The organism is Pseudomonas fluorescens (assembly GCF_000968015.1).
Taxonomy (GTDB): Bacteria; Pseudomonadota; Gammaproteobacteria; order Pseudomonadales; family Pseudomonadaceae; genus Aquipseudomonas; species Aquipseudomonas fluorescens_W.
In genome coordinates this window covers 239-57909 of record NZ_LACH01000033.1, presented here as the reverse complement: position 1 = coordinate 57909, position 57671 = coordinate 239, and the positions used below count along the sequence as shown (strand labels likewise).

General features: G+C 58.7%; 49 protein-coding genes. 19 read left to right on the top strand and 30 right to left on the bottom strand.

Annotation, left to right across the window (positions count from 1 at the left end; genetic code table 11):
• Positions 1–217 precede the first annotated feature (217 nt).
• The 18 genes from tilS to rpsB all read right to left on the bottom strand — a co-directional run bounded on the left by tilS (position 218) and on the right by rpsB (position 21014).
• Positions 218–1546, bottom strand: a complete 1329-nt coding sequence (tilS, locus tag VD17_RS15600; RefSeq protein WP_046054577.1) for a tRNA lysidine(34) synthetase TilS — start codon at positions 1544–1546, stop codon at positions 218–220.
• Positions 1547–1677: 131 nt separating this feature from the next.
• Complete coding sequence (locus VD17_RS15595) at positions 1678–2625, bottom strand: acetyl-CoA carboxylase carboxyltransferase subunit alpha (RefSeq protein ID WP_046054576.1); 948 nt, start codon at positions 2623–2625, stop codon at positions 1678–1680.
• 150 nt (positions 2626–2775) lie between these two features.
• Positions 2776–6297 carry a DNA polymerase III subunit alpha gene (gene dnaE / locus VD17_RS15590; protein ID WP_046054575.1) on the bottom strand — a complete coding sequence of 1174 codons (3522 nt, stop codon included), beginning with the start codon at positions 6295–6297 and terminating at the stop codon, positions 2776–2778.
• A gap of 83 nt (positions 6298–6380) precedes the next feature.
• Positions 6381–7007, bottom strand: coding sequence for a ribonuclease HII (gene rnhB / locus VD17_RS15585; protein ID WP_161990825.1), 627 nt, complete (start codon positions 7005–7007; stop codon positions 6381–6383).
• Positions 7008–7018: 11 nt separating this feature from the next.
• Complete coding sequence (lpxB, locus tag VD17_RS15580; protein ID WP_046054573.1) at positions 7019–8149, bottom strand: lipid-A-disaccharide synthase; 1131 nt, start codon at positions 8147–8149, stop codon at positions 7019–7021.
• 2 nt (positions 8150–8151) lie between these two features.
• Positions 8152–8928 (bottom strand): acyl-ACP--UDP-N-acetylglucosamine O-acyltransferase, encoded by a 777-nt coding sequence (gene lpxA / locus VD17_RS15575; RefSeq protein WP_033056289.1) that lies wholly within the window; start codon positions 8926–8928, stop codon positions 8152–8154.
• Positions 8925–9365 carry a 3-hydroxyacyl-ACP dehydratase FabZ gene (fabZ, locus tag VD17_RS15570; RefSeq protein ID WP_046054572.1) on the bottom strand — a complete coding sequence of 147 codons (441 nt, stop codon included), beginning with the start codon at positions 9363–9365 and terminating at the stop codon, positions 8925–8927. Before fabZ ends, lpxA begins: the two co-directional genes overlap by 4 nt.
• A 107-nt stretch (positions 9366–9472) precedes the next feature.
• Entirely contained in the window at positions 9473–10528 is a 1056-nt protein-coding gene (gene lpxD, locus VD17_RS15565; protein ID WP_046054571.1) for a UDP-3-O-(3-hydroxymyristoyl)glucosamine N-acyltransferase, read from the bottom strand.
• Positions 10529–10530: 2 nt separating this feature from the next.
• On the bottom strand, positions 10531–11034 hold the full coding sequence (locus VD17_RS15560) for an OmpH family outer membrane protein (RefSeq protein WP_010462812.1): 504 nt from the start codon (positions 11032–11034) through the stop codon (positions 10531–10533).
• 45 nt (positions 11035–11079) lie between these two features.
• A complete protein-coding gene (bamA, locus tag VD17_RS15555) occupies positions 11080–13470 on the bottom strand; it encodes an outer membrane protein assembly factor BamA (protein WP_046054570.1) in 2391 nt (796 codons plus the stop codon).
• 74 nt (positions 13471–13544) lie between these two features.
• Entirely contained in the window at positions 13545–14897 is a 1353-nt protein-coding gene (rseP, locus tag VD17_RS15550) for a sigma E protease regulator RseP (RefSeq protein WP_046054569.1), read from the bottom strand.
• 53 nt (positions 14898–14950) lie between these two features.
• Positions 14951–16141: a 1-deoxy-D-xylulose-5-phosphate reductoisomerase gene (gene ispC, locus VD17_RS15545; protein ID WP_046054621.1), complete on the bottom strand. Its 1191-nt coding sequence runs from the start codon at positions 16139–16141 to the stop codon at positions 14951–14953.
• Positions 16138–16944: a phosphatidate cytidylyltransferase gene (locus VD17_RS15540; protein WP_046054568.1), complete on the bottom strand. Its 807-nt coding sequence runs from the start codon at positions 16942–16944 to the stop codon at positions 16138–16140. Before VD17_RS15540 ends, ispC begins: the two co-directional genes overlap by 4 nt.
• Positions 16944–17699, bottom strand: coding sequence for a polyprenyl diphosphate synthase (gene uppS, locus VD17_RS15535; protein ID WP_033056297.1), 756 nt, complete (start codon positions 17697–17699; stop codon positions 16944–16946). Before uppS ends, VD17_RS15540 begins: the two co-directional genes overlap by 1 nt.
• Before the next feature lie 13 nt (positions 17700–17712).
• A complete protein-coding gene (frr, locus tag VD17_RS15530; RefSeq protein ID WP_033056300.1) occupies positions 17713–18270 on the bottom strand; it encodes a ribosome recycling factor in 558 nt (185 codons plus the stop codon).
• Positions 18267–19010: a UMP kinase gene (gene pyrH / locus VD17_RS15525; protein ID WP_003172271.1), complete on the bottom strand. Its 744-nt coding sequence runs from the start codon at positions 19008–19010 to the stop codon at positions 18267–18269. Before pyrH ends, frr begins: the two co-directional genes overlap by 4 nt.
• A 210-nt stretch (positions 19011–19220) precedes the next feature.
• On the bottom strand, positions 19221–20084 hold the full coding sequence (gene tsf / locus VD17_RS15520) for a translation elongation factor Ts (RefSeq protein WP_033056302.1): 864 nt from the start codon (positions 20082–20084) through the stop codon (positions 19221–19223).
• A 192-nt stretch (positions 20085–20276) separates the two neighbouring features.
• Positions 20277–21014, bottom strand: a complete 738-nt coding sequence (rpsB, locus tag VD17_RS15515) for a 30S ribosomal protein S2 (RefSeq protein WP_003219330.1) — start codon at positions 21012–21014, stop codon at positions 20277–20279.
• 373 nt (positions 21015–21387) lie between these two features.
• On the opposite strand from rpsB, the gene map reads away from it, so the two are divergent.
• From map to VD17_RS15470, 9 genes are all read left to right on the top strand, one after another.
• Entirely contained in the window at positions 21388–22170 is a 783-nt protein-coding gene (map, locus tag VD17_RS15510) for a type I methionyl aminopeptidase (protein ID WP_046054567.1), read from the top strand.
• A gap of 45 nt (positions 22171–22215) precedes the next feature.
• The gene (locus VD17_RS15505; protein WP_046054566.1) at positions 22216–24918 is read left to right on the top strand and encodes a [protein-PII] uridylyltransferase; all 2703 of its coding nucleotides are present in this window, start codon (positions 22216–22218) and stop codon (positions 24916–24918) included.
• A gap of 144 nt (positions 24919–25062) precedes the next feature.
• The gene (gene dapC / locus VD17_RS15500; RefSeq protein ID WP_046054565.1) at positions 25063–26262 is read left to right on the top strand and encodes a succinyldiaminopimelate transaminase; all 1200 of its coding nucleotides are present in this window, start codon (positions 25063–25065) and stop codon (positions 26260–26262) included.
• Positions 26263–26429: 167 nt separating this feature from the next.
• Positions 26430–27161, top strand: coding sequence for a M12 family metallopeptidase (locus VD17_RS15495; protein ID WP_046054564.1), 732 nt, complete (start codon positions 26430–26432; stop codon positions 27159–27161).
• A 106-nt stretch (positions 27162–27267) separates the two neighbouring features.
• On the top strand, positions 27268–28014 hold the full coding sequence (locus VD17_RS15490) for a M12 family metallopeptidase (protein WP_046054620.1): 747 nt from the start codon (positions 27268–27270) through the stop codon (positions 28012–28014).
• A gap of 452 nt (positions 28015–28466) precedes the next feature.
• Entirely contained in the window at positions 28467–28829 is a 363-nt protein-coding gene (locus tag VD17_RS15485; protein WP_033056306.1) for an ArsC family reductase, read from the top strand.
• 33 nt (positions 28830–28862) lie between these two features.
• Positions 28863–29897: a 2,3,4,5-tetrahydropyridine-2,6-dicarboxylate N-succinyltransferase gene (gene dapD, locus VD17_RS15480; protein ID WP_046054563.1), complete on the top strand. Its 1035-nt coding sequence runs from the start codon at positions 28863–28865 to the stop codon at positions 29895–29897.
• A gap of 127 nt (positions 29898–30024) precedes the next feature.
• The gene (locus tag VD17_RS15475; RefSeq protein ID WP_046054562.1) at positions 30025–31230 is read left to right on the top strand and encodes an aminotransferase class V-fold PLP-dependent enzyme; all 1206 of its coding nucleotides are present in this window, start codon (positions 30025–30027) and stop codon (positions 31228–31230) included.
• Positions 31227–31631, top strand: a complete 405-nt coding sequence (locus VD17_RS15470) for a SufE family protein (RefSeq protein ID WP_046054561.1) — start codon at positions 31227–31229, stop codon at positions 31629–31631. The genes VD17_RS15475 and VD17_RS15470 overlap by 4 nt, the downstream gene beginning before the upstream one ends.
• A gap of 118 nt (positions 31632–31749) precedes the next feature.
• Here VD17_RS15470 and tcdA read toward each other — a convergent pair whose 3' ends face one another.
• Positions 31750–32568: a tRNA cyclic N6-threonylcarbamoyladenosine(37) synthase TcdA gene (tcdA, locus tag VD17_RS15465; protein WP_046054560.1), complete on the bottom strand. Its 819-nt coding sequence runs from the start codon at positions 32566–32568 to the stop codon at positions 31750–31752.
• 271 nt (positions 32569–32839) lie between these two features.
• Here tcdA and VD17_RS15460 point away from each other — a divergent pair, with 271 nt between their 5' ends.
• The 4 genes from VD17_RS15460 (at position 32840) to VD17_RS15445 (ending at position 38100) form a co-directional block, all read left to right on the top strand.
• A complete protein-coding gene (locus VD17_RS15460) occupies positions 32840–35431 on the top strand; it encodes a glycosyltransferase (RefSeq protein WP_033056313.1) in 2592 nt (863 codons plus the stop codon).
• Positions 35432–35678: 247 nt separating this feature from the next.
• Positions 35679–36830 carry a succinyl-diaminopimelate desuccinylase gene (gene dapE, locus VD17_RS15455; RefSeq protein ID WP_008146697.1) on the top strand — a complete coding sequence of 384 codons (1152 nt, stop codon included), beginning with the start codon at positions 35679–35681 and terminating at the stop codon, positions 36828–36830.
• A complete protein-coding gene (locus VD17_RS15450; RefSeq protein WP_046054559.1) occupies positions 36830–37639 on the top strand; it encodes a putative RNA methyltransferase in 810 nt (269 codons plus the stop codon). The genes dapE and VD17_RS15450 overlap by 1 nt, the downstream gene beginning before the upstream one ends.
• 83 nt (positions 37640–37722) lie before the next feature.
• Positions 37723–38100: a hypothetical protein gene (locus tag VD17_RS15445; RefSeq protein ID WP_046054558.1), complete on the top strand. Its 378-nt coding sequence runs from the start codon at positions 37723–37725 to the stop codon at positions 38098–38100.
• 136 nt (positions 38101–38236) lie between these two features.
• Here the strand turns inward: VD17_RS15445 and VD17_RS15440 are convergent, their stop codons facing one another.
• The gene (locus VD17_RS15440) at positions 38237–38446 is read right to left on the bottom strand and encodes a cold-shock protein (RefSeq protein WP_008146705.1); all 210 of its coding nucleotides are present in this window, start codon (positions 38444–38446) and stop codon (positions 38237–38239) included.
• Positions 38447–38610: 164 nt separating this feature from the next.
• On the opposite strand from VD17_RS15440, the gene plsB reads away from it, so the two are divergent.
• From plsB to VD17_RS15420, 4 genes are all read left to right on the top strand, one after another.
• Positions 38611–41094, top strand: coding sequence for a glycerol-3-phosphate 1-O-acyltransferase PlsB (gene plsB / locus VD17_RS15435; RefSeq protein ID WP_046054557.1), 2484 nt, complete (start codon positions 38611–38613; stop codon positions 41092–41094).
• A 111-nt stretch (positions 41095–41205) separates the two neighbouring features.
• Positions 41206–41808 (top strand): hypothetical protein, encoded by a 603-nt coding sequence (locus tag VD17_RS32205; RefSeq protein WP_185753158.1) that lies wholly within the window; start codon positions 41206–41208, stop codon positions 41806–41808.
• 105 nt (positions 41809–41913) lie between these two features.
• Complete coding sequence (locus VD17_RS15425) at positions 41914–42312, top strand: YbaY family lipoprotein (protein ID WP_046054555.1); 399 nt, start codon at positions 41914–41916, stop codon at positions 42310–42312.
• Between the two features lie 29 nt (positions 42313–42341).
• A complete protein-coding gene (locus VD17_RS15420) occupies positions 42342–43031 on the top strand; it encodes a DUF4197 domain-containing protein (protein ID WP_046046320.1) in 690 nt (229 codons plus the stop codon).
• Between the two features lie 71 nt (positions 43032–43102).
• Here the strand turns inward: VD17_RS15420 and VD17_RS15415 are convergent, their stop codons facing one another.
• The 3 genes from VD17_RS15415 to VD17_RS15405 all read right to left on the bottom strand — a co-directional run bounded on the left by VD17_RS15415 (position 43103) and on the right by VD17_RS15405 (position 48510).
• The gene (locus VD17_RS15415; RefSeq protein ID WP_046054554.1) at positions 43103–44236 is read right to left on the bottom strand and encodes a Fic family protein; all 1134 of its coding nucleotides are present in this window, start codon (positions 44234–44236) and stop codon (positions 43103–43105) included.
• Positions 44237–44332: 96 nt separating this feature from the next.
• Entirely contained in the window at positions 44333–47404 is a 3072-nt protein-coding gene (locus VD17_RS15410) for an efflux RND transporter permease subunit (RefSeq protein ID WP_046054553.1), read from the bottom strand.
• Between the two features lie 5 nt (positions 47405–47409).
• On the bottom strand, positions 47410–48510 hold the full coding sequence (locus tag VD17_RS15405) for an efflux RND transporter periplasmic adaptor subunit (RefSeq protein WP_046054552.1): 1101 nt from the start codon (positions 48508–48510) through the stop codon (positions 47410–47412).
• Positions 48511–48603: 93 nt separating this feature from the next.
• Here VD17_RS15405 and VD17_RS15400 point away from each other — a divergent pair, with 93 nt between their 5' ends.
• Positions 48604–49248: a TetR/AcrR family transcriptional regulator gene (locus VD17_RS15400; RefSeq protein ID WP_046054551.1), complete on the top strand. Its 645-nt coding sequence runs from the start codon at positions 48604–48606 to the stop codon at positions 49246–49248.
• Positions 49249–49383: 135 nt separating this feature from the next.
• Here VD17_RS15400 and VD17_RS15395 read toward each other — a convergent pair whose 3' ends face one another.
• Positions 49384–50166, bottom strand: a complete 783-nt coding sequence (locus VD17_RS15395; protein ID WP_046054550.1) for a class I SAM-dependent methyltransferase — start codon at positions 50164–50166, stop codon at positions 49384–49386.
• Between the two features lie 93 nt (positions 50167–50259).
• Between VD17_RS15395 and VD17_RS15390 the strand changes: the two genes are divergently transcribed.
• Positions 50260–50880, top strand: a complete 621-nt coding sequence (locus VD17_RS15390) for a hypothetical protein (protein WP_046054549.1) — start codon at positions 50260–50262, stop codon at positions 50878–50880.
• A 13-nt stretch (positions 50881–50893) separates the two neighbouring features.
• On the opposite strand, the gene VD17_RS15385 is transcribed toward VD17_RS15390, so the two are convergent.
• From VD17_RS15385 to ppc, 6 genes are all read right to left on the bottom strand, one after another.
• Positions 50894–51715 carry an isocitrate lyase/PEP mutase family protein gene (locus tag VD17_RS15385; RefSeq protein ID WP_046054548.1) on the bottom strand — a complete coding sequence of 274 codons (822 nt, stop codon included), beginning with the start codon at positions 51713–51715 and terminating at the stop codon, positions 50894–50896.
• 33 nt (positions 51716–51748) lie between these two features.
• Positions 51749–52609, bottom strand: coding sequence for a DUF72 domain-containing protein (locus VD17_RS15380; protein WP_046054547.1), 861 nt, complete (start codon positions 52607–52609; stop codon positions 51749–51751).
• The gene (locus VD17_RS15375; protein ID WP_046054546.1) at positions 52609–52914 is read right to left on the bottom strand and encodes a hypothetical protein; all 306 of its coding nucleotides are present in this window, start codon (positions 52912–52914) and stop codon (positions 52609–52611) included. Before VD17_RS15375 ends, VD17_RS15380 begins: the two co-directional genes overlap by 1 nt.
• A gap of 232 nt (positions 52915–53146) precedes the next feature.
• Positions 53147–53821: a tRNA (adenosine(37)-N6)-threonylcarbamoyltransferase complex dimerization subunit type 1 TsaB gene (gene tsaB, locus VD17_RS15370; RefSeq protein ID WP_046054545.1), complete on the bottom strand. Its 675-nt coding sequence runs from the start codon at positions 53819–53821 to the stop codon at positions 53147–53149.
• A 93-nt stretch (positions 53822–53914) separates the two neighbouring features.
• Complete coding sequence (gene adk / locus VD17_RS15365; RefSeq protein ID WP_046054544.1) at positions 53915–54562, bottom strand: adenylate kinase; 648 nt, start codon at positions 54560–54562, stop codon at positions 53915–53917.
• Between the two features lie 288 nt (positions 54563–54850).
• Positions 54851–57481: a phosphoenolpyruvate carboxylase gene (gene ppc, locus VD17_RS15360; RefSeq protein ID WP_046054543.1), complete on the bottom strand. Its 2631-nt coding sequence runs from the start codon at positions 57479–57481 to the stop codon at positions 54851–54853.
• Positions 57482–57671 lie beyond the last annotated feature (190 nt).

Below are 57671 nucleotides of genomic sequence, written 5' to 3'. Positions count from 1 at the left end.
GGCCGAAGCCCCCGATCACCTGCATTAATCACAGTGCACCTTTCAAAAAAACCGCCGCGTTGGGACAGACCGGAAGATGAAACACCGGTACGTTGCTCGCTACACATTTTTTGGAATCGCCCAGCAAAGACTGCTTGGTAATCGGCAACTCCTGCAATTCATGTGAATCCACAGAAGTTGTATCAAGAAGGGAGCGTAGTCTACCGGAAAGCCCCTTTCAGCTCAAACCTTGATCTTCGGTCGGTGGCTGCCAATGCAAATTCCAACGGTCTTTTGCACTGCCGTCCAAGCCCCGCAGGTTGGCCACCGCCAGCAATTGCTCGTCTCGGTAGAGCAGCGGCAATCTGCCACGGGCGAACGCCGGCACACCACGTTCATTGAGCAAACGCTTCAGATCGCGATGGCCGCGACCGGGCAGATTCATCACCTCACCTCCCTCGCGATAGCGGATATGCAGCGGGCCATCGGGGGTTTGGCCGGTGAGTGTGAGCACGCCGTTGTCCGGCAATACCAACGATAGCGAGGGGTCGGGCCAGTTTCCGACGGCGGGCGAGGTGCGCAACCAACTGCCGGACAACCACCAGATACGCCCCCCCGCCCGATGCAGCTCGCCATCCGCCAGCCGCCAGATCGGGCAGGCATCGCCGGTGGCATAACGTAAATTATCCCAACCCGACCAATGGTCACTGTCCGGCAGTCGAGTCAGCGGTTCGAGCCAATGACTTAACGCATTCCGCTGACGAGCAGCGGACAGCGTTTCCAATGCCGCCAGTTCCAGGGACGGCAATCCCAGCCAATCAAAATCATTGGCAGTGCTGGCGCCAGCCAGGTCGATTTGCGCAAGCTCATCGAGCAATCCCTGTGCTTCACTCAGGTGCGCAGCGCTGCGGGCCATGGTCGTTACCGCTTGTGGCCAGCGCTCGGTCAATACCGGGAACACCTGATGGCGCAGGTAGTTTCGCGAGAACTGCCGATCCTGGTTCGATGGGTCTTCGATCCAGCTCAGTCGATGCTCCGCTGCATAGGCTTCAAGTTCAGCCCGCGTGACATCGAGCAATGGCCGAAGCAGCTGCCCTTTACCGAGTGCGCGCTGGCGTGGCATCCCCGACAATCCCCTCACGCCTGCCCCGCGTAACATCCGAAACAACAACGTTTCCGCCTGATCGTCACGGTGCTGGGCGGTCATCAACACTTCATTGGCCTGAGTCGCGTCGATGAACGCGGCATATCGCGCATCCCGGGCTGCACGCTCAAGGCTGGCGCCGGATTGAACCTGCACACGAACGACCTGCAGCGGCACACTCAGCGCATCACAGACCGACTGACAATGATCCGGCCACGCATCAGCCACAGCCTGAAGGCCGTGATGAACATGGATGGCGCTTAGCGCCGGCAGGGATTCGGTTTTTGCGAGGTGTGCGAGAAGGTGCAGCAGGACGGTTGAATCGAGGCCGCCGGAGAAGGCGATGCGCCAGGTTTTGGCGTTGCGCCAGGGCTTCAGACTCAGCAAAAGCCGGGAAGGCAAATCAATCATGGACTGACCCATATCGTTCTCTTTGCCCAAATCAAATGTAGGAGTGAGCCTGCTCGCGATAGCGGTGTAACAGCCAACACATCTGTTGAATGTTACGCCCTCATCGCGAGCAGGCTCACTCCTACATGGGTACTGCAGTTGGCTCAGAGACCGTAGCTCATCAGACGCTCGTAACGGCGAGCCAACAGTGCTTCGTTATCGAACTTCTTCAACATCGCCAACTGCGAGCTCAGCTCGGCACGGATCGATGCAGCCGCAGCAGCTGGATTACGGTGCGCGCCGCCCAACGGCTCGCTGATCACTTTATCCACAATACCCAGGCCTTTCAGGCGCTCGGCAGTGATGCCCATGGCTTCGGCAGCGTCCGGCGCTTTCTCGGCGGTTTTCCACAGAATCGAGGCGCAACCTTCCGGCGAAATCACCGCGTAGGTCGAGTACTGCAGCATGTTCAGTTGATCGCATACACCGATCGCCAGAGCACCACCGGAACCACCTTCACCGATCACGGTGGCGATGATTGGGGTTTTCAGGCGTGCCATGACGCGCAGGTTCCAGGCAATCGCTTCGCTCTGGTTGCGCTCTTCAGCGTCGATACCAGGGTAAGCACCCGGGGTGTCGATGAAGGTCAGGATCGGCATTTTGAAACGTTCGGCCATTTCCATCAGGCGGCAAGCCTTGCGGTAGCCTTCCGGACGCGGCATGCCAAAGTTGCGACGAACTTTCTCGCGCACTTCACGGCCTTTCTGGTGACCGATGATCATCACCGGCTGATCGTCCAGACGGGCAATGCCGCCGACTATCGCAGCGTCGTCGGAGAAGTGACGGTCGCCGTACAGTTCGTCGAACTCGGTGAAGATGTGTTCGATGTAGTCCAGGGTATATGGACGTTTCGGGTGACGCGCCAGACGCGCGATCTGCCAGCTGGTCAGCTTGCCGAAGATGTCTTCGGTCAGCGTGCTGCTTTTGTCCTGCAGGCGGGAGATCTCATCGCCGATATTCAGCGAATTGTCATTACCGACCAAGCGCAACTCTTCGATCTTGGCTTGCAGGTCGGCGATCGGCTGTTCGAAATCTAGAAAATTCGGGTTCATAGGCGTCCGTCTTGGGTCGACATCCAAGAGAGCTTGGGCCGGCCGGTTGTCTATTCGCGCCCTACCTTAAGGGAGAGGCGCGTTCAGGTCGAGATTAAAAATTGGGTCGAGATCAGAGCTGCTCCCTTTTAGAAGAGCGGCACCTGACCGTCAACGGTATTGGAGGAAGACGTTGTCTCGCCCGAACTGGTCACGCAGGGCTTGAATCAAGGCATCCGCCGGGTCGATCCGCCAGGTCTCGCCGAACTGCAGCAAGGCCTTCGCATCGGGACTGGTGTATTCCATGGTGATCGGGCACGCACCGCGGTGACGCTTGAACAACTCACCGAGCCAGCGTAGCTGATCGCCTTTCAAATCCTGGGTTTGCAGCTTCAAGCGCAGGCTTTCGGCCAGGTTGGTGCGCGCATCTTCCATGCTCATCACCCGCTTGACCCGCAGACGCAGCCCGCCGGAGAAATCGTCGTTACTGACTTCGCCTTCGACCACCACCATCGCGTCGGTCTGCAACAGCGACTGCGCCGAATGGAATGCTTCGGCGAACAGCGACGCTTCGATCCGACCCGAGCGGTCGTCGAGGGTAATGAAACCCATCTTGTCGCCCTTTTTGTTCTTCATGACTCGCAGGGCGATGATCATGCCCGCGACGGTCTGGGTATCACGGGCCGGTTTCAGGTCGATGATGCGTTGACGGGCGAAACGGCGGATCTCACCTTCGTATTCGTCGATCGGGTGGCCGGTCAGGTACAGGCCCAGGGTGTCCTTCTCCCCTTTCAGGCGTTCCTTGAGGGTCAGCTCCTTGGCCTTGCGGTGATTGGCGTAGACGTCGGCATCTTCTTCGACGAACAGACCGCCAAACAGGTCGACATGACCGCTATCGTGGGTACGCGCGGTTTGTTCGGCCGCCTTGATCGCCCCTTCCATGGCGTTCAGCAAGACCGCTCGGTTGCGGTCGATATTGGCCTGATAGGCTTTCTGCTCGTCATGGAAGTAAGGCCCCAGACGATCCAGCGCACCGCTGCGGATCAAACCGTCCAGGGTGCGCTTGTTGATACGCTTGAGATCGACCCGGGCGCAGAAATCGAACAGATCCTTGAACGGACCTTTCTGACGCGCCTCGGTGATGGCTTCCACCGGACCTTCGCCCACCCCTTTGATCGCGCCGAGGCCGTAAATAATCCGGCCTTCGTCATTCACCGTGAACTTGAACTCCGAAGTATTCACATCCGGCGCGTCGAGACGCAGCTTCATGGTGCGAATTTCTTCGATCAAGGTCACTACCTTGTCGGTGTTGTGCATATCCGCCGACAGTACCGCGGCCATGAATGGCGCCGGGTAGTGCGTTTTCAGCCACGCGGTCTGGTATGACACCAGGCCGTAAGCGGCGGAGTGGGATTTGTTGAAGCCGTAACCGGCGAATTTCTCTACCAGGTCGAAAATGTTACCGGCCAGGTCAGCGTCGATATTGTTGGTCTTGCAACCTTCAATGAAACCGCCGCGCTGCTTGGCCATTTCTTCGGGTTTTTTCTTACCCATGGCTCGACGAAGCATGTCTGCGCCGCCGAGGGTATAACCGGCCATGACCTGAGCAATCTGCATCACCTGTTCCTGATACAGGATGATGCCGTAAGTCGGAGCCAGAACCGGTTTGAGGCCTTCGTACTGGTAGTCCGAGTGCGGGTACGCGAGTTCGGCGCGACCGTGCTTACGGTTGATAAAGTCGTCCACCATGCCCGATTGCAACGGGCCCGGACGGAACAGGGCCACCAATGCGATCAAGTCTTCCAGGCAGTCGGGCTTGAGCTTTTTGATCAGCTCTTTCATGCCGCGCGACTCAAGCTGGAACACTGCGGTCGTTTCAGCTTTTTGCAGCAACTGGTAAGTCGGCTTGTCATCCAGCGGGATGAACGCGATATCCAGCGGCGGCTCATCAACCTTGGCGCGATCGCGGTTGATGGTTTTCAGCGCCCAGTCGATGACCGTCAGGGTCCGCAGACCGAGGAAGTCGAACTTCACCAGGCCAGCAGCTTCAACGTCGTCCTTGTCGAACTGGGTGACCAGGCCGTCACCGGCCTCATCGCAATAAATCGGCGAGAAGTCAGTCAGTTTGGTCGGGGCAATAACAACACCACCGGCGTGCTTACCGACGTTACGCACAACGCCTTCCAGCTTGCGGGCCATTTCCCAGATTTCCGCGGCCTCTTCATCGACCTTGATGAAGTCACGGAGGATTTCTTCCTGCTCGTAGGCCTTTTCCAGGGTCATGCCGACTTCGAACGGAATCATCTTCGACAGACGATCCGCCAAACCGTAGGACTTGCCCTGCACACGCGCCACGTCACGGACCACAGCCTTGGCTGCCATGGAACCGAAGGTGATGATCTGGCTTACCGCGTTGCGGCCGTATTTCTCGGCCACGTAGTCGATTACGCGGTCACGACCGTCCATGCAGAAGTCGACGTCGAAGTCGGGCATGGATACCCGTTCCGGGTTAAGGAATCGTTCGAACAGCAGGTCATATTCCAGCGGGTCAAGGTCGGTGATCTTCTGCACGTAGGCCACCAGCGACCCGGCACCCGATCCACGGCCTGGACCTACCGGTACGCCGTTGCTCTTGGCCCACTGGATAAAGTCCATAACGATCAGGAAGTAACCGGGGAACCCCATCTGGATGATGATATCCAGCTCGAAATTCAGCCGATCGACGTAGACCTGACGCTTGGTTTCGTAGTCTTCAGTGGTGTCCTTGGGCAGCAGAACGCTGAGGCGATCTTCCAGGCCATCGAAGGAAACCTTGCGGAAATATTCGTCGATGGTCATGCCATCGGGAATCGGGAAGTTGGGCAGGAAGTGAGTGCCCAGCTTCACTTCAATGTTGCAGCGCTTGGCAATCTCGACGGTGTTTTCCAGCGCTTCGGGAATGTCGCTGAACAACTCGGCCATTTCCTCGGCGCTTTTGAGGTATTGCTGATCGCTGTAATTCTTCGAACGCCGCGGATCGTCGAGGGCACGGCCCTCACCGATGCAAACGCGGGTTTCGTGGGCGGCGAAGTCTTCCTGTTTGATGAAGCGCACGTCGTTGGTCGCGACCAGCGGCGCACCGATTTTTTCAGCGAGGGCCACGGCACCGTGCAACTGTTCTTCGTCGTTGGGGCGGTTGGTGCGCTGGATTTCCAGGTAGAAGCGATCCGGGAACACGGCCATCCATTCGCGTGCCAGGTTTTCCGCTTCGGCCGGGTTGCCACTGAGCATCGCCAGACCGATCTCGCCTTCTTTCGCCGCCGACAGCATGATCAAGCCTTCGCTGGCTTCGGCCACCCACTCGCGCTCGATGATGACGGAGCCATTGCGCTGGCCGTCGATGAAGCCGCGGGAGATCAGTTCGGTGAGGTTGCGATAACCCACGGCGTTCATCGCCAACAGGCTGATCCGGCTCAGCGCGTTATCCGGATCCTTGTTCGACAGCCACAGGTCGGCGCCACAGATCGGCTTGATCCCGGCCCCCATGGCGGCTTTATAGAATTTGACCAGGGAACACATGTTGTTCTGGTCGGTGACCGCTACGGCAGGCATGTTCATGCCGACCAGGGTCTTGACCAGCGGTTTGATCCGCACCAGACCGTCGACCAGGGAATACTCAGTGTGCAGGCGTAGATGAACGAATGAAGCCGGCATAGTGATCCTGTCTAGAAACTAGAAACGTGAAGACAACAAGGCCCGGATTGTACCGGGCCTTGGCAAAAACATCAGCCTTGCGACTAACTCTCGATCAGGTTTTCCCGCGCCTCGTAAGCCAGGCGTACCGGGGCGAACGAGCGGCGGTGAATCGGTGTTGGCCCCAAGCGGGCCAGCGCCTCCAGATGAACGGGGGTCGGGTAGCCTTTGTGACCACCGATGCCGTAACCCGGGTAAATCAATTCGAACGCTGCCATCTCGCGGTCGCGGCTGACCTTGGCCAGAATAGACGCTGCTGCGATGGCCGGTACCTTGCCGTCGCCCTGCACCACCGCTTCGGCACGCATCGACAGCTTCGGGCAACGATTGCCATCGATCATCGCCAGTTTCGGCGTGATGTGCAGACCTTCGACCGCGCGCTGCATGGCCAACATGGTGGCGTGGAGAATGTTCAGCTCGTCGATTTCTTCGACTTCGGCGCGAGCAATGCACCAGCTCAGGGCTTTTTCGCAGATCTCGTCGTAGAGTTTTTCGCGGCGTGCTTCGGTGAGCTTCTTCGAATCATTCAGGCCCAGAATCGGACGGTTCGGATCGAGGATCACAGCGGCTGTCACCACTGCACCACAAAGCGGGCCGCGACCGACTTCGTCAACGCCGGCGACCAGATCCTCAACTTCGGCGACCAGGGTGAAGTCCAGGCCCATCTGAATGCTTGCTTTGCTCATTGTGTTTTGCCGATCAGGTTCAGTACCGCGTCCGCCGCCTGATTGGAGGCGTCCAGACGTAAGGTACGGTGAATTTCATCGAAGCCGCGGGTCTGTTCTTCACCGCCTTCGATCAGTGGCGACAGCGTCTGGGCCAAGGCTTCAACGGTCGCATCGTCCTGCAACAACTCGGGCACCAACAGGCGCTGGGCCAGCAGGTTCGGCAACGAGATGTAGGGACTTTTCACCATGCGCTTGAGAATCCAGAACGTCAGCGGCGCCAAGCGGTACGCGACCACCATCGGCCGTTTGTACAACAACGCTTCAAGCGTCGCGGTTCCGGACGCGATCAGCACAGCGTCACAGGCTGCCAGGGCCAGATGGGATTTACCGTTGAGCAATGTCAGCGGCAGATCCCGGCCCGCCAGCAGCTCTTCAAGTTGTTTGCGGCGCTCGGGGCCGGCGCAAGGCATGACGAACCGCACACCTGGGCGCAGGGCTCGCAGACGCTGGGCCGTATCGAGGAACAACGCACCGAGACGGCCAACTTCGCCACCACGGCTACCCGGCATCAGAGCAACCAGCGGCCCGTCGGGCAAGCCGAGTTCAGCCCGCGCGGCGGCGCGATCGGCCTCCAGCGGGATGGCGTCAGCCAGGGAATGCCCGACAAACCGCACCGGCACGCCCTTCTCTTCATAGAATTTCGCTTCGAACGGGAACAGCGTCAGCATCAGATCGCAGCCTTCGCGAATCTTCAGCACGCGTTTCTGCCGCCACGCCCAAACCGACGGGCTAACGTAATGCACGGTCTTGATCCCGGCCTGACGCAGCTTGAGTTCGATATTGAGGTTGAAGTCCGGGGCATCGATACCGATGAACACGTCCGGCTTCTCGGCGATCAGGTCGGCAACCAGCTTCTTGCGGCGTGCCAGCAACTCGCGCAAGCGGCCCAGCACTTCCACCAGGCCCATGACCGAAAGACGCTCCATCGGGAAATACGAGGTCAGACCTTCGGCCTGCATCAGCGGACCGCCGACACCGATGAACTCGACTGCCGGGTGCTGAGCCTTGAGTGCGCGCATGAGACCCGCGCCAAGAATGTCGCCGGAAGCCTCACCCGCCACCAGCGCAATACGCAGATTAGCCATGATTAACGAGTGATGCCGCGGGTCGAAGACTGGATGGAATCACGGAACACCGCGACTTCCGGGAACTGATCCGAAGGCTCGGCCAGTTCGGCGAGCGCCTGTTCGACCGTCAGCCCCTGGCGGTAAACGACCTTGTAGGCACGACGCAACGCGTGGATCGCATCTTCGCTGAAACCGCGACGACGCATGCCTTCGAAGTTCATGCTACGGGCTTCGGCCGGGTTGCCGAACACCGTAACGTACGCCGGGACGTCCTTGCCGATGGCGGTGCCCATCCCGGAAAAGCTGTGGGCGCCGATATGGCAATACTGATGAACCAGGGTAAAACCTGACAGGATTGCCCAGTCTTCAACGTGCACATGGCCCGCCAACGCGGTGTTATTGACCAGGATGCAGTGGTTGCCGATGACGCTGTCGTGGCCGATGTGGGCATAGGCCATGATCAGATTGTGATCGCCCAGGGTTGTTTCAGAACGGTCCTGAACGGTCCCACGGTGAATCGTCACGCCTTCACGGATGACGTTGTGGTCACCGATGACCAGACGGGTTTCTTCACCCTTGTATTTCAGATCGGGCGTGTCCTCGCCTACCGAAGAAAACTGGTAGATGCGGTTGTGCTTTCCGATTCGGGTCGGGCCTTTGAGAATCACATGCGGCCCGATCACTGTCCCCTCGCCGATTTCCACACCTGCACCGATGATCGACCAAGGGCCGACCTCGACGCCGTCGGCCAGGATAGCCGTCGGATCGATGATTGCGCGAGGGTCAATCAAACTCATAGTTTGCGTTCCGCGCAGATGATTTCAGCAGAGCAGACTGGCTTGCCATCGACCGAAGCCTGGCACTCGAACTTCCAGATCTGACGCTTGCAGCTCAGAAACTTGGCTTCCAGGATCAGTTGATCGCCCGGCATCACCGGCTGGCGGAAGCGCAGCTTGTCGGATCCAACAAAGTAATAAAGGGTGCCGTCGGCCGGTTTCACGTCGAGCATTTTGAAACCAAGGATCCCGGCAGCCTGAGCCATCGCTTCGATGATCAATACGCCCGGCATGATTGGATGCGCGGGGAAGTGACCATTGAAGAAGGGTTCGTTGATGCTGACATTCTTGTAGGCGCGAATGCGCTTGCCTTCCACATCCAGATCCACGACCCGGTCCACCAGCAGGAACGGGTAACGGTGAGGCAGGTATTCGCGAATCTCGTTGATGTCCATCATTTCGGGGGGAAGCCTATGTAAAGATTGGGAGGCGCGACTGACGCGCACCCCTCTAGCAAATCAAGGAGGCAGTCTAGCGGCTGTGCACACTTGATATGGAAATGGTATCAGCCATCTGATGAAGCATTACCGTCAGGGGTCACTTCCCCTACACGCTTTTCCAGCTGTCGCAACCGCCGCGCGATGTCATCGAGCTGACGGATACGGGCCGCGCTTTTGCGCCATTCGGCTGCCGGTTGCATGGCTGTACCGGAAGAATAGGAACCCTTTTCGGTAATCGAGTGGGTCACCATGGTCATCCCGGTGATAAAAACGTTGTCGCAAATTTCGATATGCCCCACCAGCCCTACGCCACCGGCGAGCATGCAATGCTTGCCGATTTTGGTGCTGCCGGAGATCCCCACGCACGCGGCCATGGCGGTGTGATCACCGACCTGGACGTTGTGGGCGATCTGAATCTGGTTGTCGAGTTTCACCCCGTTACCCAGAACGGTATCGGCCAGTGCACCGCGATCGATAGCGGTATTCACGCCAATCTCCACGTCGTCACCGACCAGTACACCACCGATCTGAGCGATCTTCTGCCAGACACCTTTCTCGTTGGCAAAACCGAAACCTTCGCCACCGAGCACGGCACCCGATTGAATCACCACCCGTTTACCGATGCGAACATCGTGGTACAGCGTGACTCGCGGGGCCAGCCAGCCGCCCTCGCCAATCTCGCAGCGGGCACCGATGAAGCAGTGCGCGCCAATGGTCACACCCGCAGCAATACGCGCGCAGCTTTCGATCACCGCAAAGGCGCCAATGCTAGCCGCCGGATCGACCACTGCATCCGCTGCCACAACGGCTGTCGGATGAACACCGACAGCGGCCTTTGGCTTGGGATCGAACAGATGGGAAATCCGCGCGTAAGCCAGATACGGATCAGGCACTACCAGCGCATTACCTGCAAAACCTTCAGCGTCAGCGGCCTTCAGCAACAGGGCTGCGGCCCGGCTGTCCGCCAGGTATTTACGGTATTGAGGGTTTGCGAGAAAGCTCAACTGAGCTGGGCCAGCCTCTTGCAAAGTGGCTAGCCCAGTAATTTCTTTCTCCGGGTCGCCACGCAGTGTGGCGCCGAGGAACTCGGCCAATTGGCCGAGCTTTATAGTCGCTGTCATGGTTACTTCAGCTGATTCATGCGCTCGATAACCTGGCGAGTGATGTCGTACTGAGGTTTGACATCAATCACTGCGCCACGCTCGAAGACCAGGTCAAAAGCACCTTTCTTGATGACTTCTTCCACAGCGCTGTCCAGTTTCGGCTTCAGCTGCTTCAGCATTTCACGGTCGGCAACGGCTTTGGCTTCGTTCAATTCCTTGGACTGGAACTGGAAGTCACGGGCCTTTTGCTTGAACTCGAGTTCCAGGCGTTCACGCTCGCCTTGCTGCATTTTGTCGCCGCCAGCCATCAGACGGTCCTGGATACCTTTGGCACTGCTTTCCAGAGTCTTGAGTTTGCTCAGCTGTGGACCGAACTTCTTCTCGGCATCCACGGCGTACTTCTTGGCCGCATCGGATTCCAGCAGCGCCATCTGATAGTTCAGAACGGCGATTTTCATGTCGGCAAAAGCCGGACCTGCTACCAGTACGGTCGCCAGGAGAACCAATTGAGTCAACTTACGCACGATGCACTCCTACAAAATCCATTGTCGTTATCTTGGGTCAGACGCTTAGAACGTCTGGCCGAGGGAGAATTGGAACACTTGAGTCTCAGCGTTATCCGGTTTCTTGACCGGCATGGCCAACGCGAAGCTCAGAGGACCCAGTGCGGTAACCCAGGTCACACCTACACCGACGGAGCTGGCCAAGTTGCTCAGGCTGATGTCGTTACATTCTGTTTGAGCGGTTGAACCGACATTTGCGTTCGTCGTTTTATCGCACTTGGAGTCGAATACATTACCCACATCCCAGAATACCGAAGTACGCAGGGAACGCTGATCCTTGACGAATGGCAACGGGAACAGCACCTCGGCACCACCCTGGATCAAAACGTTACCACCGAACGGCAGCGGATCCTGGTCCGGGTCGGCGAGCGTGCCGGTGTTACCCGTCACAGCCGCACCGCGACTTGGGGTACTGCGAGGACCGAGGGTGCTGTCCTTGAAGCCACGAACCGAGTTGAAACCACCAGCATAGTAGTTTTCATAGAACGGCAAGCCATCGGTAGAACCATAACCATCGCCATAGCCCAGTTCGGTGTGCAGGCGCATGGTGTAGTTTTCAGACAATGGCTGGAACAACTGGCCACGGTAATCAAGCTTGAAGAACGACAGGTCGCTGCCAGGCGTGGTGGTTTCCAGTGTCAGGCTTTGGGAATGACCACGGGTCGCCAATACGCCTTTGTTCAGTGTGGATTCGGACCAGCCGGCCGAGGCCTTGAAGTTCAGGTAGTTGTCGCCTTCCTTGTTAACGAAATCGAAGATCTCGTCAACGGTGTATTGACCGGTCTTGATCTTGTCTTGTTGCGCAGTCAGGCCGAAGGTCAGACGCGAAGTCTCGCTGATCGGGTAACCGACGCTCACGCCTGCACCCAGGCTGTCCACGGCATAGCTGGCTACGTCGACGTCTAGGTCTTTGTAGTCAGTGGTGCGATAGAACGCGTTGTAACCCAGGCTCACGCCATCAGCAGTCCAGTACGGGTCGACATAACCGAAGTTATAGCGGCTCTGGTATTGACTGCGGGTCAAACCGATGCTGACTTTGTTACCCGTACCCAGGAAGTTGTTCTGGGTGATCGAACCACCGAGGATCAGACCGGCGCTCTGGGCAAAGCCAACGCTGGCGGTAATCGAACCGGAAGCCTGTTCTTCAACGCTGTAGTTCACGTCTACCTGGTCGTCGACGCCCGGCACGGCCGGTGTTTCGACGTTGACTTCCTTGAAGAAGCCCAGACGTTCAAGACGAGTCTTGGATTGGTCGATCAGGTAAGTCGAAGCCCAGCCGCCTTCCATCTGACGCATTTCACGGCGCAGCACTTCGTCTTCGGACTTGGTGTTGCCACGGAAGTTGATGCGGTTCACGTAAGCACGCTTGCCCGGATCGACGGCGAACGTGATGTCGACGGTATGGTCTTCATCGTGAGGCTGAGGCACGCCATTGACGTTGGCGAAGGTGTAACCCTCGTTACCCAGACGGCGGGTGATCAGTTCGGACGTGGTGGTCATCAACTTACGCGAGAACACCTGGCCTTTCTGGACCAGCAGCAGGGACTTGACCTGGTCTTCAGGGACTTTCAGGTCGCCGCTCAGCTTGACGTCACGGACGGTGTACTTCTCGCCTTCGTTGACGTTGACAGTGATATAGACGTGCTTCTTGTCCGGAGTGATGGACACCTGGGTCGAAGCGATATCCATGTTGATATAGCCACGGTCCAGGTAGTAGGAGCGCAGACGCTCCAGGTCACCGGAAAGTTTTTCACGAGCATACTTGTCATCGTTCTTGAAGAACGACAGCCAGTTGGTGGTCTTGAGTTCAAACAGGTCGATCAGGTCTTCCTCAGGGAAGACGGTGTTACCCACCACGTTGATGTGCTGGATAGCCGCAACGGTGCCTTCGTTGATATTGACCTTCAACGCAACGCGGTTACGCGGCTGCGGCACCACTTCAGTGTCGACGGTAGCCGAGTAGCGACCCTGAGCGACGTATTGGCGCTGCAGCTCGTTACGAACACCTTCGAGGGTGGCGCGCTGGAAGATCTCGCCTTCGGCCAGACCGGATTGTTTGAGGCCTTTCATCAGGTCTTCAGTGGAGATCGCCTTGTTACCCTCGATCTCGATACTGGCGACCGACGGACGCTCGACTACAGTGATGACCAGGACGTTGCCATCGCGGCCCAGCTGGATATCTTGAAAGAAACCGGTTTTGAACAACGCACGAGTGGATTCCACCAGGCGACGATCATCCGCCTGTTCACCGACGTTCAACGGCAAAGCACCAAAGACGCTACCCGCGGAGACCCGCTGGAGGCCATTGACGCGAATATCAGAGATAGTGAAGGACTCGGCGTGAACTTCGGCGATCATCAATACGGTGAGAACCGCAGTTAGCAGCAGACGTTTCATGAAGTCCTTTCTTATTCCAACTGGCAATAAACAAACTGCCGCAAAATGCGGCAGATTCGCAATTCAGCGAAGCGTTACAGTCGACCCAGATCATTGACAAGAGCAAGCAACATCACCCCGATCACCAAACTGATGCCGATCTGTATCCCCCAACCCTGCACCCGATCCGACAAGGGGCGACCACGCGCCCACTCGATCAGATAAAACAACAAATGCCCCCCATCCAGTACAGGAATGGGCAACAAATTCAGAACCCCCAAGCTAATACTCAGATAAGCAAGGAAATTCAGGAAATCAGCGACACCCGACTGGGCAGAAGCGCCCGCCACTTTAGCAATGGTTATCGGTCCACTCAAGTTTTTTACCGAGAGCTCACCGAACAACATTTTCTTGAGCGAATCGAGGGTCAGTACGCTCATGGTCCAGGTGCGTCGAGCACCCTCCCCAATCGCTGCCACAGGACCATAACTCACTTCACGAATCATCTCTGGCGGCCAATCAACGGCCTTCACCCCAGCCCCCAGATAACCACTGGGTGCCTTCTTCTCGCCGCGAGCGGCCAGCGTCACAGGGACGTCGATTTGAGCACCATCACGCTCGACGCGCAGCATGATTTTGGTATCAGGGTGCATACGGACCGTGTCTACCACCTGCTGCCAGTCATCAAGCGACTTGCCGTCCAGAGCCAACAGTCGGTCACCGGTCTTCAGGCCAGCAGCCTGTGCCGGGCCTTTCGGATCAAGTTCAGCCAGGACCGGTGGCAGCGCCGGACGCCAAGGGCGCAAACCCAGCGAACGAATCGGATCCGGCTCATCGGCACCCTTGAGCCATTTATCCAGCATCAGCTCACGGGGCGAATCCACCGTGGAACCCTGATCACGGACCAGCAACTGCAGGGAACCGCTCTCCCCAAGGCGACGGACCAACTGCAGGTTGACCGCAGCCCAGCCGGAAGTTGGCTCGCCATCGATGGCAATGATTTCCTGGCCAGCGCTCAAACCAGCCCTGGCGGCGATACTGCCGGATTCGACTGCACCAATGACCGGGCGCACTTGCTCGCTGCCGAGCATGGCGAGCACCCAGAAAAAAATCATCGCCAGTAAAAAGTTGGCAATCGGACCCGCCGATACGATAGCGATGCGCTGGCGGACGGATTTGCGATTGAAGGATTGATCAAGCTGATCGGCGGGTACTTCACCTTCACGCTCGTCGAGCATTTTCACGTAACCGCCCAGCGGGATCGCGGCGACGACGAACTCAGTGCCTTTCTTGTCGTGCCAGCGCAGCAACGGCATACCGAAGCCTACGGAGAAACGCAGCACTTTGACCCCACAGCGACGTGCGACCCAAAAATGGCCGAATTCGTGGAAGGTGACCAGCACACCCAAAGCCACCAGGGTGCCGACAATCATATAGAGCGCGCTCATCTACTTTCTCCGCAATCCTGTCCAGTGCCGCATGGGTCAACGTATTGCAGCACTTACCGCCCGTGACGACTCAACCATTGTTCGGCCAGTACTCGCGCTTTCGCGTCGGCCGTGAACACTGCCTCGAGATCGTCAACCGCAACTACGGGCTCGAGATTCAACACTTCTTCGATGATACTCGCGATTTCCGGGTAGCGAACCCGCCCGTCGAGAAAGGCCGCGACCGCCACTTCATTCGCCGCATTAAGCATGGCCGGCGCGCTATTGCCGGATTCGGCGGCCTGACGCGCAAGGCGCAGACACGGGAATCGCTCTTCATCAGGCGCCTGGAAGTCCAGCCGCGCAATTGCAAACAGGTCCAGCGGCGCAACTCCCGAATCGATCCGCTCCGGCCAGGCCAGCGCGTTTGCGATCGGCGTGCGCATGTCAGGGTTACCTAACTGGGCCAATACCGAACCGTCGATGTAATCGACCAGCGAATGAATCACGCTTTGAGGATGAATCACCACTTCGACCTGGGACGGCTTGGCGTCAAACAGCCAGCAGGCTTCGATCAACTCCAGCCCCTTGTTCATCATGCTGGCCGAATCCACCGAAATCTTGCGCCCCATGGACCAGTTCGGGTGGGCACACGCTTGCTCAGGGGAAACATGCACCAGTTCAGCCATAGGTGTCTGTCGGAACGGACCGCCAGAGGCCGTGAGTAAAATCCGACGCACCCCGACGGCACTCAGCCCACGAGCGAAATCCTGTGGCATGCACTGAAAAATCGCGTTGTGCTCACTGTCGATCGGCAGCAACACCGAACCACTCTTGCGCACCGCCTGCATGAACAGCGCACCGGACATCACCAGTGCTTCTTTGTTGGCCAGGAGGATTTTCTTGCCGGCCTCGACCGCCGCCAGAGTCGGTCGCAAGCCTGCAGCGCCAACGATGGCCGCCATGACCGCATCGACCTCAGGATCGGAAGCAACCTGACACAGACCCTCCTCCCCCACCAGCACGCGGGTCGGCAGGCCTGCAGCGCGCAAGTCGTCCTGCAAGCCTCGGGCAGCACCCGCCTCAGGCACTACGGCGAACCGCGGCACATGACGAACACATAGCGCCAACAGCTCGCTCAGACGGGTGAAACCGCTCAAGGCGAAAACCTGATAACGCTCGGGATGGCGAGCGATGACATCAAGCGTGCTCAGACCAATCGAACCGGTCGCCCCCAGGACGGTAATCTGCTGTGGGCGGCTCACGGCGCCGCCATCCACAACAGCACGGCAAACACCGGAATCGCTGCAGTCAGGCTGTCGATGCGGTCCAGCACGCCGCCGTGACCTGGCAGCAGATTACTGCTGTCCTTGATCCCGGACTGACGCTTGAACATGCTTTCTGTCAGATCACCTACCACCGAGATGAACACGATGATGGCTGCACCCATCAGACCTTTGAACAGCTGCGCCACCGTCCAGTCTCGAACCAGACCGACAATGACAGTAATGACCAGACTTACCGCGAGGCCGCCGTAGACGCCCTCCCAGCTTTTGCCGGGACTGACCTGTGGCGCCAGCTTGCGCTTGCCAAAGGCCCGACCAGAAAAGTAAGCACCGATATCAGCACCCCAGACCAGCACCATCACCGCCATGATCAACCAGTTGCCCAAAAGTTCCTGCTTGATCTGAACCAGACCTTGCCAGGCGGGCAGCAGGATCAGCAGACCGATCATCAACTTGCAGGCAGCGCTGGACCAAAGTTCGCTGGAACGCGGATACGTCAGCACCAGGTAGGTTGCAACGCCCCACCAAAGCACCGAAGCGCCCAACACCCAAGGCGCGAGACCAGGCACGATATGCATGACAAACAGCATCAACGCGACCACAGCCGCAAAGCCAACGCGAATCGGCTGCTCAGTGAAGCCCGCCAGGCGCGCCCACTCCCATGCACCGAGGGTCACGACCAGCCCGATGAACAGCGCAAAACCGGTGCCTTCGAGCAGGAAAAACCCGCACAGGGCTATCGGCAGCAGGATCAGTGCGGTGATGATTCGTTGTTTAAGCATTAAACCCGGGCTCCAGCCTCGACCTGCTCGCTCGTTTTACCGAAGCGGCGCTGCCGAGAAGCAAAATCGGCCAGCGCGGTACGCATGGCATCGTGTTTGAAGTCCGGCCAGAACAGGTCGGAGAAGTACAACTCGGCGTAAGCCAGTTGCCACAGCAGGAAGTTACTGATGCGGTGCTCGCCACCGGTACGGATGCACAAGTCCGGCAACGGCAAATCGCCGGTAGCCAGACAGGTTTGCAACAGTTCCGGGGTAATGTCTTCCGGACGCAGGTGCCCGGCCTGAACTTCCCGAGCCAGACGCTGTGCGGCCTGCGCGATATCCCACTGTCCGCCATAGTTGGCAGCGATCTGCAGAACGAAGCGATTGGTGCCCGCCGTCATTGCCTCAGCTTCACGCATGGCAGCCTGAAGCTCTGGATGAAAGCGCGAACGGTCGCCAATGATGCGCAAACTGATGTTGTTTTCGTTCAGGCGCTTGGCCTCGCGGCGCAATGCCTTGAAGAACAGATCCATCAAGGCGCTGACCTCGTCGGCCGGGCGCTGCCAGTTCTCGCTGGAGAAGGCGAACAGGGTCAATACTTCGACCCCGGCCTCGGCACACACCTCGATCACCGCACGAACCGCATCCACGCCCGCTTTATGACCGGCGACACCCGGCATAAAGCGCTTTTTCGCCCAGCGATTATTACCATCCATGATGATCGCGACATGGCGCGGCACCGCGGACGGCGCAGTCTGCTTGGTCTTTTCCATGAAAACGTGACCCTTATACGGCCATCAGGTCTTTTTCTTTCTGCGCCAGATTCGCGTCGATTTCAGCCACGAACTTTTTGGTCAGGTCATCGATCTCGCCAGTGGCACGGCGCTCTTCGTCTTCGCTGATTTCTTTTTCCTTGACCAGATCCTTGAGCTGGCTGTTCGCATCACGACGGATGTTGCGCACTGCAACACGGGCATCTTCAGCGACATCGCGAGCCTGCTTGGTGAAGCCCTTACGGGTTTCTTCGGTCAGGGCCGGCATGGAGATCAGCAGCAATTCACCCAGGTTGGTCGGGTTGAGGTTCAGACCCGCGCTACCGATGGCTTTGTCGACGGCACCCAGCATGTTGCGCTCAAAGGCAACGACTTGCAGGGTACGGGCGTCTTTGACGGTGATGTTCGCCACCTGTTTGATCGGGGTGTCAGAACCGTAATACGGCACCATCACGCCTTCCAGAATGCTTGGATGCGCCTGGCCAGTACGAATACGGCCGAAGTTGTGCATCAGCGACTCGACGGATTTCTGCATACGCTCTTTAGCGTCTTTCTTGATTTCGTTGATCATTGTTGGCCTTCCTCGATCAGGGTTCCTTCAGCGCCGCCATGCACGATATTCAGCAGGGCGCCGGGCTTGTTCATGTTAAATACGCGCAACGGCATCTTGTGGTCGCGGCACAGGCAAATGGCGGTCAGATCCATCACGCCCAGCTTGCGATCCAGCACTTCATCGTAAGTCAGATGATCGAACTTCTCGGCATGCGGGTCTTTGAATGGGTCAGCGGTGTAGACGCCATCAACCTTGGTCGCCTTGAGCACGACATCGGCATCGATTTCGATTGCACGCAAGCACGCTGCCGAATCCGTGGTGAAGAACGGATTGCCGGTACCGGCCGCGAAAATCACGACTTCCTTGGCGTTCAGGTGGCGCATGGCTTTGCGGCGATCATAGTGATCGGTTACGCCAACCATGGAAATGGCCGACATCACGATGGCCGAGATATTGGCACGTTCCAGCGCATCGCGCATGGCCAGGGCGTTCATCACAGTGGCCAGCATGCCCATGTGGTCGCCGGTGACCCGATCCATGCCGGCCGCACTCAGCGCTGCACCGCGGAACAGGTTGCCGCCGCCGATCACCAGACCGACCTGAACACCGATGCCGACCAGTTGGCCGACTTCCAGCGCCATGCGATCCAGAACTTTCGGATCGATCCCGAACTCTTCCGAGCCCATCAGGGCCTCGCCGCTAAGCTTGAGTAGAATGCGTTTATAGCGAGCCTGATAACCACTGCCCTGCTGAGCCATTGCGAATCTCTCCTGCGGCGTATTTTAAAAATTCTTTGCGAGCTGTTTACAGCTGGCGTTCACTCTAACTTGGCGCTGCTTCAGCGCCATCGGAACATGGCTTTGTAAGCCAGTTCCAAAGGGAAACCAATTAAAAATTGGTGCCCCATCTGAAAAGAGGCTGCGCGCGTGAGCGGGCAGCCTCTTCAGGGCGACAGTTAAAAAACCGTCTTATTGCTTGGCGGCAGCCAGCTGGGCAGCAACTTCTTCAGCGAAGTTGTCGACCGGCTTCTCGATGCCATCGCCTACTTTGAAGTAGGTGAAGGAAACGATTTCAGCACCGGCTTTCTTGGCCAGTTCGCCAACCTTGATTTCAGGGTTCTTGACGAACGCCTGCTCAACCAGGCTCGCTTCAGCCAGGAACTTGCTGATACGGCCTTTGACCATGTTTTCAACAATGTTTTCTGGCTTGCCGGCGATCTTGTCAGCGTTGAGGGTCAGGAACACGCCTTTCTCACGCTCGACCGCTTCAGCGGAAACTTCCGATGGCAGCAGGAATTCAGGGTTGGTCGCCGCTACGTGCATGGCGATGTCCTTGGCCAGCTCAACGCTGCCGCCTTTAAGGGCAACCACAACACCGATCTTGTTGCCGTGCAGGTAACCACCAACAACGTCACCTTCAACGCGAGCCAAGCGACGGATGTTGACGTTTTCGCCAACCTTGCCGACCAGAACCAGGCGATCGGCTTCTTGAGCGGCGATCAGCGGAGCAACGTCAGTCAGTTTGTCAGCGAACGCTTTTTCAACGCTGGAAGCGACAAATGCCTTGAAGTCGTCCTGCAGAGCCAGGAAGTCAGTCTGCGAGTTCACTTCCAGCAGAACGGCGGATTTACCGTCTTCTTTCAAAGCGATTGCGCCTTCAGCGGCAACGTTGCCAGCTTTTTTGGCAGCCTTGATGGCGCCCGAAGCACGCATGTCATCAATGGCTTTTTCGATGTCGCCGCCAGCCTTGGTCAAGGCCTTTTTGCAGTCCATCATGCCTTCGCCAGTACGCTCGCGCAGTTCTTTGACCAACGCTGCAGTAATCTCTGCCATTTCAAAATTCCTCTTGGATAGGTTTTCAACCATTCCACCCGATCGAACGGGCGATCAATTCTTCCCGAATCACCCTTGCGGGCTGCTGCAGGTTACAAGGGCTGTAACTGCGCTGCCGACAAACGGTTTTCGAGGTGGCAAAAAGGGGGCCAAGCCCCCTTTTTGCTTACTGAGTCAACGCCAAGGCGTCAATTACTCAGCTGCTGCTACCGGAGCTTCTTCAACGAACTGCTCGGTGCCGCCAGCAACGTGGTTGCGACCGCGGATTACAGCGTCAGCCATCGAACCCATGTACAGCTGGATAGCGCGGATTGCGTCATCGTTGCCTGGGATGATGTAGTCAACGCCTTCCGGGCTGCTGTTGGTATCGACTACGCCGATAACCGGGATGCCCAGCTTGTTGGCTTCGGTGATCGCGATGCGCTCGTGATCAACGTCGATAACGAACAGTGCGTCTGGCAGACCGCCCATGTCCTTGATACCACCCAGGGAACGATCGAGCTTCTCAAGATCGCGAGTGCGCATCAGCGCTTCTTTCTTGGTCAGCTTGGCGAAAGTACCGTCTTCGGCTTGCACTTCAAGGTCACGCAGACGCTTGATGGAAGCACGGATGGTTTTGAAGTTGGTCAGCATGCCGCCCAACCAGCGGTGATCGACGTACGGCGAACCGCAACGTGCTGCTTCTTCAGCAACGATCTTGCCAGCGGAACGCTTGGTGCCGACGAACAGAATCTTGTTTTTGCCCTGGGCCAGACGCTCTACGAAAGTCAGAGCTTCGTTGAACATTGGCAGGGTTTTTTCAAGGTTGATGATGTGGATCTTGTTACGCGCGCCGAAAATGTACTTACCCATTTTCGGGTTCCAGTAACGGGTCTGGTGACCGAAGTGCACACCGGCCTTCAGCATATCGCGCATGTTGACTTGGGACATGATAGTTCCTTAATAAGTCGGGTTTGGCCTCCACGTATCCCAATGACCAACCAGCAGCATCAGCTGAAGGCACCCAGGTCATCGTGTCGACACGTGTGTGGATTTAGGCTTTTCAGGGGATCCCCGGAAAGCGGCGCATTTTATATCACAAGGCTGAAAAAAACGGAACCCGGATTGTTAAATCCTGGCGCGCGCCTTGGTTCCGCCCCTTGGAATCCTCCAAGAATGCGCCATTCTGTAAGGAGAAGCGATGCACAGAGGCTCAGATTTGCGCTGCTCGTCTGTTAGAATCGCGTTTTTCAGGGCCGCGAAGATCGATCGCACAACGCCCATTCCGTTTTAGAAGGCGCCATCGAGCGCAGAGAGAGCCTGTATGACCGTCACCCTCAAAACCCCTGAGGACATCGCAAAAATGCGCATCGCCGGCAAACTGGCCGCCGATGTGCTGGAAATGATTGCCGAACATGTCAAGCCGGGCATTACCACTGAAGAACTGGACCGCATCTGCCACGACTACATCGTCAACGAGCAGAAAGCCATCCCTGCCCCGCTCAACTACAAGGGCTTCCCGAAGTCGATCTGCACCTCGATCAACCACGTGGTCTGCCACGGCATTCCAAACGAGAAGCCATTGAAGGATGGCGACACGCTGAACATCGACGTCACTGTCATCAAGGACGGCTACCACGGCGACACCAGCCGCATGTTCCACGTCGGCACCGTACCGGTCTGGGCCGAGCGCCTGTCGCAAGTGACCCAGGAATGCATGTACAAGGCCATCGAACTGGTCAAACCCGGCTGCCGCCTGGGCGACATCGGTGAAGTCATCCAGAAGCACGCTGAAAAGAACGGTTTTTCCGTGGTTCGCGAATTCTGTGGTCACGGCATCGGCAAAGTGTTCCATGAAGAGCCGCAGATCCTGCACTACGGCCGCGCCGGCACCGGCATGGAACTGAAAGCCGGCATGACGTTCACCATCGAGCCGATGATCAACCAGGGCAAAGCCGACACCAAGGTATTGGGCGACGGCTGGACCGCGATCACCAAGGACCGCAAGCTGTCGGCACAGTGGGAACACACCCTGCTGGTAACCGAAACCGGTTACGAGATCTTCACCCTGCGCGCCGACGACACCATCCCGCGCGTTTCGGCCTGATCCGGGCGCGCAGCTCCTCAGCCTTATAGACAGGAAAGCCAATCGATGCCGCAGGTGGATCCCGAACTCTTCGACCGTGGCCAGTTCCAGGCTGAACTGGCCCTGAAGGCAAGCCCTATCGCGGCCTTCAAGAAGGCGATTCGCCAGGCCCGCGAGGTGCTCGACGAGCGCTTTCGCAGCGGCCGCGACATTCGCCGGTTGATCGAGGATCGCGCCTGGTTCGTCGATAACATCCTGCAAAAGGCCTGGGAGCAGTTCAGCTTGAGTTCCGAAGCCGACATCGCGCTGGTCGCGGTCGGCGGCTACGGTCGCGGTGAGTTGCACCCTTATTCCGACATCGATTTGTTGATCCTGCTGGACAGCGCCGATCACGAAGTTTTCCGCGACTCCATCGAGCGTTTTCTGACGCTGCTGTGGGACATCGGCCTGGAAGTCGGCCAGAGCGTGCGTTCGGTGGACGAATGCGCCGTTGAGGCCCGCGCCGACTTGACGGTCGTCACCAACCTGATGGAAAGCCGTACCATCTGCGGCCCCGAGCGCTTGCGCCAGCGCATGCTGGACGTCACCAGCACCGCGCACATGTGGCCGAGCAAGGACTTCTTCCTGGCCAAACGCGCCGAGCAGAAGGCCCGTCACCACAAGTACAACGACACCGAATACAACCTGGAACCCAACGTCAAAGGCTCGCCCGGCGGCCTACGGGATATTCAGACGATTCTGTGGGTGGCCCGCCGTGAATACGGCACCCTGAACCTGCGGGCCCTGGCCGGCGAAGGTTTCCTGGTCGAGAGCGAAAACGCCCTGCTGGCCTCCTCCCAGGAATTCCTGTGGAAGGTTCGTTACGCCCTGCACATGCTCGCCGGCCGTTCCGAAGACCGCTTGCTGTTTGATCACCAGCGCACCATCGCCGGGCTGCTGGGCTTCAAAGGCGATGACGCCAAGCAAGCCATCGAAAACTTCATGCAACAGTATTACCGCGTGGTCATGAGCATTGCCCAGCTCAGCGACCTGATCATCCAGCACTTTGAGGAAGTCATCCTCGCGCCGGAAGACCAAGCGACGCCGCAGCCGATCAACTCGCGATTCCAGTTGCACGACGGCTACATCGAAGCGCGCAACGACAACGTGTTCCGCCGCACACCGTTCGCCATGCTCGAGATCTTCGTGCTGATGGCGCAGCAGCCGGAAATCAAGGGCGTGCGCGCCGACACCATTCGCCTGCTGCGCGAGCACCGTCACTTGATCGACGACGATTTCCGCAACGACATTCGCAACACCAGCCTGTTCATCGAACTGTTCAAGTGCAAGATCGGCATCCACCGCAACCTGCGACGAATGAACCGTTACGGCATCCTCGGGCGCTACTTGCCGGAGTTCGGCTTCATCGTCGGGCAGATGCAGCACGATCTGTTTCACATCTATACGGTCGATGCTCACACCCTGAACCTGATCAAACATCTGCGTAAGTTGCAGTACACCCAGGTGTCGGAAAAATTCCCGCTGGCCAGCAAGCTCATGGGCAAATTGCCTAAACCCGAGCTGATCTACCTGGCCGGCCTGTACCACGACATCGGCAAGGGCCGGCATGGCGATCACTCGGAAATCGGCGCCGTGGATGCCGAAGCCTTTTGCCAGCGCCATCAGTTGCCGGTGTGGGACAGCCGCCTGATCGTCTGGCTGGTGCAGAACCATTTGGTGATGTCGACCACGGCCCAGCGCAAGGACTTGTCCGACCCGCAAGTCATCCACGATTTCGCGCAGATCGTCGGCGACGAAACCCACCTCGATTATCTGTACGTGTTGACCGTCGCCGACATCAACGCCACCAACCCGACGCTGTGGAATTCCTGGCGCGCCAGCCTGTTGCGCCAGCTCTACACCGAGACCAAGCGAGCCTTGCGCCGCGGCCTGGAAAACCCGGTGGACCGCGAAGAGCAGATCCGCCAGACCCAAAGCGCAGCGCTGGACATTCTGGTACGCGGCGGTACCGACCCGGACGACGTCGAGCAGCTGTGGTCGCAATTGGGCGATGACTATTTCCTGCGCCACACCGCCGGCGACGTGGCCTGGCACAGTGACGCGATCCTTCAGCAGCCGGCCGACGGCGGGCCGCTGGTGCTGATCAAGGAAACCACCCAGCGCGAGTTCGAAGGCGGCACGCAGATCTTTATCTATGCACCGGATCAACACGACTTCTTCGCCGTGACCGTGGCGGCAATGGACCAGCTCAACCTGAACATTCACGACGCCCGGGTCATCACCTCCAGCAGCCAGTTCACGCTCGACACCTACATCGTGCTCGATACCGACGGCGACTCGATCGGTGATAACCCGGCGCGGGTCAAACAGATTCGCGAAGGCCTGACCGAAGCCCTGCGCAACCCGGACGACTACCCGACCATCATTCAGCGTCGGGTACCGCGCCAGCTCAAGCATTTCGCGTTTGCGCCACAGGTGACGATCCACAACGACGCCCAGCGTCCGGTGACCGTACTGGAACTCAGCGCCCCCGACCGCCCAGGCCTGCTGGCACGCATCGGCACGATCTTCCTCGAATTTGATCTGTCGCTGCAAAACGCCAAGATCGCCACCTTGGGCGAGCGCGTGGAAGACGTGTTCTTCATCACCGATGCGAACAACCAGCCGTTGTCCGACCCATTGCTGTGCAGCCGCTTGCAGGATGCAATCGTGGAACAGCTGACCGTCACTAACGAACCCGATATCAAACTGTCGCGCATCAGCATCTGATTTGAATTAACAAAATTCCCCTGTGGAAATGGGCAACCCCAAGAATGTTCAGTTAAACGAAAATCATGTGGGAGCGAGCTTGCTCCCACAGTTTTTGTGTCTTGATTGAAATTTGAGCGCGCTCCCACATTGAACGAGGCCCCCATGAACAACGCTCTGAACCAGTTGCAGCCCTACCCGTTCGAGAAGCTCCGTGCCCTGCTCGGCAGCGTCACGCCAAACCCGGAAAAGCGTGCCATTGCGCTGTCCATCGGCGAGCCGAAACACCGTTCGCCAAGCTTTGTCGCCGAAGCCCTGGCAAGCAATCTGGATAAGATGGCCGTGTACCCGACCACCCTCGGCATTCCGGCCCTGCGTGAAGCCATCGCTGCGTGGTGCGAACGTCGTTTCAGCGTTCCGAACGGCTGGCTCGACCCGGCGCGCAATGTGCTGCCGGTCAACGGCACCCGCGAAGCGCTGTTCGCCTTCACCCAGACCGTGGTCAACCGTGGCGACGATGCACTGGTGGTCAGCCCGAATCCGTTCTATCAGATCTATGAAGGCGCGGCGTTCCTTGCCGGGGCCAAGCCGCATTACCTGCCATGCCTGGACGAAAACGGCTTCAACCCGGACTTCGACGCCGTTTCCCCAGACATCTGGAAACGCTGCCAGATCCTGTTCCTGTGCTCGCCGGGCAACCCGACCGGCGCACTGATCCCGGTCGAAACCCTGAAAAAGCTGATCGCCCTGGCCGACGAATACGACTTCGTGATCGCCGCCGACGAGTGCTACAGCGAACTGTACTTCGACGAGCAAACCCCGCCGGCCGGCCTGCTCAGCGCCTGCGTGGAACTGGGCCGCAAGGACTTCAAGCGTTGCGTGGTGTTCCACAGCCTGTCCAAGCGCTCCAACCTGCCGGGCCTGCGATCGGGGTTTGTGGCCGGTGATGCGGACATCCTCAAGGGCTTCCTGCTGTACCGCACCTACCACGGCTGCGCGATGCCGGTTCAGACCCAACTGGCCAGTGTTGCCGCGTGGAATGACGAAGTGCATGTACGCGCCAACCGTGCGCTGTATCGCGAGAAATACGATGCGGTGCTGGAAATCCTTGGCCCAGTGATGGACGTGCAGCGTCCGGATGGCGGTTTCTACCTGTGGCCAAACGTTGACGGCGATGATGAGGCGTTCTGCCGTGATCTGTTTGTGGAAGAACACGTGACCGTGGTGCCAGGTTCTTATCTGTCTCGTGAAGTTGATGGCTTCAATCCGGGCGCCGGACGCGTGCGCATGGCACTGGTCGCGCCGCTGGCCGAATGTGTAGAAGCGGCCAAGAGAGTTCGCGAGTTTATTATCCGCAACAAATAAGTACTCCTGCCCGCACTGTGCAACGCAGTGCGGGCATACTTATATAACCAGTTACATTTCGTCCACAATTAAAGCTCACGACACTGCAGAGTTCCCCTTACTCTCAAGCAGCACATAACTGTGCACACCAATAAACCTTTACATCCACTTCATGGAAGAAGTAACGAATGAACTGCATTGAAAACTGTTCTCTTATCCAATGGCCTGATGATCAGCAATCCTACGATGCTGCCGTCAACGAAAACCCCGCAAACGCAAACTCCTCCAGCCGTACTCGCCGCAAGCGCTCGCTGATCAATTACTCAAAACTGTGGGCGAACGGACGGACGCTCAAAGTCGCCTTTATCGACGGCCCCGATGATGAGCACAAACAGAAGATCATCGACGCCGCCAGCCAGTGGCTGCCCTATATCAATCTGAGCTTCGATTTTGTCGATGGACTTGAAGGTGATATCCGGATTGCAACAAAAAACAACGTTAACAGCTCAATGCTGGGTACCGATGCGCTGTTGATTCATCCGGACTGGCAGACCATGGATCTGGGAGTCAAACCTGAAGATGCAGACTTCGGCGTGATCGTGACTCATGAGTTTGGACATGCCTTAGGCGCCATGCATGAACACCAACACCCTGAGGCCAATATCCCCTGGGATAAACCGAAAGTGTATGCGTTCTACCAGAACCGAGAAATGAATCCACTGACCAAAGAACAAGTCGACAGGAACCTGTTTCAGCCCTTCGATACAATCGAAGCGATTTATACGCCGTACGACAGAAAGTCGATCATGCACCATCCAGTGGCAAACACACTGACAGTGGGTGATTGGGAAATTCCAATCAACCGCAAGATCAGCAGAAAAGACAAGCGTTTGATGAAACTGCTCTATCCCAAGCGCTAAAACTTTATTCTTTGTAATGATCGAGTACAGGGGCATCGTCTTTAAGCTAACGGACGAGCACTGCCGCTATCCAAACGACTACACGCACACTATAAGCACATCAATCATGAACATTAGTACGCCCTGTAAAATGATCCGCGCAATTGATGAACTCGCCTCTTACGACGCCGCTATCCTGGAAAACTCCGACAACGCCCAACGTTCTTCTACGGGCCGACGTTCCAAGCGTGCCATTGGCACCTGGAGCAAATTCTGGGGTAATGGCCGGACATTAAGAATCGCGTTCGTGGATACTCCAACTCAAATGAAAAGGCTTGCCATCGAAGCGTTGATCAAGCAATGGCAACCCTCTGTGAACTTGCAGTTCGAATTTATTGACCAAGGCGAAAGCGAGATCAGGATTTCAACATCCAGCGCGACAAACGACTCCGCATTAGGAACTGATGCGTTGTTATACGAACAACATGTACCGACGCTGAATTTGAATATTGAATTCGACCATCCAGAATTCAAAGCAACCGTACTGCATGAGTTCGGTCACGCGCTGGGTCTGCAGCACGAGCAGTTGCATCCAAAAGCGAACATTCCCTGGGACAAACCGAAGGTTTACGAATTTTATAAAAGCCACTATGGGTGGACCGAGAAAGACACGGACTTTAACGTCCTGACGCCCCTTGAAGGCAGCAACCATATATGGGGTAGCTACGACAAGGATTCGATCATGCACTATCCAATCCCGAACGAACTGACGACAGAGGATTGGGAAGTGGGCATCAACACCAAAATCAGCATGCTGGACAGGCGAGTCATGCGCAAAGCCTACCCAAAATTTCGACCGAACGAAGCTGACTGAGTCCAGCGTACGCAAAGACTGGGCATTTGTCTGGTGACGACGCCATTCACCATGTAGGCCTACTTAAGCGATCCCGGATTGGCCTCACTCAAATCCAGTTCACCCTGCGCTTCTCGCAATACGTCATCACCTATCGGGTGATGACGGCTGAGGCTATTCAACTCCAGGCGCTGCGCCCGCAACGCCCCAAATAAAGCGCGGTTGCCAAGACAATCGACAGCATTGAAGTGCCATATTAATCCCTTAGACTGCCGACTTACCGTAAATCCAATGTGGGAGCGAGCTTGGTCCGGGCGGCGTTCCGACGATAGCGCCAGATCAGTCAACATTGATGTCGACTGACACGCCCTCTTCGCGAGCAGGCTCGCTCCCACAGGTTTTGCGTTTTAACTGAAGGGTCATGGCATAATCCGTCACCTTCAGTTTCCAGCACCTGCAAAGGGGGCAATTCCTTGACCGTTTCAAGTAAAACGTTGCACCTTTTCGGCATCAAAGCCTGCGACACCATGAAAAAGGCGCGCACCTGGCTCGATGAACACGCTGTCAGCTATGACTTTCATGATTACAAGACGGTCGGCATTGACCGTGAACACCTGAACCAATGGTGCGACGAGCACGGCTGGCAAGTGGTGTTGAACCGTGCTGGCACGACCTTTCGCAAGCTCGACGACGAACGCAAAGCCGATCTCGACCAGCCGAAAGCTATCGAACTGATGCTCGCACAACCCTCGATGATCAAGCGCCCGGTGCTTGATCTCGGTGACCGAACCCTGATTGGCTTCAAGCCAGATATCTACGCGGCAGCGCTCAAGTAAGGCAGCCCGTTCCATTTTGTTAGAGGTATCCACATGTCCACTACCCTGTTCAGCCTGGCCTTTGGTGTCGGCACTCAAAACCGTCAAGGCGCTTGGCTGGAAGTGTTTTACGCGCAGCCACTGCTCACCCCTTCGGCCGAACTGGTCGCTGCCATCGCGCCAATTCTGGGCTACACCGAAGGCAATCAGGCCATCGCGTTCACTACCGCTCAGGCGTCGCAACTGGCTGAAGCCCTGAAAAGCGTCGACGCTGCCCAGGCTGCCTTGCTGACCCGTCTGGCCGAGAGCCACAAGCCGCTGGTCGCGACCATTCTGGCCGAAGACGCTCAGTTGACCTCCACCCCTGAGGCCTACCTCAAGCTGCACCTGCTGTCCCATCGTCTGGTCAAGCCGCACGGTCTGAACCTGGCGGGTGTGTTCCCGTTGTTGCCGAACGTGGCATGGACCAGCCAGGGTGCGATCGACCTCGCCGAACTGGCCGAGCATCAACTGGAAGCGCGTCTGCGTGGCGAGCTGCTGGAAGTGTTCTCGGTGGACAAATTCCCGAAAATGACCGACTACGTGGTTCCGGCCGGCGTGCGCATCGCTGACGCGGCACGTATTCGTCTGGGCGCTTACGTCGGCGAAGGCACCACCGTGATGCACGAAGGTTTCGTCAACTTCAACGCCGGCACCGAAGGCCCGGGCATGATCGAAGGCCGCGTTTCCGCTGGCGTATTCGTCGGCAAGGGTTCGGACCTGGGCGGCGGTTGCTCGACCATGGGCACCCTGTCGGGCGGCGGCAACATCGTGATCAAGGTCGGCGAAGGCTGCCTGATCGGCGCGAACGCCGGTATCGGTATTCCATTGGGCGATCGCAACACCGTTGAGTCGGGCCTGTACGTAACCGCGGGTACCAAAGTGGCGCTGCTGGACGAAAACAACAAACTGGTCAAAGTCGTGAAGGCGCGTGAACTGGCCGGTCAGCCTGACCTGCTGTTCCGCCGCAATTCGGAGACCGGTGCCGTGGAATGCAAAACCCACAAATCGGCAATCGAACTGAACGAAGCGCTGCACGCTCACAACTAAGTGCCACAGGCACCTGTGGGAGCGAGCTTGCTCGCGATGCTTTTGGCGGTTTTACGGACGCCATCGCGAGCAAGCTCGCTCCCACAAGGTCCGGTGTACACCCGCCCAAGTTCACAGGGCTGAACACATGATGATTCCTTCTCCCTGGCGCGCCGATTTTCCGGCCATCGCCGCATTGCAACGGCAAGACCAGACCTATCTGGACAACGCCGCCACCACGCAAAAACCTCAAGCCCTGCTGGATGCCCTGGCGCATTACTACGCCAACGGCGCGGCCAACGTGCATCGGGCGCAACACCTGCCCGGCGCCCACGCCACCCAGGCGTTCGAGGCCAGCCGCAGCAAAGTCGCCCACTGGCTCAATGCCGGCGATTGCGGGCAGATCATCTTTACCCATGGCGCAACGTCTGCGCTGAACCTCCTGGCGTATGGCCTGGAACATCTTTTCAATCCAGGCGATGAAATTGTCATCAGCGCCCTGGAGCATCACGCCAATCTGTTGCCGTGGCAGCAACTGGCCCACCGTCGCGACCTGAAGCTGGTGATCCTGCCACTGGACGCCGACGGTTTGATTGACCTTGATGCTGCCGCGCAGTTGATCGGTCCGCGAACCCGCTTGCTGGCGGTCAGTCAGTTGTCCAACGTACTCGGCGCCTGGCAGCCATTACCCGCCCTCTTGACGATGGCCAAGGCGCATGACGCGCTGACCGTGGTCGATGGCGCCCAAGGCGTGGTTCATGGTCGACATGACGTGCAAGCGCTGGGTTGCGACTTTTATGTGTTTTCCAGTCACAAGCTCTACGGCCCCGATGGTCTAGGCGTGCTGTTCGGTCGCAACGAAGCGCTTGAGCAACTGCGTCATTGGCAATTCGGCGGCGAAATGGTGCTGGATGCGGATTACCACAGCGCACGGTTCCGCCCTGCCCCATTGGGTTTCGAGGCGGGTACGCCACCGATTGCCGGTGTGATTGGTCTGGGGGCGACGCTGGATTATCTTGCGGGGCTAGATCAGGACGCGGTTTGCGCCCATGAAGCAGCGCTGCATGACTATTTGCTAAAAGGCCTTGAAGCGCGCAACGGCATTCGGTTGCTGGGCAAGCCGCAACTGGCGCTGGCCAGTTTTGTCGTCGAGGGTGTGCATAACTCTGATTTGGCGCATTTGCTGACGGAACAGGGGATCGCGGTGCGCGCCGGTCATCATTGCGCCATGCCGTTGCTCAAGCGTTTTGAACTGGCTGGGGCGATCCGGGTGTCGTTGGCGCTGTACAACGATTCCGAAGACCTGGAACGGTTCTTTGAAGCGCTGGATCAGGCGCTGGAGTTGTTGCGATGAACTTGCCTGCCGATGCGGCTACGGCGCTGGAGACTTTTCAGAAGGCTGCCGGCTGGGAACAACGGGCGCGGCTGTTGATGCAATGGGGCGACCGTCTGCCCGCGTTGAGTGATGTGGATAAGAGTGACACCAACCGCGTGCATGGCTGTGAAAGCCAGGTGTGGTTGGTCGGCACGTTGCAGGACGGGCACTGGCAATTCAGCGCCAGCAGCGATGCGCGGTTGATTCGTGGGTTGGTGGCGTTGCTGTTGGCGCGGGTTAACGGGTTGTCGGCGGTTGAGTTGCAGCAAGTGGATTTGCCGGAGTGGTTTAATCAGTTGGGCCTGGGTCGCCAGTTGTCCCAGTCCCGTAGCAATGGCTTGAATGCGGTGTTACAGCGGATGCGTGAGTTGGCCGGTTAATCGCCATCGCGAGCAAGCTCGCTCCCACATTTGATTTGAGGTGAACCTCGATTTTGCATCCGACGCAGATCCAATGTGGGAGCGAGCTTGCTCGCGATGAGGCCATCAGCCACACCCATCAAACCTCAGGTTTGACCCGATCCGAAGGGCGCCGTACCCCGGCAACAATCTTATCCACAGCCTTGGTCGCCGCGACCATGCCAAACGTCGCCGTCACCATCATCACCGCACCGAACCCTCCGGCGCAGTCGAGCTTCACACCATCGCCGACAAAACTCTTCTGCAAGCAAATGCTGCCATCCGGTTTCGGGTAGCGCAGTTGTTCAGTGGAAAACACGCACGGCACGCTGTAATGGCGGGTCACGGTGCGTGAGAAGTTGTAATCCCGGCGCAAGGTCGAGCGCACTTTCGAGGCCAACGGATCATTGAAGGTCCGGTTCAAATCGCAGACCTGAATCAACGTCGGATCAATCTGCCCGCCCGCACCGCCGGTGGTGATGATCTGAATCTTGCGACGCTTGCACCAGGCAATCAGCGCCGCCTTGGCATTCACGCTGTCGATGCAATCAATGACGCAGTCGATGTTCGGCGTGATGTACTCGGCCATGGTCTCGCGGGTGACGAAATCCGCCACTGCGTGCACGGTGCAGTCCGGGTTGATCCCGCGCAGGCGCTCGGCCATCACGTCAACCTTGGGTTTGCCGACGGTGCTGTCCAGCGCGTGCAACTGACGGTTGGCGTTGCTGACGCAGACGTCGTCCAGGTCAAACAGCGAAATCTCGCCAACGCCGCAACGGGCGACGGCTTCCGCCGCCCAGGAACCGACGCCACCGACGCCGACGATCGCCACGTGGGCCGCGCGCAAGCGCTCAAGCCCTTCGATGCCATACAAACGGGCGATGCCTGCAAACCGCGGATCTTCTGTACTCATGACCATTACCCCAAAAACCGGCGCGCATTATAGGGCCGTCAGCGGCCAAGAGCATCTTTGGGCTATGAACGGGCGTCTTGATCTCATTATTCAGCCTACACAGAACCAAGATTTAACCTACAAGGTCCAACGAAAGAACTTAAGCCGAGTTGGATTGCCCAACGTCCGGCATTTCCCTGTCCGCTGTACGGTCAGTGAACGCCCGGTGTAGGATGCGCGCCCCTTGGCGGTAGCCACCCGTTCCTTCGTTCCACAGCCTTTGGAACCCGAAATAGCTATGTCATCGCGTAAATTTGGACTCAACCTGGTCGTGGTGCTCGCCATCGCAGCCTTGTTTACCGGCTTCTGGGCGCTGATCAATCGCCCGGTCACCGCCCCCAACTGGCCTGAACAGATCTCCGGCTTTTCGTACTCGCCGTTCCAGCAAGGGCAGTACCCACAAAAAGAGCAATACCCGACCGACGATGAAATGCGTCGCGATCTGGAGATCATGAGCAAGCTGACGGACAACATCCGTACTTACTCGGTCGATGGCAGCCTGGGTGATATTCCCAAGCTCGCCGAAGAATTCGGTTTGCGCGTGACGCTGGGTATCTGGATCAGCCCGGACCAGGAGCGCAACGAGCGTGAAATCCTGCGCGCTATTGACCTGGCCAATACCTCCCGCAGCGTGGTTCGCGTGGTGGTCGGTAACGAGGCGATCTTCCGTAAGGAAATCACCGCCGCCGAACTGAGCGTGATCCTTGATCGTGTCCGCGCGGCAGTGAAAGTACCAGTGACGACCTCCGAGCAATGGCACGTCTGGGAAGAAAACCCGAGCCTGGCCAAGCACGTCGACCTGATCGCCGCCCACGTCCTGCCGTACTGGGAACATGTTCCGATGGAGCAGTCCGGGCAGTTCGTACTCGACCGGGCCCGTGATCTGAAAAAGATGTTCCCGAAAAAACCGCTGCTGCTGTCGGAGGTTGGCTGGCCGAGCAACGGCCGTATGCGCGGTGGCGCCGACGCGTCGCCGGCAGACCAGGCGATTTATCTGCGGACCTTGGTCAACAAGCTCAATCGCCAGGGCTTCAACTACTTCGTGATCGAAGCTTTTGACCAACCGTGGAAGGCCAGTGACGAAGGTTCCGTGGGCGCTTACTGGGGCGTGTTCAACGCCGCGCGCCAGCAGAAATTCAACTTTGAAGGCCCGGTCGTCGCGATCCCGCAATGGCGCGTGCTGGCCATCGGTTCGGTGGTGTTGGCTCTGCTGTCCCTGACTCTGTTGATGATCGACGGCTCGGCCTTGCGTCAACGTGGCCGAACCTTCCTGACCTTCATCGCGTTCCTCTGTGGTTCGGTGCTGGTGTGGATCGGTTACGACTACAGCCAGCAATACAGCACCTGGTTCAGCCTGACGGTGGGCTTCTTGCTCGCACTCGGCGCACTCGGGGTGTTTATCGTGCTGCTGACCGAGGCCCATGAACTGGCCGAAGCAGTCTGGACCCACAAGCGTCGGCGTGAATTCCTGCCGGTGGTGGGCGATTCGGACTACCGACCGAAAGTCTCGATTCACGTACCTTGCTACAACGAACCGCCGGAGATGGTCAAACAGACCCTCAACGCCCTGGCCAACCTCGACTATCCGGATTTCGAAGTCCTGATCATCGACAACAACACCAAGGACCCGGCGGTCTGGGAACCGGTGCGCGATTATTGCGAAACCCTCGGCCCGCGCTTCAAGTTCTTCCACGTTGCACCGTTGGCCGGTTTCAAGGGCGGCGCGTTGAATTACCTGATTCCGCACACCGCCAAGGATGCCGAAGTGATTGCGGTGATCGACTCAGACTACTGCGTCGACCCGAACTGGCTCAAACACATGGTGCCGCACTTCGCCGATCCGAAAATCGCTGTGGTGCAGTCGCCGCAGGATTATCGCGACCAGAACGAAAGCACCTTCAAGAAGCTCTGCTACGCGGAATACAAAGGTTTCTTCCACATCGGCATGGTTACCCGTAACGACCGTGACGCGATCATCCAGCACGGCACCATGACCATGACCCGGCGCTCGGTGCTCGAGGAACTGGGCTGGGCTGACTGGTGCATCTGTGAAGACGCCGAGCTGGGTCTGCGTGTGTTCGAAAAAGGCTTGTCAGCGGCGTATTACCACACCAGCTACGGCAAAGGCCTGATGCCCGATACCTTTATCGACTTCAAGAAACAGCGTTTCCGCTGGGCTTACGGTGCGATTCAGATCATCAAGCGCCACACCGCCAGTTTGCTGCGCGGCAAGGACACCGAGCTGACCCGGGGCCAGCGTTATCACTTCCTCGCGGGCTGGTTGCCGTGGGTGGCGGACGGCATGAACATCTTCTTCACCGTGGGCGCCCTGTTGTGGTCGTCGGCGATGATCATCGTGCCGCAGCGGGTCGATCCACCGTTGCTGATTTTCGCGATCCCGCCATTGGCACTGTTCGTGTTCAAGGTTGGCAAGATCATCTTCCTCTACCGCCGTGCGGTCGGGGTCAACCTGAAGGACGCGTTCTGCGCGGCACTGGCCGGGTTGGCGTTGTCGCACACCATCGCCAAAGCGGTGTTGTACGGCTTCTTCACCAGCAGCATTCCGTTCTTCCGCACCCCGAAAAACGCCGATAACCACGGCTTCTGGGTGGCGATTTCGGAAGCTCGCGAAGAAATGTTCATCATGCTGCTGTTGTGGAGCGCGGCGCTGGGGATTTTCCTGGTGAACGGCCTGCCAAGCAACGACATGCGCTTCTGGGTGACGATGTTGCTCGTGCAATCATTGCCGTACCTGGCAGCGCTGATCATGGCGTTCTTGTCTTCGCTGCCGAAACCGGCGGTCGAGGGCGAGACGGCACCGGCGGTCTAAATCGTTCCAGATGCACTAAACGGCGGCCAATGGCCGCCGTTTTGCTTTAAGATAACCGCCATTTTGCGGGGCTTGGCGGAGTACGGTTCATTGACCCGACCCAGTTCCTGTAGGAGTGAGACCGGCTTGCCGGCGATAGCGGTGTAACAATCAATGGTTACGTTGACTGACATACCGCCATCGCCGGCAAGCCGGTCTCACTCCTACAGTCAGTCCGCGCCCATATTTCATGTTTTCGGAGTTTTCCATGACGGCCCACGCCGACCTTTCGCCGACCCTTCAACTCGCCATCGACCTGATCCGCCGTCCGTCCGTGACGCCGGTCGACGCCGATTGCCAGAAGCAGATGATGCAGCGCCTGGGCGATGCCGGTTTTGCGCTTGAGCCAATGCGCATCGAAGATGTGGATAACTTCTGGGCCACCCACGGTAAACACGACGGTCCGGTACTGTGCTTCGCCGGTCACACCGACGTGGTGCCGACCGGCCCGGTGACTGCCTGGCAGATCGACCCGTTCAACGCAGTAATCGACGAACACGGCATGCTCTGCGGCCGTGGCGCGGCGGACATGAAAGGCAGCCTCGCTTCCATGACCGTGGCGGCCGAGCGTTTCGTCACCGACTACCCGGATCACAAGGGCAAGGTCGCTTTCCTGATCACCAGCGACGAAGAAGGCCCGGCGCACCACGGCACCAAAGCGGTGATCGAACGCCTTGCCGCCCGTAAGGAGCGTCTGGACTGGTGCATCGTCGGCGAACCGTCGAGCACCACCCTGGTGGGTGACGTGGTCAAGAACGGCCGTCGCGGCTCCCTCGGTGCCAAGCTGACTGTGCGCGGCGTGCAAGGTCACGTGGCCTATCCGCACCTGGCGAAAAACCCGATCCACCTCGCTGCCCCGGCGCTGGCCGAACTGGCCGCCGAGCACTGGGACCACGGCAACGATTTCTTCCCGCCGACCAGTTTCCAGATCTCCAACGTGAACTCCGGCACTGGCGCGACCAACGTGATCCCGGGTGATCTGGTGGCGGTGTTCAACTTCCGCTTCTCTACCGAATCGACCGTGGAAGGCCTGCAAAAGCGCGTCGCTGACATCCTCGACAAGCATGGCCTGGACTGGCACATCGACTGGGCGTTGTCCGGCCTGCCGTTCCTCACCGAACCGGGTGCGTTGCTGGATGCCGTTGCGTCGAGCATCAAGGACATCACCGGTCGTGAAACCAAAGCCTCCACCAGCGGTGGCACCTCCGACGGGCGCTTCATTGCGACCATGGGTACTCAGGTGGTTGAACTGGGCCCGGTCAACGCGACGATCCACCAGGTCAACGAGCGTGTGCTGGCTGCCGACCTCGACGTGCTGACTGAAATTTACTACCAGACCCTGATCAAGTTGCTCGCCTGATGCTCGCCTGCCCGATCTGCAGCGAACCGCTGAACGCGGTGGACAACGGCGTGGCCTGCCCCGCCGGGCATCGTTTCGACCGTGCGCGCCAGGGTTACCTGAACCTGTTGCCGGTGCAGCACAAGAACAGCCGCGACCCTGGGGATAACCTGGCGATGGTCGAAGCCCGACGCGACTTTTTGAACGCTGGTCATTACGCACCAGTGGCCAAGCGTCTGGCCGAACTGGCGGCGCAATACGCGCCGCAGCGCTGGCTGGACATCGGTTGTGGCGAGGGTTACTACACCGCGCAAATCGCCGAGGCCTTGCCGAACGCCGACGGTTACGCGCTGGACATCTCCCGGGAAGCCGTCAAACGCGCCTGCAAACGCAACCCGCAGCTGACCTGGTTGATCGCCAGCATGGCGCGGGTGCCGCTGGCCTCCGGCAGCTGCCAGTTTCTCGCCAGCGTCTTCAGCCCGCTGGACTGGGAGGAAGCCAAGCGCCTGCTCAGCCCCGGTGGTGGCTTGATGAAAGTCGGACCCACCAGCGGCCATCTGATGGAATTGCGCGAGCGGCTTTACGATGAAGTGCGTGAGTACACCGACGACAAGCATCTGGCTTTGGTGCCGGACGGCATGGCGCTGCAACACAGCGAAACCCTGGAGTTCAAACTGACGCTGGAAAGTGGTCAGGACCGGGCGAACCTGTTGGCCATGACACCCCACGGCTGGCGCGCCAGTGCTGAACGCCGGGCGGCGGTCATCGAACAGGTGGAGCCGTTCGAGGTCACTGTTTCAATGCGCTACGATTACTTCGTACTTCAATAATTTTTAATTTTTTGGTCTTCGGCATTTGCCGTAGGCCGGCTAAATCCGCGAATGGATTTTTCAGACCCGCAGTGAGGACATCCATGCGCCAACCCGATATCGAGATTTATCTGAAAGACGCCGACGTCGACTACAAGGCCGTCGCGGCCTGGCTCGGCACTGCTTTGGGCCCATGCACCGACTGGGTCCAGAAAGGCCAGACCTACAAGTGCAAGGCCGGCAACGTGTCGGTCACCTGGCTGCCGAAAGCCGTGGGCAAATGGAACAGCCTGTTCCTGGACAGCGACCAGACCCCGTGGGAAGACGACATCGCCTGCGCCCGTGCAGCGTTTGCCGCGCTGAACGTCGAAGTGCGTTGCGCACCGGGTAGCTGGGTCGAGGAAGAAGGTGAAGAGACCGCGGATCGCTGGATGCGCATAAGCGCGGATGGCGAAGAAGAGATCATCTGGAAAACTGCCTAAAAGCTGCACACAAAACCTGTGGGAGCGAGCTTGCTCGCGATGAGTCCGTCACATTCAACAACTATGTTGACTGTTACTAAGCCATCGCGAGCAAGCTCGCTCCCACAGTGGTTTTGGGTGATCGGTAAGATGCGGTTTACAGACCTACAACATCCTCAGCCTGCAAGCCCTTCTCGCCAGTCACCACGCCGTATTCCACCTGCTGACCTTCCGCCAGGGAGCGATGCCCTTCGCCGCGAATCGCGCGGTAATGCACGAACACGTCCACCCCGTCCTCGCGCTGAATGAATCCGTAACCCTTGGCATCGTTGAACCACTTCACATTGCCGGTTTCGCGCGTAGCCATGTCAGTACCCCCTTGTTTTTATTTTGAACGGCCGAGTATATGACAGCCGCCAAAACTCTCAACTCAACTTTACTTAGGCGCTTTTTTGCCGATTTTCGGCGAATACGGCACACTATCGACCGCCCGAGCAAACGCTCGGTTTTTTTCACTCATGCAGATGCCGTATGACCCGTTCCCCGCTCCGCCGTCTTGTGTTTGGCACCCTGCGCCGACTGTTGTATCTCTGGGTTCGCTCGGAGACGATCAATCAGTCGTCGTTCACCCTCAACCTCGACCGCAGCCGCCCGGTGCTCTACGTCCTGCAAAACCCTTCGCTGACCGACCTCGCCGTGGTCGATACCGAGTGCAGCAAGGCGGGTTTGCCCCGCCCGGTGTTGCCGGTATCGGTAGGGACGCTGATGGAGCCCGCCGCATTCTTTTACCTCACGCCGGAGCCTGATTGGCTGGGTCGTCAGGATAAGCGCGGTGCACCGCCGACCTTGACCCGCCTGGTCAGCGCCCTGAGCCAGAACGCCGCCGAAGATGCGCAGATCATTCCGGTCAGCGTGTTCTGGGGTCAGTCGCCAGACAGCGAATCGAGCCCGTGGAAACTGCTCTTCGCCGACAGCTGGGCGGTCACCGGGCGCCTGCGCCGGTTGTTGAGCATCATCGTGCTGGGGCGCAAAACCCGAGTGCAGTTCTCCGCGCCGATCCATTTGCGTGAACTGATCGACCACAACAAGGGCCACGAGCGCACCGTGCGCATGGCCCAGCGAATTCTGCGGGTGCACTTCCGCAATCTGAAAGCGGCGGTGATCGGTCCGGACATTTCCCACCGCCGCAACCTGGTCAAAGGCCTGCTCAATCAGCCGCTGGTCAAGCAAGCGATCCTCGACGAAGCCGAGCGCGAGAACATCTCCCCGGACAAAGCCAAGGCCCAGGCCCTGCGCTATGGCAACGAGATCGCCTCGGACTACACCTACACAGCGATCCGCTTCATGGAAGTGGTGCTGAGCTGGTTCTGGAACAAGATCTACGACGGCATCAAGGTCAACAACATCGAAGGCGTGCAAAACGTCGCCCCGGGTTACGAAGTGATCTACGTACCCTGCCACCGCAGCCACATCGACTACCTGCTACTGTCCTATCTGCTGTTCCGCAATGGCCTGACCCCGCCGCACATCGCCGCCGGGATCAACCTCAACATGCCGGGGATCGGCGGTCTGCTGCGACGCGGCGGTGCGTTCTTCATGCGCCGCACCTTCAAGGGCAACCCGCTCTACACCTCGGTATTCAACGAATACCTGCACACCCTGTTTACCAAAGGCTTCCCGGTGGAGTACTTCGTCGAGGGTGGCCGTTCGCGCACCGGGCGCATGCTGCAGCCGAAAACCGGGATGCTGGCGATTACCTTGCGCAGCTTCCTGCGTTCGTCGCGGATGCCGATCGTCTTCATCCCGGTCTACATCGGCTATGAGCGTGTGCTGGAAGGCCGGACCTACCTCGGCGAACTGCGTGGCGCGACCAAGAAGAAGGAATCGATCTTCGACATCTTCAAAGTCATCGGCGCGCTCAAGCAACGCTTCGGCCAGGTGGCGGTGAACTTCGGCGAGCCGATCAAACTGGCAGAATTTCTCGACAGCGAACAGCCGGACTGGCGTAAACAGGAGCTCGGTCCGCAGTTCAAACCGGCCTGGCTGAATGAAACCACCAACCGCCTCGGCGAGAAAGTCGCGCAGCATTTGAACGAAGCGGCAGCGATCAACCCGGTCAACCTGGTGGCCCTGGCGCTGCTGTCCACCAGCCGTCTCGCGCTGGATGATCGCGCTATGGCACGCGTGCTCGATCTGTACCTGGCGCTGTTGCGCAAGGTCCCGTATTCGCCGCACACCACGCTGCCGGAAGGTGACGGCCGCGCGTTGATCGAGCATGTGAAGGACATGGATCTGCTGTCCGAGCAGAGCGATGCCTTGGGCAAGATTTTGTATCTGGACGAGCAAAATGCCGTCCTGATGACCTACTACCGCAACAACGTTTTGCACATCTTCGCCTTGCCGGCGTTGCTGGCGAGCTTCTTCCAGAGCGCGTCGCGCATGAGCCGCGAACAGATCCTGCGCTACACCCGCGCGCTGTATCCGTACCTGCAATCGGAGTTGTTCATTCGCTGGTCGCTGGACGAGCTGGATGCGGTGATCGACCAATGGCTCGAAGCCTTCGTCGAGCAAGGTCTGCTGCGTTTTGAGAATGATGTCTACCTGCGGCCGGCGCCGAGCTCGCGGCATTTCGTGCTGCTGACCCTGCTGTCGAAAAGCATCGCCCAGACCTTGCAGCGCTTCTACATGACGGTTTCGCTGCTGCTCAACAGCGGTCAGAACAGCATCAGCGCCGAAGAACTGGAAGACCTGTGCACGGTCATGGCCCAACGCCTGTCGATCCTCCATGGCCTCAACGCCCCGGAGTTCTTCGACAAGAGCCTGTTCCGCCACTTCATCCAGACAATGCTCGACCTCGACGTGCTCAAACGCGACGAGGCCGGCAAGCTGAGCTATCACGAACTGCTGGGCGAACTGGCCGAAGGCGCGGCCAAGCGAGTGTTGCCGGCGGAGATTCGCTTGTCGATCCGTCAGGTCGCGTTGCATCGCAGTGAAGATGCGGCAGATCAGGCTTAGTTGAGGTTGCTTGTAACTTTCTGACAATGATTACAAGAACAAGGATGTTCTTATAATCGCCAACTTATGAACTAATAGAGCCCCCAATTTAATCCCGATATGGATATCGCGATGAACCCATTAGAAAATAACAACCCCTACATAACCCTCACCTTTAGTTTGCCTGAAGACTTTTTACCGCCCAGCAGTGGCGAAGGCGAAACGTATATAAGCGTTCACACCGCAAACTCTTTCACCCCCATCAAAGTAGCGCAATCCCGTGAACCCGTACTGCGCAGTGGCCGCTGGAACTTTTCATTTGCACACCACTATTCCGATGTCAGCGTTAAATACCTTGTCGCTGTCAGCATGACCCACAACGGCGTTCCACTGCTGATTGACCTGGACTACTTCGTGATTGTCCATCGTGCGCCGCATCGACAAACCCTGCATCTCAGCCCTGTTGGCCGCCTCTACCTCCAGGCGCAAGCGCCTCAAGCGGTTCAACCTGAACACGCAGTCACTGTTGTCGCCCACGAGTACGACGACACGACTGCGCAACTGACGCCAATACATATCAGCGAAAAAATGGCCGAGGCGTTCTATCTGGAGTACGACCCGGAGACTGTCGTACCTGGAAAACGCTATACGCTGACAGCCACTGAAAATGAATACCACAATTCAATTGCGGTATATCCCGGGTCCGTTGTATTGAAACCCTTTAGTAGAGTTTGAAAAAAGCGCATACCAAAAGATCCATGGGGCGAAATCACCGGAAAAATCCGTTAAATTGTCGTCGGCGCTCATCTACTTCGGGCGCCAACGACAGGGATTCAACTCATGAAAAAACTCTCGCTTCTGGGGCTCACTGCCTTGCTCGGGGCCTGCCAGACCCTACAACCTGCCGCCAAAACCAGCCTCGAAGGCGAAGTCTTCTACCTGCAACGCATCGCCCTGCCGCCGAGCGCCACGTTAAGCGTCAGCTTGCAGGACGTTTCCCTGGCCGACGCGCCCGCCGTGGTCCTCGACGAACACAAAGGCCCGGTCAAAGGCCAGGTGCCGCTGCCGTTTCATCTGAGTTACGATCCAGCGCAGGTCAAACCGGGCCATCGTTATTCGGTCAGCGCACGGATCGAAGTAAATGGCGAACTGATGTTCATCACCACCGAACATCACGCCGTGCAGCTGGATGGCAGCGACCCGCAGCCTCTGAAAATCCGCGTCGACGCCGCTCGCTAACTCTCATTTTTTGAACAAAGGAAGCTGCCATGTTCCGCCCTACCCTTCGCTTCGCCGGCCTGTGCGCAGGCTTGATGATCTCCGCCAGCGCCCTGGCGCTGTCGCTCAACGACCTGTCGCAAAACGACGCCACCGGCGGCCTCAAGGATGCCCTGACTCAAGGCGCGCAACTGGCCGTGAAACAACTCGGCACGCCGGGTGGGTTCAGCAACAACCCGGACGTGAAAATCGAACTGCCGGGCAAACTGGGCAAAGTCGCCAGCAAGATGAAACAGTTCGGCATGGGCGACCAGGTCGATCAGCTGGAAACCAGCATGAACAAAGCGGCTGAAACCGCCGTGACGCAAGCCCAGCCGATCCTGGTTGACGCGGTGAAGAAGATGAGCGTGGAGGATGCCAAAGGCATTCTCAGCGGCGGCAAGGACTCGGCCACTCAGTACCTGAGCAAAACCAGCCGCGAACAGATCCGCGTCAAGTTCCTGCCAATCGTCAAGCAGGCCACCGACCAGGTGGGCCTGGCCAAGCAGTACAACTCGTTCGCAGGGCAAGCCGCGACGATGGGTGTGGTGGATGCGAAGAGCGCCAACATCGAAAGCTACGTGACCGAGCAGGCGTTGAACGGTCTGTTCGAGATGATTGGTAAACAGGAAGAAGCCATTCGCCAGAATCCTGCGGCGGCAGCGACCAGTTTGGCGAAGAAGGTGTTTGGTACCCTCTAATACTCTCTCCTGCCGATCAGTTAAGGCGCAGAACCTGTGGGAGCGGTGCTCAAATCCTTAACTGATCGGCATTACCCAATCGCGCCCCATCTTTCGCTTCTCAAACACTCGGCATACGCCAGACTTTTCCGATAGGCCTCGGTGAAACCGCTGACAGCCCGCAGGATGACCGAACACTGGAAATCGATGAAATAAGTCTGGTCGAGGTCATCAGCCTCAGTGTTCAGATAGGACCGCCCGTATTTCACCGGCGCACTGCGCAGCAAAATGCTGATCGCAATGTAGCGAAAGGCAGAGAAGTCATTCTTGAACATGAACCAATAAAACAGTGCCCGCGCGACCCGGCCGTTGCCATCGCGGAACGGATGCTCATAGCCCAGAGCAAAATGCAGAGCGATGCCTTTGATCAGTGGATGAAGGTAATCCGCTTGATCGGGATCGTGATGGGACTGGTTGATCCACGTCGACAGCACCCGCAATCGTGACACCAGCCCAGCGGCGGGCGGCGGTGTATGCACGGTGTTGCCCTCGCCGTCCTGCACCACCACATCATCGTTGCCCCTGAACGCCCCCGGCGAATACTGCGCGTCATCAATGCCCTCGACACCCACCCGGTGCATGGCTGAAATCAGTTCGACACTTAGGGGGTCATAGCGCTTTTCCCAGGCGAAATTCATCATCTTGTAGTTGCCGATCACCATTCGCTCATCCGGCGTGCGTGGCAGGCGATTGCGCTTGAGCATGTCCTTGGCCACCCGCGTGGTGGTCGCCGCGCCTTCGAGCTGGCTGCTGCTGATGGCTTCGTCTTCGATCAAGTCGTTGAGCAGATAGCTGAAGTGCGCATGCTCACCAATCTGACGGGTCATGTACTCCAGCGCGGCCGTTGTGGCTTGTCGATCGACGGCAGAAATAGCTTTCTGCGCCAGCGGCGTAAGCACGAAGTTGCCCCATTGAAGCGGCTCGCCCAGTGGCAAAAGACTTGAGTACTGCGCAGTCCGGGCTTTCTTCACCAGCGCCCAGCACAGATTCGAATCCAGCCCCGGCGCCCAGCGGTAGCGCAACTCATCGAAAGGCAGATAACGCCCCTGATCGTCCATCGGCTTGAGCAAGGCGAGGTAATCCGAGAGGCGTTCCTTGTGGGGCGACTTCCCCAACAGGTCGAATACCGGGTCGGTCCGCCCCCTCAAAATCGGCGGCTTTTTCATTATTGCTGTCTCAAAAACTCGTAAAACTGAGTCTTGAGTACAGCATTCAGATCCCTATGACTCAATATCAGAGGGATCTGAAATACACGTAGGACGTTAGGCCGGGTCCTTTTTGATCCTGAACCACGCCGCATACAGCGCCGGTAAAAACAGCAACGTCAACGCCGTCGCCACAATCAACCCGCCCATGATCGCCACCGCCATCGGCCCGAAAAACACGCTACGCGACAGCGGAATCATCGCCAGCACCGCCGCGAGTGCAGTCAACACAATCGGCCGAAAGCGCCGCACCGTGGCTTCAATAATCGCCTGCCAAGGCTTGAGCCCGGAAGCGATGTCCTGCTCGATCTGGTCCACCAGAATCACCGAGTTACGCATGATCATCCCGGACAGCGCGATCGTCCCGAGCATGGCGACGAAACCAAACGGCTGACGGAACACCATCAGGAACAAGGTCACACCGATCAACCCCAAAGGCGCCGTCAGAAACACCATTACCGTGCGTGAGAAACTGCGCAGTTGCAGCATCAGTAACGTCAGCACCACCACGATGAAAAGCGGCACACCGGCCTTCACCGAGTTCTGCCCGCGAGCCGAGTCTTCCACCGTGCCACCGACCTCCAGCAAATACCCGTCCGGCAGTTCGGCGCGAATCGGATCGAGGGTCGGCATGATCTGCTTCACCAGCGTCGCCGGTTGTTCCTTGCCGTAGATGTCGGCGCGGACCGTCACGTTCGGCAAGCGGTTGCGGTGCCAGATGATGCCTTCTTCGAAGCCGTATTCCAGGGTCGCGATTTGCGACAGCGCCACGCTGCGACCATTGTCAGTCGGCACCGCCAGGCTTGGCAGCAGCGACAATTCGGTGCGTTCATGCAACGTGCCGCGCAACAGAATCTCGATCAACTCGTTGTCTTCACGGTACTGGCTGACGCTGGAACCGGTCAGAGAGCTTTGCAGGAACTTCGACAGGTTCGCGGTGCTCACGCCAAGTGCCCGTGCGCGGTCCTGATCGACGTTCAGATAAACGACTTTGCTCGGTTCTTCCCAATCCAGATGGACGTTGACCACATGCGGATTCTCGCGAACCTTGGCCGCCACTTTACGGGCCAGCGCGCGGACTTCCTCGATGTGCTCACCGGTGACCCGGAACTGCATCGGATAGCCAACCGGTGGCCCGTTCTCCAGACGTGTCACCCGCGCGCGCAGGGCCGGGAATTGTTCCTTGAGGGCTTCGATCAGCCAGGTGCGCAGGACTTCGCGCTCCTCAATGGTTTTGGCCAGGACTACAAACTGCGCGAAGCTTGCTGCAGGAAGTTGTTGATCCAGCGGCAGGTAAAAACGTGGCGAACCGGTGCCCACATAAGCGACATAGTTGTCGATACCGGCGTGATCCTTGAGCAGCGCTTCGAGGCGTTTGACCTCATCGCGTGTGTTGCTCAATGAGGCACCTTCTGCCAGTTTCAGATCAACCATCAACTCCAGACGACCCGATGCCGGGAAGAACTGTTGCGGCACAAAGCGAAACAGGATGACAGAACCGATAAACAACACGGCCGTCAGGACAATGACCGTCTTGCGCCGCCGTACGCACCATTCCACCAGGCGTCTGACGCGCTGATAGAACGGCGTGCCGTAAGGGTCCGGCTGGCCGTGGCCGCTGCCATGTTTGACTGCATGAATCTTCGCCAGATCCGGCAGAAGTTTTTCCCCCAGATAAGGCACAAACACAACAGCGGCCACCCACGAGGCCAGCAACGCGATGGTCACCACCTGGAAGATCGAACGGGTGTATTCGCCGGTACCCGATTGCGCCGTGGCAATCGGCAGGAAACCGGCAGCGGTGATCAACGTACCGGTGAGCATCGGGAAGGCGGTGCTGGTCCAGGCGTAACTGGCCGCCTTGATCCGGTCGAAGCCTTGCTCCATTTTGATCGCCATCATTTCCACGGCGATGATCGCGTCGTCCACCAACAAACCCAGCGCCAGCACCAATGCCCCGAGGGAAATCTTGTGCAGGCCGATGCCCAGGTAATACATGCAGGCGAACGTCATCGCCAATACCAAAGGAATCGCCAGCGCGACCACCATGCCGGTGCGCACGCCGAGGGAGAAGAAGCTCACCAGCAGGACAATTGCCAGTGCTTCCACCAACACCTGAACAAACTCACCGACACTGCTTTTCACGGCGGCGGGCTGGTCGGAGACCTTGCGCAGCTGCATACCGGCAGGAAGGTTTTTCTGGATCCGGTCGAACTCGATTTCCAAGGCCTTGCCCAGCACCAGAATGTCGCCACCGGCCTTCATGGCCACGGCCAGACCAATGGCGTTTTCCGCCATGAAGCGCATGCTCGGCGCTGGCGGATCGTTGAACCCCCGGCGCACATCCGCCACATCGGCGATGCGGAAGGTGCGATCACCAACGCGGATCGGAAAGCTCTTGATCTCTTCGACCGTCTGAAAATTCCCCGAGACGCGTAGCTGCAATCGCTCACTGCTGGTCTCGAAGAACCCGGCGGTGGACACCGCGTTCTGCTCTTCAAGGGCCTGCTGCACCGCCGACAACGGTAGGCCGAGGGTGGCGAGTTTGACGTTGGAGAGTTCGATCCAGATCTTCTCGTCCTGTAACCCGAGCAGATCGACCTTGCCCACATCCTTGACCCGTTGCAGCTGAATCTGCACGCGGTCGGCGTAGTCCTTGAGCACCGCGTAATCAAAACCTTCGCCCGTCAGCGCGTAGATATTGCCAAACGTTGTGCCGAACTCATCATTGAAGAATGGCCCCTGGATGCCCGGTGGCAGGGTCTGGCGAATGTCGCCGATCTTCTTGCGAACCTGATACCAGAGGTCCGGGATGTCCACCGAGTGCATGGAATCACGGGCCATGAACGTCACTTGGGAGTCGCCCGGACGGGAGAACGAAACGATGCGTTCGTACTCGCCGGTTTCCATCAGTTTCTTTTCAATACGCTCGGTAACCTGGCGCGATACCTCCTGCGCCGTGGCCCCCGGCCAGGTGGTCCGAATCACCATGGCCTTGAAGGTGAACGGCGGGTCTTCACTTTGACCGAGCTTGGTGTAGGACACTGCGCCGACAATGGCCAGCAGGAGCATCAGGAACAGTACGATCTGGCGATTACGCAGCGCCCATTCGGAAAGATTGAAACCCATCGGGATTACTCCTTGCCCGCCAGATTGACCACGCGGTTGGAGCGATCCACCGGACGCACCTGCTGCCCTTCAAGCAGCACATGGACGCCAGCGGCCACCACCCAATCGCTGGCGTTCAGTCCTTCGAGTACCGGTACGGTTTTCTCGCCGAAGGCTCCGACCCGGACCGGGGTTTTCTTCAGGGTATTGTTGGCGTTGACGACCCAGACGTAGGTCGCGCCGTTTTCTGCGGTCAGTGCGGAAAGCGGCACCGACAGCGGCACCACATCGGAAGTCTGAACGAACACCCGGGCGCTCTGGCCAAGTTCAGCGGGGACCTTGCCGGCAGCGAACGCGATGCGGGCGGCAAAGGTGCGCGATTTTGGATCGGCAGCGGGCGACAGCTCACGGATGCGCCCAGCGAAACGTTGGTCGGGTTGGGTCCAGAGTTCGACTGACACGGGCTGACCGACCTTGAAGCGGCCAAAGCTCTGCTCCGGCAAGCTGATCAACACTTCGCGCTCGCCATCGGTGGCGAGGGTAAATACGGTTTGCCCCGCCGCCACCACTTGCCCGACTTCAACCGCGCGTTTAGCCACAACCCCATCCTGAGGCGCACGCAGCACGGCGTAACTGGCCTGATTGGTCGAAACGTTGAATTCGGCTTTGATTTGCTTGAGGCGTGCTTCGCCGGATCGGTAAAGGTTTTCGGAATTGTCGTACTGCGAGCGGCTGACCATCTGACGGTCCATCAGGGTCTTGTAGCGATCACGTTCGGCGCGCACCAGGTTCAGGTTGGCCTCGGCAGCAGCGACCTGGGCACGGGTGGCTTCCAGTTGCAGGCGCACGTCTTGAGGATCGAGCTCCGCCAGAGGTTGGTCGGCCTTGACCCGCTGCCCCTCTTCGACCAGTCGTCGACTGACTTTACCGCCAATGCGAAACGCCAGGTCCGGTTCATAGCGAGCGCGGACTTCACCGGGAAAGCTTTCCATCGCCTGGGCCGATGGCTCTGGCTGCACGACCATAGCCGGGCGAACAGTGACTTGAGGCGCCTCTTCGTGACCACACGCAGACAATAAAAACGCCAGACTGACCGGCAACGCGAGGGGCAAGGCATAGCGGAACATGGTGAAGGACCTTTCGCTAATGGTGCTTGGAATAATTATACTGAGCAGTATGTTATTAATAGCAAACTCACCAGTCCAGTATTAAAAGCGCATATGCCTAACAATCTTTCAGTACCTAACGGCCCGGGCCGTCCCAAGGATCTGGCCAAGCGCCAGGCGATCCTCGATGCAGCGAAAATTCTGTTTCTGAGCAAGGGTTATGCGAATACCAGCATGGACGCCGTGGCGGCCGAGGCCGGCGTGTCGAAGCTGACGGTCTACAGCCACTTCAACGACAAGGAGACGCTGTTCTCCGCCGCCGTGATGGCCAAGTGCGAAGAGCAGTTGCCGACGCTGTTTTTCGAATTGCCGGACGGTACTGCCGTAGAAACGGTGCTGTTGAACATCGCGCGCGGCTTTCATCAGCTGATCAACAGCGACGAATCGGTCAACCTGCATCGGCTGATGATGACGCTGGGCAGCCAGGACCCAAAACTCTCGCTGATCTTCTTCGAAGCCGGGCCTGAGCGCATGCTGCAGGGCATGGAGCGGTTGCTGACCAAGGTTGATCAGAGCGGAGCGTTGAGCATCGACAAACCGCGCAATGCGGCCGAGCATTTTTTCTGCCTGCTCAAGGGGGCGGGGAATTTCAGGCTGCTTTATGGCTGTGGCGAGCCGCTGATCGGGGATGCAGCCGAGAGCCATGTGCAGGAAGTGGTGGGGTTGTTTATGCGGGCCTACAGGCCTGAGACAGCCTGATAAGTTTTGGTTGTCTGGTCTGGCCCCTTCGCGAGCAGGCTCGCTCCCACAGTGGTTCTGTGGTGTACACCAAATGTGTGACCACTCTAAATCCCCTGTGGGAGCGAGCTTGCTCGCGATGGGGGCGACGCGGTCTTAAGGCTTGAGTGCTTTCTTCGGATAAATGTCATACCGGCTGGATTTACCGTCCAGCGCATGACTCGGCTTCGGCCCTTCGATGCATGGCGCCTTGCGCGGGCGCTTGACCACCACCCGGTGGCTGGCCAACGCCAACGCCGCTTCGAGCAGTGCAGGCGCATCCGGGTCATCGCCTACCAGCGGCCGGAACAGGCGCATTTCCTTCTTCACCAAGGCCGTTTTCTCACGATGGGGAAACATTGGGTCGAGGTAGATCACCTGCGGCGGCTCGCCTTCCCAATTGCGCATCACCTTGATCGAATTGCCCTTGAGCAAGCGCATCCGCGCCACGATCGGCGCCACGTCAAAGTCTTCCGCGCCGCGCGCCAGGCCATCTTCAAGCAACGCACCAATCAGCGGCTGACGCTCGATCAGGCTCATTTCGCAGCCCAGGCTCGCCAGCACGAACGCATCTTTGCCCAGCCCCGCCGTGGCATCCAGCACGCGCGGACGCACGCCTTGGGCAACCCCGACAGCCTTGGCGATCATCTGACCGCTACCGCCGCCGTACAAGCGGCGATGGGCCGCACCGCCCTCGACAAAATCCACCCGCACCGGGCCCGGCGCGTCCGGGCCCAGTTGCTGCAGCTGCAAACCCTGGTCACCGACCTGCAAGGCAAACTCACCATCATCCGCCTGCATCGGCAAACCCAGGCGCTCGGCCCATTGTTCGGCCTGTGGCTGAAAAGTCGCGGCCAAGGCCTCGACGTGGATGCGGCAGGCCGCAGGTTGCTCAATCATGAGAAAACACGCTCAAAAAATTAATGATCGGCAAAAACGGCCGATAACAAAACTATCGAGCATTTTGCCAGAGCTGAGCGTCGACCGAGAGAAATGTCAGACATTCAACGCACATCGATAGGCTACATCTCGCCCCACGGCGATTTTGGCCTACGAAATTCCCAAGCACTGAGCGGCGTCAGTCACCTGTGGCAGGATTTCTTTGCCCAGGCCCTGGCCGATCAGTCGGGCGATGTCGTACCGGCTTCTCTCAACTTTCCACCGGTCGATCTCGACAGCCCGGTCGAACCCACCGTTGGCAGCGAACTGCTGGCGCACATCATTTCCCAGCGCGAATGCGATGTGAAAGAAACCGAGGTTCGTCCGCCCGAGCCACTGTTCCTGCCGATTGCCGAGTTCGAAATGGACCTGGCCGACAAACCTTTCCCGCCGTTCCCGGCACAAGAAATCGTCGCTCAACAGAAACAACAAGACTTCGAAAGCCGCTGGGTCCGCCCGATCGTGCTCACTGCCGGTCAACCGCTGCCAGTGCCGGGCGCCGCACCACAACCGCGTCCGCTGCACCTGCCGATCGCCGAATTCGAACTCAATCTGCTGGACAAGCCATTCCCGCCGTTTTCGCCCGAAGAGCTGGTGGAGCAACAGAAACAACTCGATTTCGATAACGGTTGGGCTCGCCCGATCGTCCTGCAGAACCTGCGCATCGCCGCTTGAACCTCAGCGATCGTCAGCCTTTGAACAATTGATTGGCCTGGGCGTACGGCATGGATCGCGACGTGAACCCGAACGTGCCCGACGTCTTGATCTCTTTAGCAGCGCGGAAAAACTCGCCATACGCAGCCAGAGCCAGCGCCGAACCGACACTGATACGTTTAACGCCCATTTCGCTCAACTGCTCGACCGTCAATTTCAGTCCGCCAGACATCAACACATTCACCGGTTTTGGCGCCACCGCGCGGACCACCGCCAACACGTCTTCAGCACTGCGCAGACCCGGCGCATAAAGCACGTCGGCACCTGCCTCGGCAAACGCCTGCAAGCGGCGAATGGTATCGGCGAGATCAGGATTGCCGTGTAGAAAGTTCTCCGCGCGAGCAGTCAACATAAAGGGAAACGGCAAGCTGCGAGCCGCTGCCACCGCAGCCTCGATGCGCGCGACGGCATGCTCGAAGCAGTAGATCGGCGCTCCTTCACGGCCGGTGGCATCTTCGATTGAACCGCCGACCGCGCCGGCCTCTGCCGCACGCAAAATACTCTGTGCGCATTCGGCTGGATCGTCAGCGAAGCCGTTTTCCAGATCGACGGCGACGGGTAGATCAGTGGCCGCGACAATCGCCCGAACGTTTGCCAGGGTGTCGTCCAGCGTTAGCGCGCCATCGGGGCGGGCGTTGGAAAAGGCGTATCCGGCGCTGGTGGTCGCCAGCGCTTCGAAACCAAGGCTGGCGAGCATTTTCGCCGAGCCGGCGTCCCAAGGGTTGGGAATGACAAAAGCCCCCGCGCGTTCGTGCAGTGCTTTGAACGCTTGGGCTCGAAGGGTTTGCGCATCCATTGGCAGGCTCCTGAAAAGGGCAGGGAATCCGCTTCAGAGCAGGCCAAGTTGCTCGGCAGCGGGCTCTCTGTATAGCTCAGGCAGCGGCGGCAGGCCAGGCAAACGCAGCATCAGTTTTGCATGAAAACGTTGCGCCAGTTTGGCGGCCAGCAGGTTGTCAGCGGTGTGCAGGAAGATATAGGGCGTGCGGCCCTCTTCGATCCACACGGCGATTTTCTCGACCCACGGCACCAGGAACGGGTCGTTGGCCTCAAGCTGCGGATGGCCGATGAAGCGGACCTGCGGACATTGCGTGAAGGCGGCCGGACGGGGCGGCACCCTGGGCTTTTTCGATTGGGCGTGAAGGACCGAGGGATCGGTCGATGTGCAGCTGAACAGCGCACGGGGATCGAGGCAGATACGCTCGACACCGCGATCCAGTAGCAGGCGATTGAGCATTCGCTCGGCATCGCCCTTGGTGAAGAAGGCGTCATGCCGCACTTCAACCGCCAGAGGCCGCTCAAGCGCATCGATGAATCCGGCCAATTCGGGCAATCGTTGCGGCGTGAAGCTTTTCGACAGCTGCAGCCACAGCGGTGAAACCCGTTCGCCGAGGGGGCTGAGCAATTGCAGGAAGGTTTCGGCAGCGGTCAATTGTTCGCGCAGGTCACCGCCGTGACTGATGTCGCCGGGGAACTTGGCAGTGAAGCGAAAGTATTCGGGCATGGTCTCGGCCCAACGCTGCACAGTGGTCGCAGCCGGACTCGCGTAGAAGGTCGTATTGCCTTCCACTGCGTTGAATACTTGGGAATAGAGACTCAGAAATTCGGCGGGTTTTGCGTCTTGCGGATACAGGTAGTCGCGCCAGGCGTTTTCACTCCAGGACGGACAGCCAAGGAAGTAAGGCAGCCGCATCAGATGTACAGGTCGAGGCCCAGCACATCCGAATCCCAATCGACAAAACCGGCGGTGCTCAGGTAGCTGGCCAAGGCCTTCGCGACACTGCTGCTCATGGCACGGTGATAAAGCATGTCTTGTTGACGGGCGGGGAGATTACTCAAGCGTTGCGCAGAGGCTTTGGCAGCGCGGGCGGCCAGTTGCTCTTCGGATGGAATTTCCAGCTCGCCGTCGATATCGACGTAGTCGTCATCCGCCACAGGGCCTTTGCGAGGCTTGCGTTTGATGGGGTAGGACTGGGAGGGAACGCCGTCTATACGCATGAGTACATGTCCGGGATCAATGATGGCAGTTTAGTGGCGCATAGCCCACTTCGCAAACCGCCGAGTGATAACTAGAACACAGAAAATGGAAAAGGTTTAAAAGCCGCTGCATAAAGTGACGATTGGCTGCGTTGCGCAGACCGCCATCGCGAGCAAGCTCGCTCCCACAGGGGTTAGCGTGAACCCTGTGGGAGCGAGCTTGCTCGCGATGGGGCTAACTCGGTGAAATGAATTAACGAGCCTTCGGGGTTGCAACCTTATCCCGCAAATAAACCGGCTGAGCCTCATCAGCCACGATCGCCTCACCACGCGCCCAGGCAAAACGCGCCAGGGTCAGCAGGTCCTCGGCGTGAGGCAGCATGCCCGCATCCTGCCCGGTCAGGCTGACGGCGATTCGCTCGGCATAACCCCAGCCAGTGCCGGCGCCAAACCACTCACCGCTGGCGTCAGCCGGCAACGCGGCCACTTCCGGCGCAAGCACCGCTTCATTGCCGACCAGTCGCATCTCCCCCGCCGTTTCGCGGTAGCACCCCCAATACACTTCGTCCATGCGCGCATCGATGGCGGCCGCAACCTGGCTTACGCCATGTTCGCGATAGGCCCGCTGCGCCAACACAGCCAGGTTCGACACCGGCAACACCGGGCGATCCAGCGCAAACGCCAGCCCCTGCACCACGCCGATGGCGATCCGCACGCCGGTGAAGGCACCCGGACCACGTCCGAACGCGATGGCATCGACCGCTTGCAAAGTGGTCCCGGCATCCACCAGCAGTTGCTGAATCATCGGCAGCAACTTCTGCGCATGCAGGCGTGGGATCACCTCGTAATGGCTTGTGACTTTGCCGTCATGCAGCAAGGCAACGGAGCAAGCTTCAGTCGCGGTGTCCAGGGCCAGCAAGGTGCTCATCGATGTTTCCGTAAGAGAGGTCAGAAAAAGTGCGCCAGTATAAACAACTACGGCCCGCAAGCGGGCCGTAGAAGATGAAGCGATTCAGACTTTTCAGCTCAGTGCTTCAAGCACCTTGCCGGTGATCGCTTCAACCGAGCCGACACCAGCGATATGGCTGTAGGTCGGCTTGCCCAGTTCAGCGGCCAGGTTCTGGTAGAACGCTACCAGTGGTTTGGTCTGGGAGTGGTAGACGGACAGGCGATGACGAACGGTTTCTTCGGTGTCGTCCTTGCGCTGCACCAGCTCTTCACCGGTGATGTCGTCTTTACCGGCGATTTTCGGCGGGTTGTAGACGGTGTGGTACACGCGGCCGCTGGCCTCGTGAACGCGACGACCAGCGATACGCTGAACGATTTCTTCGTCGTCGACGGCGATTTCGACCACGTGATCCAGCTCCACGCCGGCTTTCACCAGGGCTTCAGCCTGAGGAATGGTGCGCGGGAAACCGTCGAACAGGAAACCGTTGGCGCAATCGGCTTGGCTGATGCGTTCCTTGACCAGGTTGATGATCAGGTCATCGGAAACCAGACCACCGCTGTCCATGACGCTCTTGGCGATCAGGCCCAGCTCGGTGCCGGCCTTGACCGCGGCACGCAGCATGTCGCCGGTGGAGATTTGCGGGATACCGAATTTTTCGGTGATGAACTTAGCCTGAGTACCTTTACCGGCCCCGGGAGCTCCCAGCAGAATGACGCGCATCGATGTGCTCCTCAATTTTTTATATAGATAACGTCAGATTCGCCTCGTGGGGCCAATCTCAAAAAAGGGTCGTGACCGCCCAAACGGTCAAAGGCTGATCAAGATACACAGCAGGCCCGGACCACACAAGCCGCCGAAAGTCGGAGAAACCAGCGTCTGATGTGGCCTTTCGTCGGGATTACCCTAGTCGCAACCCCATCACTAACTGTCGCCTGGCAGCACTTTTCAACCCCTCGCCCACAGGCAACTCGACGCTCGCGCCGAGTGCCTTGCCCCAAGACGAAAACCTTAGCCGGTATTACGCAAACCGGCGGCAATCCCCGCCACAGACACCAGCAGCGCCTGTTCTACCGGGCTGCCCTGCGCCACTTCCTGTTGTCGCGAACGTGCCAACAACTCAGCCTGTAATAGATGAAGAGGGTCGAGGTAAGTGTTGCGCAAGCGGATGAATTCAAGCGTGGCTGGGCTATGTGCCAGTAGCTGAGACTGACCGGTCAGCCCCAGGACCACCGAGCAGGCCTGCGACAATAGGTCGCGTAAATGCGCACCCAAAGGCAGCAAATCCGGCTCGACCAAACGCTCATCGTAAGACCGGGCGATATCGGCATCGGCCTTGGCCAACACCATTTCCAGCATATCGATGCGCGTGCGGAAGAACGGCCACTGCTCGCGCATCTGCCCCAGCAGCTCGCCTTCACCGCGCTCCAGCGCCTTGCTCAACGCTGCTTCCCAGCCGAGCCACGCCGGCAACATCAGCCGCGTCTGGGTCCAGCCGAAGATCCACGGGATCGCCCGCAGGCTTTCAATCCCGCCAGCGCGGCGCTTGGCCGGGCGACTGCCCAGCGGCAAGCGTCCCAGTTCCTGCTCCGGAGTGGACTGACGGAAATACTCAACGAACTGCGGATTTTCCCGCACCACGGCGCGATAAGCGCTGACACCGTCAGCCGCCAATTCGTCCATCAGATTGCGCCAGGCTGGCTCTGGTGGCGGCGGCGGCAACAAGGTCGCTTCCAATACCGCTGCCAGGTACAGATTGAGGTTCTGCTCGGCGATGTCCGGCAGGCCAAATTTGAAACGAATCATTTCCCCCTGCTCGGTGGTACGGAAACGCCCCGCCACCGAACCTGGCGGCTGCGACAGAATCGCTGCGTGTGCCGGGCCGCCGCCGCGTCCCACGGTGCCGCCGCGACCGTGGAACAACAGCAGTTCCACTTGTTGCTCGCGACAGATGTCGACCAAGCGCTCCTGCGCCCGATACTGCGCCCAGGCCGCCGCTGTCGTGCCGGCGTCCTTGGCCGAGTCGGAGTAGCCGATCATCACTTCCTGCGGCCCTTGCAGGCGCGAGCGATAACCGGGCAGCAGCAACAGCTTTTCGATTACCGGGCCGGCGTTGTCGAGGTCGGCAAGGGTTTCGAACAGCGGCACCACGCGCATCGGCCGCAACACGCCAGACTCTTTGAGCAGCAGTTGTACGGCCAGCACGTCGGAAGCGGCGCCGGCCATGGAGATCACATAAGAACCGAGCGATGCGCCCGGTGCGGCAGCGATTTCCCGGCAGGTCGCCAGCACTTCAGCGGTGTCCGCCGATGGTTTGAAGTACGCCGGCAGCAACGGCCGGCGGTTGTTCAGTTCGCGCATCAGGAAAGCGATGCGCTCTTCCTCGCTCCAGTTCTCGTAGCGCCCCAGGCCCAGGTAATCGGTGATCTCGGTCATGGCCGCGGTATGTCGCGTCGAGTCCTGACGCACATCGAGCCGCACCAGGAACAGCCCGAACGTCACCGCCCGACGCAGGCAATCGAGCAGTGGCCCATCAGCGATCACGCCCATGCCGCACTCATGCAGCGAGTGATAGCACAGCTCCAGCGGATCGAGCAGTTCACGGTTGTTTTGCAACACATCGGCGGGGGCCGGCGTGGTCTTCGTCAAGGCGGCGTGGGCCCAGTTACGCGTCGCGCGCAGGCGTTCACGCAGCTGTTTAAGCACCGCGCGGTAAGGTTCGGCGCTGTCCCCGGCCTTGGCCTTCAAGTCGTCGCTGGCCTGCTGCATCGACAACTCGGCCGCCAGGTGATCGACATCGCGCAGGTACAAGTCCGCGGCCATCCATCGCGCCAGCAGCAAGACTTCACGGGTCACGGCAGCGGTCACGTTGGGGTTGCCATCGCGGTCACCGCCCATCCACGAGGCAAAGCGAATCGGCGCTGCCTCCAGTGGGAGGTGCAGGTCAGTGGCGTCATGCAGGGCTTTATCGGCCTTGCGCAAATAGTTGGGGATTGCCTGCCACAACGAATGTTCGATCACCGCGAAGCCCCATTTGGCTTCATCCACTGGGGTTGGGCGGGTGCGGCGGATTTCTTCGGTATGCCAGGCTTCGGCGATCAGGCGCTGCAACTTCGTGTGGATCTGTTCGCGTTCGGCAGTGGTCAGGTCGCGATGGTCCTGGGCGGCCAGTTGTGCGGCAATCGCGTCGTACTTCTGGATCAGCGTGCGGCGCGCCACTTCGGTCGGGTGCGCGGTGAGGACCAGTTCGATCTCCAGCCGTCCCAGTTGGCGGGCCAGGGATTCAGCGCCATGACCTTCAGCACTCAGGCGGGCGAGCAGTTCCGGCAGTACCCGCGCTTCGAACGGTGCAGGCTGCGACTCTTCGCGACGGTGAATCAGCTGATATTGCTCGGCGATATTGGCCAGGTTGAGAAACTGGTTGAACGCCCGCGCCACCGGCAGCAACTCTTCTTCGCTCAATTGGTTGAGGCTGGCGCTCAGTTCAGCGTCCATCGAACCGCGACGGTCGGCCTTGGCGCCCTTGCGGATTTGCTCGATCTTGTCGAGAAAACCGTCCCCGTACTGTTCACGAATGGTGTTGCCCAACAGCTCACCCAACAGGTGAACATCTTCGCGCAAGCGTGCATCAATATCGGTCATCAGCAGTTCTCCAGCGAAAATCCGGGTGTGCTTTGTCGTTAGAGAGTGCCGCTGTAAAGCGGTTCTTACAAGCGGACGACGACGGGAATGCTGTTTGCCTGAGAAAGTTTTGGGGATTGGGGATTGGGGTTGGTGGGGTACATATCCGTTTCTGTGGTGATGGCTGATCACGGTTTCGCTCTTACAGCGA

Excerpts from the sequence above, each read along its gene's own strand:
- VD17_RS15460 (WP_033056313.1), top strand. The coding sequence starts at position 32,840 with ATGTCATCGCGTAAATTTGGACTCAACCTGGTCGTGGTGCTCGCCATC.
- map (WP_046054567.1), top strand. The coding sequence starts at position 21,388 with ATGACCGTCACCCTCAAAACCCCTGAGGACATCGCAAAAATGCGCATC.
- VD17_RS15380 (WP_046054547.1), bottom strand. The coding sequence starts at position 52,609 with ATGCGGCTGCCTTACTTCCTTGGCTGTCCGTCCTGGAGTGAAAACGCC.
- VD17_RS15395 (WP_046054550.1), bottom strand. The coding sequence starts at position 50,166 with ATGATTGAGCAACCTGCGGCCTGCCGCATCCACGTCGAGGCCTTGGCC.
- VD17_RS15375 (WP_046054546.1), bottom strand. The coding sequence starts at position 52,914 with ATGCGTATAGACGGCGTTCCCTCCCAGTCCTACCCCATCAAACGCAAG.
- pyrH (WP_003172271.1), bottom strand. The coding sequence starts at position 19,010 with ATGGCTCAGCAGGGCAGTGGTTATCAGGCTCGCTATAAACGCATTCTA.
- dapE (WP_008146697.1), top strand. The coding sequence starts at position 35,679 with ATGACGGCCCACGCCGACCTTTCGCCGACCCTTCAACTCGCCATCGAC.
- VD17_RS15420 (WP_046046320.1), top strand. The coding sequence starts at position 42,342 with ATGTTCCGCCCTACCCTTCGCTTCGCCGGCCTGTGCGCAGGCTTGATG.
- VD17_RS15410 (WP_046054553.1), bottom strand. The coding sequence starts at position 47,404 with ATGGGTTTCAATCTTTCCGAATGGGCGCTGCGTAATCGCCAGATCGTA.
- VD17_RS15505 (WP_046054566.1), top strand. The coding sequence starts at position 22,216 with ATGCCGCAGGTGGATCCCGAACTCTTCGACCGTGGCCAGTTCCAGGCT.
- rpsB (WP_003219330.1), bottom strand. The coding sequence starts at position 21,014 with ATGTCCCAAGTCAACATGCGCGATATGCTGAAGGCCGGTGTGCACTTC.
- tsf (WP_033056302.1), bottom strand. The coding sequence starts at position 20,084 with ATGGCAGAGATTACTGCAGCGTTGGTCAAAGAACTGCGCGAGCGTACT.
- VD17_RS15390 (WP_046054549.1), top strand. The coding sequence starts at position 50,260 with ATGTCAGACATTCAACGCACATCGATAGGCTACATCTCGCCCCACGGC.
- dapD (WP_046054563.1), top strand. The coding sequence starts at position 28,863 with ATGTCCACTACCCTGTTCAGCCTGGCCTTTGGTGTCGGCACTCAAAAC.
- lpxA (WP_033056289.1), bottom strand. The coding sequence starts at position 8,928 with ATGAGTTTGATTGACCCTCGCGCAATCATCGATCCGACGGCTATCCTG.
- VD17_RS15445 (WP_046054558.1), top strand. The coding sequence starts at position 37,723 with ATGCGCCAACCCGATATCGAGATTTATCTGAAAGACGCCGACGTCGAC.
- tsaB (WP_046054545.1), bottom strand. The coding sequence starts at position 53,821 with ATGAGCACCTTGCTGGCCCTGGACACCGCGACTGAAGCTTGCTCCGTT.
- VD17_RS15595 (WP_046054576.1), bottom strand. The coding sequence starts at position 2,625 with ATGAACCCGAATTTTCTAGATTTCGAACAGCCGATCGCCGACCTGCAA.
- uppS (WP_033056297.1), bottom strand. The coding sequence starts at position 17,699 with ATGGAAAAGACCAAGCAGACTGCGCCGTCCGCGGTGCCGCGCCATGTC.
- VD17_RS15540 (WP_046054568.1), bottom strand. The coding sequence starts at position 16,944 with ATGCTTAAACAACGAATCATCACCGCACTGATCCTGCTGCCGATAGCC.
- frr (WP_033056300.1), bottom strand. The coding sequence starts at position 18,270 with ATGATCAACGAAATCAAGAAAGACGCTAAAGAGCGTATGCAGAAATCC.
- VD17_RS15425 (WP_046054555.1), top strand. The coding sequence starts at position 41,914 with ATGAAAAAACTCTCGCTTCTGGGGCTCACTGCCTTGCTCGGGGCCTGC.
- tilS (WP_046054577.1), bottom strand. The coding sequence starts at position 1,546 with ATGGGTCAGTCCATGATTGATTTGCCTTCCCGGCTTTTGCTGAGTCTG.
- plsB (WP_046054557.1), top strand. The coding sequence starts at position 38,611 with ATGACCCGTTCCCCGCTCCGCCGTCTTGTGTTTGGCACCCTGCGCCGA.
- VD17_RS15475 (WP_046054562.1), top strand. The coding sequence starts at position 30,025 with ATGATGATTCCTTCTCCCTGGCGCGCCGATTTTCCGGCCATCGCCGCA.
- VD17_RS15415 (WP_046054554.1), bottom strand. The coding sequence starts at position 44,236 with ATGAAAAAGCCGCCGATTTTGAGGGGGCGGACCGACCCGGTATTCGAC.
- VD17_RS15450 (WP_046054559.1), top strand. The coding sequence starts at position 36,830 with ATGCTCGCCTGCCCGATCTGCAGCGAACCGCTGAACGCGGTGGACAAC.
- VD17_RS15385 (WP_046054548.1), bottom strand. The coding sequence starts at position 51,715 with ATGGATGCGCAAACCCTTCGAGCCCAAGCGTTCAAAGCACTGCACGAA.
- VD17_RS15405 (WP_046054552.1), bottom strand. The coding sequence starts at position 48,510 with ATGTTCCGCTATGCCTTGCCCCTCGCGTTGCCGGTCAGTCTGGCGTTT.
- bamA (WP_046054570.1), bottom strand. The coding sequence starts at position 13,470 with ATGAAACGTCTGCTGCTAACTGCGGTTCTCACCGTATTGATGATCGCC.
- VD17_RS15440 (WP_008146705.1), bottom strand. The coding sequence starts at position 38,446 with ATGGCTACGCGCGAAACCGGCAATGTGAAGTGGTTCAACGATGCCAAG.
- rseP (WP_046054569.1), bottom strand. The coding sequence starts at position 14,897 with ATGAGCGCGCTCTATATGATTGTCGGCACCCTGGTGGCTTTGGGTGTG.
- VD17_RS15490 (WP_046054620.1), top strand. The coding sequence starts at position 27,268 with ATGAACATTAGTACGCCCTGTAAAATGATCCGCGCAATTGATGAACTC.
- fabZ (WP_046054572.1), bottom strand. The coding sequence starts at position 9,365 with ATGATGGACATCAACGAGATTCGCGAATACCTGCCTCACCGTTACCCG.
- dapC (WP_046054565.1), top strand. The coding sequence starts at position 25,063 with ATGAACAACGCTCTGAACCAGTTGCAGCCCTACCCGTTCGAGAAGCTC.
- lpxD (WP_046054571.1), bottom strand. The coding sequence starts at position 10,528 with ATGACAGCGACTATAAAGCTCGGCCAATTGGCCGAGTTCCTCGGCGCC.
- VD17_RS32205 (WP_185753158.1), top strand. The coding sequence starts at position 41,206 with ATGAACCCATTAGAAAATAACAACCCCTACATAACCCTCACCTTTAGT.
- VD17_RS15470 (WP_046054561.1), top strand. The coding sequence starts at position 31,227 with ATGAACTTGCCTGCCGATGCGGCTACGGCGCTGGAGACTTTTCAGAAG.
- adk (WP_046054544.1), bottom strand. The coding sequence starts at position 54,562 with ATGCGCGTCATTCTGCTGGGAGCTCCCGGGGCCGGTAAAGGTACTCAG.
- tcdA (WP_046054560.1), bottom strand. The coding sequence starts at position 32,568 with ATGGTCATGAGTACAGAAGATCCGCGGTTTGCAGGCATCGCCCGTTTG.
- VD17_RS15400 (WP_046054551.1), top strand. The coding sequence starts at position 48,604 with ATGCCTAACAATCTTTCAGTACCTAACGGCCCGGGCCGTCCCAAGGAT.
- lpxB (WP_046054573.1), bottom strand. The coding sequence starts at position 8,149 with ATGGCTAATCTGCGTATTGCGCTGGTGGCGGGTGAGGCTTCCGGCGAC.
- VD17_RS15495 (WP_046054564.1), top strand. The coding sequence starts at position 26,430 with ATGAACTGCATTGAAAACTGTTCTCTTATCCAATGGCCTGATGATCAG.
- ppc (WP_046054543.1), bottom strand. The coding sequence starts at position 57,481 with ATGACCGATATTGATGCACGCTTGCGCGAAGATGTTCACCTGTTGGGT.
- dnaE (WP_046054575.1), bottom strand. The coding sequence starts at position 6,297 with ATGCCGGCTTCATTCGTTCATCTACGCCTGCACACTGAGTATTCCCTG.